Genomic DNA, 57,238 nt, shown 5'->3' with positions numbered 1-57,238 from the left:
ATACCTGCCGCGCGCCCTGCCCTGGTTTGCGCGCCTGCTGCTGAACCTGCGCCCGGCCCGCTACCGGCAAACGGTGGCGGGCATCCGTGCGCTCAATGAGGCCAGCCTCGGGGCCTGGCAGCGCTTGCTGCAGTCGATTGAACAAGCGCAACTGCTGCGTGCAGACGGCTCGTTGCTGGTGTATGAACGCGCCGAGTCGCAGGCGGCCATTGAGGCATTGCGCGAGCGCATGCAGCAGCAAAATGTGGCGGTGGCGTTCTGGTCAGGCGATGCGGTGCGCGAGGCGGCGCCGCAATTGAGCAATAGCATCCAGGGTGCGTTGTTTTTTCCAGGCACCGGCCACTTTCTCGACCCTTTTCACGTGGTCGGCGAGCTGGTCAAGGCCGCCAAGGCCCAGGGTGTGCAATTTCTCAAGCAGCGCGTCGTGGATGGGCGTGTCGAGGCCGATGGCGTCTCGTTGATGACGGATCAGGGCGTGCTGACCGCGCGCCAGGTGCTGATTGCCTGCGGTGCGCATTCGGCCCGGCTTACCGCTGCGCTGACCGGTAAAAAAGTCCCGCTGGACACCGAGCGCGGCTATCACCTGATGCTGCCTCATGAACAAGACCGCCTGCCGTTCGCAGTCACCTCCTTTGAGCGCAAGTTCATCATGACGCCCATGCTCGGCGGCTTGCGCCTGGCAGGCACGGTGGAATTCGCCGGGCTGCTGCGCCCGCCGAATATGCAGCGCGCCTGGCAATTGCATCGCTTGAGCCAGGGCTTGTTTCGCCAGGACCTGAGTACGCAAGGCGCCACGCCCTGGATGGGCTTTCGGCCGTCTTTGCCCGACTCTTTGCCGATCATTGATCGCGTCGCTGATGGCAAGGTGCTGCTTGCGTTCGGTCATCAGCATCTGGGGCTGACGCAGGCGGCCGTTACGGCGGAAATGGTCGTGCAACTGCTCAAACCTGAACCACTGAACCCTGGGTTACCGGCTCAGGGAGCCTATCGGTTGGAGCGTTTCTAAAAGTCGAGCTTCAGCGAGGCTGCGAAGGCGGTGTGTCAGGTGACGTCTCTATCGATTGTGCCGCCCCTATCGAAGCCTCGCTAAAGCTCGACATCTCCCACACTGGGCGGCGTTGGCGCGGGCTACTTGACCAGTCGCTTCTCTTTCGACGGCCGATAGCCGAAGTAGGCGCTGTAGCACTTGCTGAAATGGCTCGGCGACACAAACCCGCACGCAACCAGCACATCGACTTGGGACAACTCGGTGTGCTGCAGCAACCGCCGCGCCTCGGTCACGCGCAATTCCATGTAATAGCGTTGCGGCGTGGTGCCCAACTGCTCCTTGAACAAGCGCTCCAGCTGACGCCGCGAACGACCGGCGTACACGGCCAGCTGGTCGAGCTCGAGGGGTTCTTCCAGGTTGGCGTCCATCAGTTTCACCACCTCGCGCAACGGCGCGCTGACGCAGACGTTCTCGGTGGGTTTGATCCGACGATAACGCGACTCTTCAAAGGCCAGGATGTCTTCGATCCCTTCGACCAGCGCCTTGCCATGCAGCTCCTTGATCCAGTCGAGCGCCATATGGAAGGCCCCCGATGGGCTGGAAGCCGTCAGGCGGTCGCGGTCGATCACGTAGGGCTCGCTGGTGACCTGGGCGGCCTTGGACACCTCCGCCAGTGCCGGGCGATGTTCCGGGTGAATGGCGCAGCGGTACCCGTCCAGCAGGCCGGCCCGCCCGAGGAACCAGGCGCCATTCCACAGGCCGGCGAGGCCGATACCGAGTTCGTCGGCGGTACGCAGCAGTTGTATCAACTCATCGCCCGCCTTGAGTTCGGTGCGAAAACCACCACACACCACCAATAGATCCAACTCCTGCAATACCGCCGCGTGCAGGGGCGCATCGGGGCGGATCACCAGGCCCAGGTCGCTGATCACCTCGGCATCGCTGAAGCCGAAAGTACGCGTCGTAAACAGCTCCGGCCGCAACAGGTTGGCGGTGATCAGCGTATCGAGGGCCTGGGTGAAAGCGGGCAGGGAGAAATGTTCAAGCAACAAAAAGCCGACGCGCTTGAGCGACGACGGCTGTTGGGGAGAGTCATTGAGGTAGCGCAGGTTCTTGCCTTTCATACCACCGCTGAACTGGCGTCTTTCCATCGAGGGTCGGCCCACTGTTATTGTTGAGTGCTGGGGCGACATCTTAGAGGATTGGTGCGTCAAAGCGGCGAAAACGTGGAATGCAGGGCTGATCTTTATAAACACGGCCCCTTTGCAAGCCCGCGCCGCTGCACACCCAGAGTGATCTGATACGGTTTTTTCTTTCGCATCTGCCGCTGTATCGAAATCGGCCCCGAGCGGACAATAGCCTCACTCCCGACACCCTTGTCGAGCATGGCAGGCAGGTTCCTGCCATCCCCTTCCCTTCGGAGGCGTTATGACCAAGATGGCACTTTTCCTGTTCGGCTTTCTGGTGCTGACCATCGGCATCGGCATGCTGGCGACCATATCCCCGGTTTAAAGCCGATCAACTGCCCGCGAGCATCGGATACAACGACACCATCAGCAGCGCAGCCATCAACCCGTTGAACAACCGCAACCAGCGCGGCTCGCGCAACACATTGCGCAAGCCGCTGCCACAGCCCACCCAGACACACACGCTGGGCAAGTTGACCACGGCAAACACCAGGGCGATCACCAGCACGTTGGTGATATAACCCTCGGCCGGTGTATAGGTGGTGATCGCGCCCAACGCCATGATCCATGCCTTGGGGTTGACCCATTGAAACGCCGCTGCCGCCAGGAACGTCATGGGCTTGCCCTGCTCATCACTGCTGTCGGACATCCCCGCGGAAGTCGCAATCTTCCACGCCAGATACAGCAAGTAGGTCGCGCCCATATAGCGCAACACCGTGTAGGCCCACGGAAACAGCTTGAACACCTCGCCCAGGCCCAGCCCGACCGAAATCACCAGCACCATGAAGCCAATGCTGATCCCCAGGGCATGCGGCATCGACCGGCGAAACCCGAAGTTCACCCCCGACGCCAGCAACATGGTGTTGTTGGGGCCCGGGGTGATCGAGGACACGAAAGCGAACAGCACGAAGGCAGACAGCAGGCTGGTAGACATGAACATGGCGCGGCATCCTGGCGGTTGTTATGCCTGCGACAGTAGAGGGTTCTCGAACGGAACGCCCCGTACAGCTAAGAACGGAGCGAGGAATACACTTAGGTGCTCTCGAGAGAATCAGGCTTTTTCGGTGCCGTACGGCCACACCGCAAAAGATCACCGGCCTCGACGCTATGGAGCGGACCTGGATGAGGAATCACGCTGCCTGACCAACCCCTCCAACGTAAACCGCGCCTGCATCAACACCACATCCCGCACCAGTTCCATCTCCTTCTGATTCACTTGCGTCCACTTCAGCGCCTCGAGCAGCTTGGGTTTCTGTACCCGAAATGCCAGCCCTTGGGTGAACAGCGCCATGGAGTGAATCACCGTGCGTTCATCTTCCACGGGAAAACCGGCCAGGCGCGCGATCAGTTGGCGGATGACCCGGCCAATACGCGCCTTGAAGCGATCTTCAAACGCCATGGTCGCGCTTTCAGGGCATAGACCCGCCTGATGCCGATCGAGAAAGGCGCGCCAGGCCGTGGCCTGGGGGCTGTCCTGGATCGTCGAGACCACGGTCGCCAGGATGCCCAGCGACACTTCGATCAGGGTGCTGTCTTGAGCCTTCGCATCGCCCAGCGCGCATTCAGCGGCGTCCACGCAGGGGCCCATTTTGCCCCAGAGCAACGTAATCAAATGCTCGACGCACTCCAGGTACACCCCCTCCTTGCCATCGAAATAGTACTGGATCGCCGGGGCGTTGACGCCGGCTGCCGTGGCGATGTCGCGGGTGGAGGCGCGGTCGTAGCCACGCTCGCCAAACACCACGATCGCCGCCTCGATGATACGTGCGCGAGTTTCTTCACCACGCTGATAGCCACCCTCAGCGGCGGGTTTATGTCGTGCCATGTGCCGTTCCTTTTCTCTACCGGAGCAAAATATACCAGTTGACAAAAATTCGCGAAGAATAGAATTTATTCCAGCTGATATAAATCTGGAGTGACCTCAATGTCTGCCGCACCTCCCTCTCCTCAGGTCATTCCTGATGACACCGTCAATGGCCAGCGTGGCAAGGCCCGACGCATCCTCCTGAGCATCGCGACCCTCGCGTTGCTGGTCGGCCTGGGCTGGGCCGCGTGGTGGTGGCTTTCCGGGCGCTTTATCGAGACCACCGACGATGCTTATTTGCAGGCCGACAGTATCAGCGTGGCCCCCAAGATCAGCGGCTATGTCGCGCAAGTCCTGGTGAGCGACAACCAGAACATCAAGCGCGGCGACGTGCTGGTCCGCCTGGACGCGCGCAAGTATCAGGCGGTCAGCGACGAAGCCACGGCCACCATTGCCGCGCGTCAGGCCGACTTCGCCAAGGCCCAGGCCGACCTGGTGCAGCAGGACTCGACCATCGCCGAAGCCCGCGCCCAGTTGCAAGGTGCCCAGGCCGACGCCCGCCACGCGCAGACTGAAGTCGCCCGCTACGCCCCGCTGGCCCGCTCCGGCGCCGAGCCGCAGGAGCGTCTGGCCCAACTCAATAACCAACTGGCACAGGCGCGCAGCACCGTGGCCGCCAAACAGGCCGCATTGCGCTCCAGCGAAACGCGTTACGGCACCCTGCAAGCGCAACTCAAACAGGCCCAGGCACAACTTGGCGTGGCCAAGGCCAGCGAGGCGCAGAGCCAGTTGGATGTGGATGACGCGGTGATCCGCAGCCCTCTGGATGGCCGGGTGGCCGATCGTGGCGTGCGCGTCGGCCAATACGTACAACCCGGCACCCGTTTGCTGACAGTGGTGCCCATCAGTGCGATCTACCTCACCGCCAACTACAAGGAAACCCAAATCGGCGACATGCGCCCAGGCCAAAGCGTCAGCGTGCACGTGGATGCACTGCCGGGTCGTAAGCTGGAGGGGCATATCGACAGTCTCTCGCCTGGCACCGGCGCACAATTTGCGTTGTTACCGCCGTCGAATGCCACCGGCAACTTCACCAAAATCGTACAGCGTGTGCCGGTGCGTATCGCCCTGGATATACCGGAAGATGTACGCATCGCACTGATGCCCGGCCTGTCGGCAACGGTGGAAGTAGACACCCGCACCCACGGCGCGGACGCCAATCATGGCTGACGCCCTGATCGCCGAGGTAGCCACCGAGAAACCGCGCAACGCCTCGCTGACGGACTGGATCGCCGTCGCCGCTGGCGCGTTGGGCGCCTTGCTGGCGACGCTGGACGTATCGATCACCAACTCGGCATTACCGCAGATTCAGGGACAGATCGGGGCCACCGGCACCGAAGGTACCTGGATCGCTACCGGTTACCTGATGTCGGAAATAGTCATGATCCCCCTGGCCGCCTGGCTGACACGAGTATTCGGCCTGCGCCGGTTCCTGATCGGCACCGCTTTGATGTTCACCGCGTTTTCAATGTTCTGCGGCCTGTCGGCGAGCCTCGGCGCGATGATCGCCGGGCGCATCGGCCAGGGCTTCGCCGGTGGTGCGATGATTCCCACCGCGCAGAGCATCGTGCGCACGCGGCTACCGCCGCACCAATTGGCAATCGGCACCACGATGTTCGGCATGACCGTGATCCTCGGCCCCTTGCTCGGCCCGGTGATCGGCGGCTGGCTCACGGAAAACATCAACTGGCGCTGGTGCTTCTTTCTCAACCTGCCCATCAGCATCGCGTTGATCACCCTGCTGATCACCGGCCTGCCGACCGAGCGCATGAACCTACAACACTTCATCAGCGCCGACTGGCTGGGCATCCTGGGCCTGGCCATGGGCCTCAGTTCACTCACCGTGGTGCTTGAGGAGGGCCAGCGCGAGCATTGGTTCGACTCGTTGTTGATCACCTGGCTGAGCATCGCTACGGCGGCGGGTTTCTTCCTGATTGCCGTCGGGCAGTTCAGGTCGCGTACACCGATCCTGCGCCTGCAACTGGTGCTTAACAAAAGCTTCGGCAGCGTGCTGTTGATCGCCACCGCCGTGGGGGCCGGGCTCTATGGCACGGCGTATCTGGTGCCGCAGTTCCTTGGCGTTCTGTCCGGCTACAACGCCCAGCAGTCGGGCGCAATCATGCTGCTGTCAGGGATTCCGGCATTTATGCTGATGCCGATCCTGCCGCGCATGCTCGGTCGCTACGACTTGCGCTGGATGGTCGGCGCCGGTCTGTTGCTGTATTGGGCCAGTTGTTTTGTGGACACCACGCTCACCGCTGACAGCGTCGGCCACGATTTCGTGTGGTCACAGCTGTTACGCGGCTTTGGGCAGATTCTAGTGATGATGCCCCTCAGCCAACTGTCGATGCGCTCAGTCGACACACGCGACGCCGGCGATGCCGCCGGGCTCTACAACATGTCGCGCAACTTGGGCGGCACCCTCGGGTTGGCCTTGCTCGGCGTGCTGATGGACCGACGCAGTCACTTTCATGACGACATGCTGCGTGAGGGCATCCAAGCCAACAGTCAATTGGCCCAGGCCGACATGGCAAGTCATACCGCCAGCTACCTGGCGCAAACCGGCGATCCATCCAGCGCACCGCTGCAGGCACTGGCCCAGTTGGCCAATGATATTGCCCGGCAGGCTTCGGTGATGGCCTACAACGATTCATTCTATGTACTGGGACTCGCGATGCTGGCGTGCCTGCCCCTGATATTCATCCTGAAAAAGCGCACGGTACCCCGATGATTGCTCGCTGCTTTCCCCTGCTTCTCACCGTCGGCCTGCTGTCTGCCTGCACCGTCGGCCCGGACTATCCAGGTGCCCCCACCGTTGCGCCAAAAACCCTGGCGGCCGGGCGTCTGCCCCATGCCGGCAACCATGCGTCAAACGCACCTGCCGTCGCCCAATGGTGGCGGACACTGGGCGATTCGCAACTCAACGGGTTGATCGAACAAGCCCTGCAAAACAGCCCCGACATCGCCACCGCCCAAGCCCGCGTGAAACAGGCCCGCGCCAGCCTCAGCGGCGCCCGCGCCGACGCAATGCCCAAGGTCACCGGCGACGCGGCAATGCTCAGGCTGCGCTCTCCCGACACCTCGGCGCTCGGCGGCACTGGTGGCGGCGGTCGCGGCCCATTGAGCCTATACCTTGCAGGCTTCGATGCCAGTTGGGAGGCCGACCTGTTCGGTGGCACCCGTCGCGCCGTCGAAGCCGCACAGGCAGAGGCTGACTCGGCGCAGGCGCAGTTGGCCGATGCCCAGGTACAACTCGCGGCCGAGATCGTCCAGGCCTATACCGACCTGCGCGACCAGCAGGCACGCCTGGCGCTGGTAGACGCGAGTGTCGAGATCGAAAACCAGGCCTTGAACCTCACTCAGCAACGCCGCGACCGCGGCGTGGCCTCTCAATTGCAGCTTGAGCAAGTATTGACCCAAGCCGAAAACACTCAAGCTCAGCGCCTGCCACTGCAAGCGTCCATCGCCGAATCCCTCGACCAACTCGACCTGCTCTGCGGCCTGGAGCCTGGCGAACTCGACAGCCAACTCAGCACCACCCGCGCCCTGCCCGCCCTCCCTGCCGCCGTCCCCATCGCCGACCCGGCCACCCTGTTGAAGGCCCGCCCCGACATTCGCAGGGCCGAACGCAAACTGGCGTCGAGCTACGCCCAAATCGGCGAGAAAACCGCAGACTGGTTCCCCAAACTGAGCCTGATGGGCGACTTGTCTTTCTCCGCCGGTGATCCGGGGCACTTGGTGCGCAAAGACAACGGGAGTTGGCTGATACTGCCGCGCATCACCTGGAACGCTCTGGATTTCGGCCGCGTCAGCGCCAGCGTCAAAGGTGCCGAGGCCGGACGTGACGAAGCGCTCGCGCAGTACAAGAGCGTGGTATTGAGCGCGCTGCGCGATGCGGATGTGGCTTTGGCGCGGTATGGGCATCAGCGCCAGAACGTGCTGCTGTTGCGCAATGTGGAGTCTTCGGCAGTGCGTGCGGCCGATCTGACTCGTCAGCGTTATCGGGCGGGAACTGCGAGCACGCTGGACTGGCTGGATGCAGAGCGCACGCGGTATCAGGCCCAGGAGAGCCGGATCTCGGGGGATGCGCAGTTGTTGAAGGACTTTGCTTCATTGCACAAGGCCTTGGGGCTGGGGTGGACGCTTTGATCAAGTGCTCCGGATGGGCTACAACAACAGCTGAGCCCGCGCACGTTTCGCTGATCAGGCAAGCAATTCATTACGCTGCATTGTCTGTCAGCGTATTTGCGATCGGCATCTCCCTCTCGCAATTGCTGATCGGCCCGCTGTCTGACGCACTCGGTCGCAAGAATCTGTTGCTCACCGTTACGCCGGAGCAAAAAAAGGCGCTCCTGAGAGCGCCTTTTTTTATTACCACTGACTTACTGCAAGCTTACCTGACGTAGTTCGGGTTCTTTCCCGCCACCGATCGTGATGCGTTTAGGCTTGGCCTCTTCAGGCACCACACGCAGCAAGTCGATGCTTAACAGCCCGTTGTTCATCGAAGCGCCACGCACCTCAATGTGATCTGCCAGGCGGAACGACAACCGGAATGCCCGTTGCGCGATGCCCTGGTGCAGATAGGTGACTTCTTTGTCGGTTTCACGCTTGTCACCCACGACTGTCAAGACGCCCTTCTCGACCTGGATATCCAGATCCGCTTCAGTGAGTCCGGCTACGGCAATGACAATGCGATATTCGTCGTCACCGTGCTTTTCCACGTTGTGAGGCGGATAGGTGTTTGGAGCCTCGCTGCGCAGCGCCGACTCAAACAGGTCATTGAAGCGATCGAAGCCCACGGATTGACGGAACAAAGGGGCCAGCGAAAGGGTAGTAGCCATCTCGAAATCTCCTGATTAAATCCAAGTGATTAAGTGCGCGACCCGCATTCGGCGTCGCGTGCTGAAAATTTATGTGCGCCGAAAAAAATTTCAAGAGGGGTGAAAAAAATTTTTACATTCGCGTAATCGGGTTGCTTTGGGCGATTGATGCCTATCGACGTCGGTTGCTGAAGGCTGAAGACGGCTCAGGCGGTATAGCGGTTTTGATGATCACTGCGGACAACGAGGAAGGCGTCACAGGCATACGAGCGCGCTCATCAACCGATCTGTCGAGCATTAATGAAAGAGAGCCGGCATTAGTGCGCGGTGATCTCACATAAAACAGGTCCATACTGTGTATCCAGCGCGGCGAGCCTTGAAAGATTTTTCGGGTATACTGCGTTCTTTTTGCGCAGATGATCCAACGAATGCTCAATTCAATACAGACACTCAGAGCTTTGGCTGCATGGCTTGTTGTCCTTCATCACTACATGCAAATCGCGCACAACTTCAAACTTACCGATACTGTTTCAGTTGCGTTATTCAAGTACGGCGCTATCGGCGTTGATTTATTTTTCGTGATTAGCGGCTTTGTCATTTATCTATCCGCTTCAGGAAAAAATCAGACACCCATGGTGTTTGCCCTTCACAGAATCGTAAGGATCGCACCCGCCTATTGGCTATTCACGCTTATCACGGCTGCCTTGCTGATGTTTGCACCAGGCATTGTGCCTCTGACCTTGTACGACCCTATATTCTTGATTAAAAGCTTGTTCTTTATTCCAGCGCAGAATCCGTCCGGGATTGGGCTATTCCCAATCATTACGGTCGGCTGGACTTTAAATTACGAAATGGCATTTTATGCAATCTTCTTTTTTACACTCTTCGCTCCTGCGAAGTTCAGAATACCCGCCATCGTCCTTGGCGTATTTCTGCTTGGAAAAGCCATACCCGAACTGGGTGGCGACTTTGTTTTTTTTACGAACAAAATCGTCTATGAGTTCTTATTCGGCATCTTCATCGCCTACGCCTATCAGAAAGGAATTATTCAGAAGATACCGACAACACTTGCAGCGCTAATGACAGCTATCGCTCTATGGAAAATAACCGACTACGGGCCAGTCAACCATGACCCATTCCGATCTGGCCTGCCCTGCGCCGTCATTTTAATCGCTGCCGTATCTCAAGAGCGACACTTCTCGCGCATTGGTTTCCTTCGGCAGCTAGGCGACTGGTCCTATTCCACCTATCTGTGCCATGTGCTTGTAATGTGCCTGCTGATTCAATTTCAGTTAGCCTTTAACCTGAGTGACTGGATGACGTTTGCACTGATTGTATTGGGGATCGGTGCGGTTTCTTATGCAAGTTTCACTTTCATTGAACGTCCTCTTTCAAGGCTCACAAAGCACAAAATGAAAGGCGCACTTCCTGCTTCCACCTCTGCGTGAAGCAGGAACAGAAGACACGCCTGCCGCATAAAACGCAGGCGCTCACGGCCGTAACCAGCTGCCAAAAGGGTCTGTACATTCAGCTACAGACATTCCTCTTGCCCTATACGATTTACCTACAGCGCAAGCACGGTGATATAGAAAAGGCGAGATTCGAATAGTCGCACGCAAGCGTCCCAGCCCTCCCTGGAGCTGTCCTGACTACAGGTAAATTCGAGGCAATTAAAAACCCGGCGCGGTGGCCGGGCTCGACGCATTACACATTTTCAGTTGTCGGGATGCTCGCTCGCCACTGAATCAGCAGCGTCTACATCCGACATGTCCTCTTCAAGAGGCGCGTCATCGTCTGGAGGCAATGGAATACCATCCTCATCGCGCTTCGAATCGTGCCCTGTCTGATTGTCCGGGGCGTTCTCGTTGATTTCCATGCTGGCTCTCCGTTCTAACGCACAGGATATCCGCGCTTAAAGATGGGAGTCGGCAGGTTGTAGCGAGTGCCGGGCACTGGACGAACGGCGCAAAGCAAAAGGCCTCGTGCAATGGCGAGGCTCGAAGTAGGTGTGGGGCCAGAACCGCGCAGATAATTGTCCCAATTGCCTGGCCTAGCAAAATTCGCAGGCACAAAAAAAACCCCGCAGCCTAATGGCTGCGGGGCTTTCGAGAGTGGAGGCCGAGGTCGGAATCGAACCGGCGTAGGCGGATTTGCAATCCGCTGCATAACCATTTTGCTACTCGGCCTCAAACGATCAATGCCCTTACCACTGGCATTCACCGCATATAAACTTGAGTGGGCTATAAAACCCTGCCTCTACTCTAACTCATTGAATACATTGAGGTTTTTAATGCCTCGTTGCGTTCGATGGGCGCCATTATGTACTCATTTGCTTTTGCCTGCAACCCCTTGATTTCAAAAATATTTCGTATTGGCATCAAGGGGTTGCGGGGCTGTCTCACTCCTGGATGCGCTGCTCCTGGTACTGCGGGTCGGCCTTGATCTGGGCGTCGGTGAATGGCAGTGGGCGCAGTTTTTTATCGGAGAAGGCTTGGGTCTGGTCCTTGGCATGTGGCGAGGTGGGGTTGCTGGATTCGGAGAACGCCAACAGCCCGAGGGCTTGGGGCCCTTTGTCGTCGAAGGTGACGATTTGCAGGTAGCTGGTGCCGCTGATGACTTCGCGTTTGCCGTCGGCGCGGGGCACGGTTTGCATGGCGTTATAGATGCCCAGGTGTTGCGGGCCGCCGTGCATCGGGATTTGGCCGCTGACTTGGATGTCGCCCCAGCGGCTCAGGCCAAGTTTGCTCACGGCTGCCGCCGACGCGAGCATGGCTTCGCGCAAGACCTTGGCCACGGGGGCTCGGTCGATGGCCAGGCCACGCGGCGTGGTCAGCGGTTGGGCTGGGTCGAAGGCAACGCGCCAGGCATCGGGGATTTGCTGCAGGTGGTCTACCAGGTTGATGAAGTGCACCAGGCCCAGGCCGCTGTCGAGGTTGGCGTGCTGGTCCCAGTTTTTCAGGCTGGCGCACAGTGGCTGCAAGGCCGTGGCGTCGGCGCCGAGGTGTTTGGCGCAGAATTCGAGCAGGTCGGGCATCACTTGGCTGGCGAGGTACACCTCGTTGTCCATGACCATATTTTGCAGATCATTCACGCTGATCGGCTGTTTTTCCAGGGATTGCAGGCGCTGCACAGCGAAACGCGCACGCGGGCCGAGGCCGATGTTGTCCTGGCTGATCACCGGTGAGAACCCGGTCAATGGCGACTTGGGATTGACCAGCCACGCCGAGTCATTGGAATGCTGCACGTAGTCGCTGCGTTGCAGTTGCGGCAATTGGTCGGCGGGGAAGATGCCGGGCTGGGCCGCGCGCGGGTCGATGTCCCAGGCGCAGGCGCTGTGGGCGCCATCGAGCAGGATCATTTGCAGGCCGGCCCGTGGGTCGCTGCACTGTTTGAGTTTGGCGGCGCTGACGTTGGGCACCACCGACAGGTTCATGTACAGGCTCTGGCCCTGGTCGTCGGCGGCCAGGGTGTTGACCCACGGAATACCTTGCAGGCTATGCACCGAGGTCTGAAGTTCCTGGAGGCTGGCGGCGCGGTTCATCGCGTACCACTGCTGCAACACGCGGTCATTGCCCAGGTTGGCGTCGCGCAGGCTGAACGCGTAGCGGCTGTCCCAGTCCAGCTTGCCGGGCCATTGCACCACGGGGCCGAACTGCGAGCTATAGACCGTATGCGTCTGCGCCTTGAGGCCACCGCCAGGCTGTTTGACCTGCACCGTCAGCGTGGTTTTATCCAGGGGGATGGATTTGCCGTCGAGCAGGTAACGCGTGGAGTCCTTGGGGTCGAGCGTCAGGCGATACAGGGTGAAATGCTTGGAGGTGTCGACCGTATGTGTCCAGGCCACATGCTGGTTGAAGCCGATATTGATCACCGGCAAGCCTGGCAGCGCCGCCCCCATCACATCCAGTTGGCCTGGAATGGTCAGGTGCATCTCATAAAAGCGCATGCCGCCCACCCAAGGGAAATGCGGGTTGGCCAACAGCATCCCACGGCCATTGAACGAACGGTCGCGGCCAACCGCCACCGCATTGCTGCCCCGTTCAAGGTTGAAGCGCTGTTGATGGGCCGCGGCCAGCTCAAAGGCTTTTGTGCCAGGTTGCACACGCGCCGTGGCTTGAGGCGGCGCGGCGCCGACCAGGGCTTCGGCGAATTGGCCGACGCCGCCTTCCACCAGCAGTCGGCGTGTCAGCTTGACCAGATCCTCCACCACCAGCGGACGAACCCAGTCAGCCTGGCACTGAGCGGGTGCGCCCTGCTCTTTCAGATAGCGGTTGTAGCCCGCGACATAACCTTCCATGCGCTGGCGCATCTGCGGGCTCTGCGCCTTCCAGAAAGCGCCAACCGCCTCAGGGGTGTTGAGCCAGGTGAAAAAGATATCGCTGGCAAGGTTGTTACGCTCTTCCAGCGTCGCCTGCTCCGGGCCAAAGAACCTGGCGCGCTCGCCGTTCACGGTGACCACTTCGTTGGCCAACAGACACAGGTTGTCCTGGGCATAGGCATAGCCGATGCCGTAGCCCAGGCCGCGCTCATCATTGGCACGAATGTGCGGCACGCCGTAGGTAGTGCGGCGGATTTCTGCGGATGCCTGCGCCAGCGGCTCGCGTGCCGATGCGGCAAGACTCGACCCCAGCAATGCCCCTGCCAGGCACACCCTCACCCACCCGTTGGAAATAATCACGCAAGCTCCACAGTCAAATTGAACAACACGCGGGAAACCTCCCCACCGTAAGGACGCATCCCGCCGGAAACAATTTAGCCACGGCCTGGGTGATTTGCAGCGTTTGACCTGTGACAAACGTGATACCGACAAATTTTCTACATCTGCCGCTTCATGATTTACGTCGCTCGTTCGTCTTATTGGCTAAGAGCGCCATCATTTTTCCTGATCAGGCTCTGATAAGGAGTTTTTTGCATGTACAACTCGCAACTGCCCACGGACGGACACTCACTGGCGGATGCCAATTTCAGCGCCGGCACCCAAGCGCTTGGCAAAGCCACTGAACAGCAAGGCAACCAGCGCATTCGCCATTTGCTCAAGTGCTTCGGCCTGCGCACCAGCCTGATCCGGCTGAAAGTCATTGACGCCCTGCTCACTGCCGCGAACAACCAGCGCACCCTGGGGGTACGTGGCGTGCACAGCCATTTGCTCGAGCTGGGCATCCCACTGTCGTTTCTCAGCGTGCGCGAGGTGCTCAAGCGCCTGTGCAGCGAGGGCGTGCTCACCCTCAATGCCGACAAAAGCTACAGCCTGCATGAAGAGGCTGCCAAAGTGCTCGACGGCCGCGCTTGAATCCCGCCGCGAGATCAGAAGCCAGGCTTGACCTTGCGCCGCATGATGCCGTTGATGACCACCACGACCACTGCCACGGCGATGGCGATGTACTGGAAGGTTTTCTCGCTGATAACCCCAGTGTTCTGAAGGTGAGACAGGCCAAGCATGGTCGCCAGTACGATCAGGGAAATCAGAATGGAATATTTCAAACGTTGCTTTTGGGTCATGACGGGTTCCTGAACCTAGAGAGTGTGTCCACTTTGTAACGCCGCGACCTATCCGTTAACGGGGATAGATCGGTGAGTCGGCCAGCGCCTATGTTACAGGCGATGTAAACGTTTGGCTCCGCGAGATCGGCTCTTACACTCTCAACCGCCTGGCGCTGGAACCCAAACACCTGTTTTCAACACCTCAGAAGAGTGCCTGACACTAGGGATCGACCTAGGGAAGGTGCATCTTTCCGGTACGAACACAGGTGTTAACGCCAATGCTCATAAGCCCTTCGCCGCTCTCCCCACCTGCATTGCCGCAATCCATTACAGGCCAGACGTTTTTTCCAACGGAAAGTCTTCCAATCGATAGCCGCCCGACCTTGCCGCCCTTGGGCAATCTCGGCGGTGCCTTGTCCTGGGCCGTTCCACCGAGTATCGAACAGCAACGCGCCATTGAAACCCTGGTCACCGACAATACGCCCAACCTGCCCGGCTTCGTTCGGCTGGGACGTGCGGGAGCGCTGGACTACCTGATGAACCTACAGCCGTTGTCCACTGAGGCATTAACCGACCTGGACAAGGCTTTGGAAACCCTGCTCAAGACGCCCCAGGCGCGGGTATTGGGCAACGCCATCCGGACCCGACTTGACGGCATCGAGACCGATACCAGTGTGACGGACTATGTGCTGACGGCGATCCATATTGGTCTCGACCCCGAATCGATCAACACGCCCCATCGCAACAGAGTGGCCAATTTCGACCTTGCAAGCGAGCGCCATTGGGGCAAATCCGCCGCAGAAGTGATCAATGAACTGGCCCACCATCTGGAACAGCAAGGCAGGACCGCAAAAGGCCGGGGCCAGTTGGCGGCCCGCCTGATATTGGCAGCCCGGGCGCCCGAATTTCTGGTCAAGGACATTCCCCCTCAGGTGGTCTGTGGCAGCCAGGCATGGGCCAACTTCTGCATCAATGTGGCCACACAGGAAGCCCAAGCCCCCGGCTCGGTCCGCCACAAAACCTATGCCCAGGTCATGATCGATGCCGACGCCTCGCAGATTCCACCCGCCGACACGACGCTGCTGAACGCGCTGATCGATTGGGCGGTGTGCAATGGTCACCTTCCCAAGCGCTATGACGATCACTACGACAGCGAAGAAATAGCCGGTGCGCAAACTGCCTTCAACGCTCAACAGGACGCCCTGCATATTGCCTCCAGCCGACTGGGTGACGCACTGCCCAGTCGCAAGGCCATGGCCCTGGCCGCGCTAAAGGCGCATTTTCCGGATGTGGCGGATGACGTCTTCGAGAAACGAGTACTGTCGATCAAGCACCGCGAGTTCAATCCGGGTGCACGCTCAATGCTCGACATCATCATGGAGGGACACACACTGCCCCCTGGCGAAGAATGGCAGACCTTTGATAAAGACGTGCCGCTCAAGCGTTTCAATACGTTCAGCCGGAGCGCAGACGCAAACATCCTGCAGGCATTCAACTCCGCGCTGGACGCGCAAAAGCAACTCCACCAGACACTCGTCAAATACCTGATCGCCAACCTGCCGCTGGAGGATCGGGAAAACCTTGAACAAGGAAAGATCGAGTTTTACAAGGAAGGGACTTACAAAATCGGCACGGGCTTTCTCGATGCTCCTGAACTGACCGAGCAAAAAAACCGCCTGCTGCTGAAAGTCACGCGCAATAAAGAAACCCATCTTTATGCGCTGGACCCGGAAAACGGCTTGCTGACAAAGCGGCCCAACCTCAACGACCTCAAAAGTAGCCGAAACGGCAGCACCCTGTTCCAGGCCGAACGGGTGCAGCCGCAAGGCAAAAATGCGCAAACGCTACAGGACGTCAGGATTAGCCCCGGCGTCCCCAAAAGCTTCTCCAGCGAACGCAGCCAGCACATCGCCGAGGTTTACATCGCGGCCCTCGGCCTTGAGCAACAGGCGCGGGGGCTTACCTCCTATGACGTAGAGCGAGGGCAGCAAGCAGCCATCGCCGATTTTCTGCTGGACCTTGTGCCGCTCAGGTCAGCCATCGTCAACTTCCGCGCCGGTCACTACGGTGCAGGCGCCTTCGACTTGACGCTGGATATTTTTGCGCTTGTCACGGCGGGCCTCGGGGCGGGCGGCAAGGTACTCAAAGCCTTGAAAAGTACCGGCTCCGCCGTCAGCAAAGTGCTCAAGGTCGGAAAAATCTTCGGCACCGTCACCCTGAGTGAACTCAACCCGCTGAGCGGTACCGGCGAGCTCTGGGTGGGGGCTGGAAAACTACTGACCTGCGGGTTGAGCACTGCCGCGCAAGGCATTAAAAAACTGCGCGGCACCGCCACCCGCGTAGATTTGCTGGAAGCCAGCAAACACTTTGAGTCAGCCGCCAACGGGACCTTTAAATTGGGCGAGCACACCGTCGAAGGCAGTGCCGTGTTGCTCAACGGTAAATGGTATGCCTTCGATGCAGACAAGATGCAGCCCTACGGCTCCCCCCTTGAGGACTTCTCGGCCCTGCAGACATTGGCGCCCAGCCCCAACACCCACACCCCGGGCACACACCGCGTTCATCCCTATCACCAGAGTGGCCTGCGTCAACGGCCCCAAATTACCCGCAAGGAATTGCCCGAAGGCAGCTACTCGGAAGCCACGAAAGGCAAACTGGAAGCCGGCCATTTCATTCGAGGTGATGGAAAAGATGAAACCTTCAAAAAATTCGTGGATGACATGTTCGAATTTTATGACGAGATAGCCCTCAACCCAGTGCCGCGCCCGACGCTGCCATCCCTGGCGGGAGAGGTCGAAATACCCGAGCTGATTAGCCGCTCCTTGCAAGCTGCGGATGGGATCGTGTTTGGGGAGAAGCATGATCAGATGGCCAGTTTCAAAATGCTGGCACAGCAGATTGATACGCTTGTCAGCCAAAAAGTTAAAAAGGTGTATTTCGAAGGCCTGATCGATTTGCCTCCCTACGGCCTGGTGGACGACGGCATCGGCATGCTCGGCAAACAGATGCCGCGCACCAGCCCGACATTCGAGGAGCTTAAAAAACTATTTGAAAGCAAGGGCATCGAGGTCTTGCCTCTGGACCACTATTATTTGACGCGGCACAAGGACGTAAAGGCGCTCTATGGCGCCACCACAACAGGTTCCGGCTCTGTACAACGGCTTCAGGAGTTCAACTACCACGCCTCGGAGGTCATCCAGGCCAACTCGGGCACCGAAAAATGGATTGCCCTGGTGGGCGCCTCTCACATGAACACCGCCGAGGGCGTTCCGGGCCTGGCCGAGCTGACAGGCGCCATCGGTATCGGCGTATTCGACAACCCGGGCATCGTGAAGTCCATCGGCCTCAAAGACACCCGTCAGCCGCCCGACCCCATGAAGCCCTTGAAACCGGGGGATGTGCCTGGCGACTTGCAGATCTACATGAAACCCTAGACGCAGCGAACACCCCGTGGAGAGGGAGCTTGCTCCCTCGCCACGGGTCAAGGTACCCGATGAGCCGTATCAACGCGCATGCACCCACCGCTGATGCAGCCAGCGCGCCAACGCATCCAGCACAAAGCCCAGCAGCCCGATCAACACCACCATGGCCATCAACTCCGAATACGCCAACCGATCGCGGGTATCGAGAATGTAGTAGCCCAACCCGGCACTGACCCCGAGCATTTCGCACGGCACCAGCACGATCCACAAGATCCCGATAGCCAGGCGCACCCCCGTCAGCACATGCCCTACCACACCGGGAATGATCACCCGGCGCAACGTCTCCCAGCGCGTGGCGCTCAAGCTCTTGCTCAACTGCAGCCAGCGCGGGTCCAACTGGCGCACGCCGGCAGCGGTATTGAGCATGATCGGCCATACGGCGGCAAAGGCCAGCAAGAAGTAGATCGGCTGGTCGCCGACGCCCATCAGCATCACCACGATAGGCATCCAGGACAGCGGTGAGATCATCCGCAGAAACTGAAACGCGGGTGTCGTCGCGGCCTCCAAGTTACGCGAGCTCCCTACCAGCAACCCCAACGGTACCCCTGCCAACAACGCCAGGAACAAGCCGACGAAGATGCGTTTGAGGCTCACCGCAACGTGCAGGTACAGCTCACCACGCCCCAGCAGTTCCCACAAGCTGCCGGCGGTGGCCGCCAGCGAGAAGCGCGCCGACAAACCGTCCGCCTCGCCAAACACCTTGACCCCCAGCCACCACAGCCCCAGCAAGCCTGCCAAGCCCATCAACCCGAGCAGCCAGCCCGGGATTACGCGGTTGTTCAAACGCCGATCTCCTCGTGCCGCTCAAACCCTTCCGGCAAACCGAACGTCTGCATGCCGCCGACGGCCTTGATGGCGTTACGCACGAAGCGGTCATCCACCAGGTCCTTGGCGACAAACGCAGGGTCAAGGTCGGCGAGGAATTTCTTGTCACCTTCGATCAGGGTCTCCTTCAGGCGGCGCACCAGTTCTTCGGTGTAGCTGGGAAACGGGTAAGGTTGAAAGTCGATACGGTGTTCGTCCCAGTCAGCATGCCGGATCGAGCCATCGGCCAGGTAGGCGGCGCGGTCGCCGGCCAGCGGTGCCAGGACTTTACTCAACACCGGTTCGGCATGGGGCGTGTAGCGGTTCGGGCCGTCCTTGGAGAGCAATTTCACCGCCGCTTCGCGATTGTCACGGGTCCACACCTGGGCCTTGACGATAGCGTTCACCACCTTCTGCGACCACTCGGGACGGTTGGCCAGGTCATGCTCGTGCATGAACACCACGCAGCACGCGTGATTGCGCCACACATCGCCGGTAAAACGTTGCACGCGGCCCACCTTGAGGTTTTCGGCCAGGGCATTGAACGGTTCGGCAACGATGTAGCCGTCGATGCGCTTGCTGGCCAGGGCCGGCGGCATGTCTGAAGGGGGCAGCACGATCAGGTTGACCTCGTTGGCCGCGATGGCAGTGCCTGCGGCGCGAGCCACGGGGGTCAGGCCGTTGTCGCGGAACAACTGCTGCACCACCACGTTGTGGATCGAATACCAGAAGGGAATCGCCACCGACTTGCCGCCCAATTGCTTCACATCGGTAATCCCGGGGGCCACGGTCAAGCCGGAGCCGCCGACGTGGTTCCACGCCACCACCTTGGCCGGCACTTGGCTGCCGTAACGCGCCCAGACGGTCATCGGCGACAACAGATGAATCACGTTGACCTGCCCGGAAATGAACGCCTCGATCACCTGGGCCCAACTGCGCAACAGCACCGGGCGCTCGGCCTTGATGCCTTCGGCTTCGAACAGGCCGTTGTTATGCGCGACCAACAGTGGCGTCGCATCGGTGATCGGCAGATAGCCGATGCGTACCGGCGCGTCCGGCTCGCTGGCGGCGCGCGCTTGCAGGCTGCTCAGCAGGGGCAAGGCACCGGCGGCACTGAGCACCGCCGAAAGTTTGAGAAAGTCACGGCGCGAGTGGGTCAGGTCATCCAGACACATGGTTAAGCTCCTGTTGATCAAGGGGGTTGGGTTGAGGGCGGCTCGCCTGCCGTAAGGTTTTCAGAATGTCGATACGCAGCGCACCGATGGCCTCCACCTGCTCTTCCCGAGGTTGCGGCAGGTCGATGTGCCATTCGCCCAACGTGCGCGCCGGGCGGTTGCCCAGTAGCAGGATGCGGTCGGACAACAGCAGCGCTTCGTCAATATCGTGGGTGATCAATACCGCCGCCGAGCCTTGCTCGCGGTTGACCTTGAGCAACAGGTGCTGCATATCGGCGCGGGTCACTTCGTCCAGGGCGCCGAATGGCTCATCCAGCAGTAGCACCTGCGGTTGCCGCGCCAGGCAGCGGGCCAGCGCCGTACGTTGGGCCATACCGCCGGACAGCTGTGCCGGAAACTGCTGGCGCGCGTGTTGCAGGCCGACGGCGGCGATCGCATGGTCGACCCGCTGACGGCGCTGTTCGTGGCTCAAGCGCGGTTGGCGGTCGAAATCCAGGCCAAAGGCGACATTCTTTTCCAGGTTCAGCCAGGGCAACAAGCTGGGGTCTTGAAAGGCGACCGCCACACGCGGGTGCGGGCCGTTCAACGGTTCACCCAGCACGGTGACAGTACCGCCCTGGGGTGCCTGCAAACCGGCGAGCACCCGCAGCAGGCTCGACTTGCCGACGCCGCTGGGACCCAGGATCGACACCACTTCACCGGCTTGCAAATGCAAGTCAAAACCTTGCAGCACCGGGCCGGCGGTGTACCCCAGGCAAATGCCCTGGGCGCTCAGTACCGCCCGGCTCACAGGCTGGCCTGGCGCTGCAGCTCGGTGCGCAGTTGCACCAGGCTTGGGGTCACGATCGGCACAAAGGCCGACTCTCGCCAGCGCCGGGCGAAGCCGCTGCCGTGGGCGGTGAGGTAAGCCTTGCCGCCGCTCGCCTGCAACTCAAGTTGCACGGCACTGCCGGCGGTTTCGGCCAGGGCGATGCGCAGCTTGAACAGCGGCACCGGCTCTGCGGCGAAACGTCCGGCGAGCAAGCCATTCTTGAGCTCGGTGACCAGATGATCCAGGGTTACGCGCAGCGCTTCCAATTCATCGCGCAATACGGTGCGGCTGGCGCCCAAATGGTTGGCCACCTCTGCCAGGGAGCGGCGGGCCAGGCCTATCGACATGCCACATTGCAACCCCAGGAACGCCGGGCGTACTGCCGGCAGGAACTTGCGCGCATCCTCATGCAACAACCAGTCACGACTCAGCGCGACGCCTTCCAGGCCCAGGGCGGCCGTATTGCTCGATTGCAGGCCCAGCAGGTCCAAGTCGCGGGAGCGCTGCAAACCCGCCACGGAATCCGGGATCGCCAGGATAAACGGCGCTCCACCCTGAGCGTCCTCGATCGCCGCCGCCGCGACAAAACCGTTCTTGCGCAGGTTGGTCACCCAATGCAGGCGACCGTTGAGGGTCCAGCCGTCGGCGGTGGGTTCGGCGCTGATCTGCAACGCCTCTATTCCGGACAAAAACTTCATCGCATTCGACAGCCCCGTGGCCCCGGCCAGCTTGCCGCTGAGCAAGTCCGGCATCAGTTGGTCACGCAGCCGTTCATTCGGGCTTTGCAGCAAATATTCGATAAAGGAGCGCTGGCCCCAGCAGACAAACGCCGCCGCCAGGGAGTGGCTGGCGACATTGGCGATCGCTTCCACCGCACCGGCCACATCACCGCCCAGGCCGCCGAGGTGCTTCGGCACGCCGATACGTAATACGTCGGCTTGTGCCAGGCGTGGCAACACTTCCTGCGGATCGCAACTGCCCACATCCAGGGCCTGCGCTTGAACATCGAGCCAACGGCTCAAGATTGGGTCAAGCATTTATGTATCTCCTTTTTACAGCAGGTGGACCATCGCCGATTCAGCTGGCCGGTTGTTCCCAACGGTATTGCGCCAACTCAGGGTTCAGCGGGGTACGCGCAAACACGTTAGCGAAGTTGCACAGGGTTGCCAGGCTGACGCCCAAAATAACCTCCAACGCCTGACCCTGCGTATAACCGGCGGCGAGAAACGCCTCAAAACCGGCGTCGCTGACATCGCCACGGGTGGCGATCACTTCACGGGTAAACGCGGCGAGTGTCTCATAGCGGGCGTTGGGCAGCTCACCGCGCTGGCGCAGCGCGTCGATCACTTCTTCAGGCAACTTGGCTTTGTTGCGCGCCACGGCGGTATGGCCGGCGACGCAAAAATCGCAACCGTGGGTGGTGGCCGCAATCAATTGCACCACTTCACGGTCGGCCAGGCTCAGTTCCGCCTTGGCGTTGAGGCCGGACACCGTGACGTAGGTTTCCAGGGCCGCTGGTGCGTTAGCCAATACGGCAAGCAGATTAGGGATGAACCCCGAGGCTTTCTGTGCATTTTCAAGGAAAGGCTTGGCGGCTTCCGGCGCGGTTTCCGGGGTCAACAAGGGTACACGGGACATGGAGTGGTCTCCTGATGGGTTCGTGTAACCAGTCTGTTGGTTATAAAAAATCGACTCAATAGGCTAAAGTAGCGATTACTTGCTCTTGAGTCTTTCCTTTAGATGAATTCGTCCAGTGCCCTTGTCGATTGGTTATTAGACAGCCTCGAACTCGATACCAGCCTGTTCCATGTCGGCCGCTATTGCGGCGACTGGCATGCCAGTACGCATGGCCTGGCCAGCGCCAGTTTCCATCTGATTGTGCAGGGTGAATGCTGGCTGCATATCGAAGACGATCCCGTGCCCCAGCGCTTGAATAATGGCGACGCCGTGTTTCTCTTGCGTGACCTGGCCTATCGGCTCTCGGGTGAAGCCACGGCCGCCGGCGCCCAAGAATGTCCACGGCGCCCGATGCTGCCCCTGGACAGCACCGCCAATGACGGCGTGGGGCTGGTCTGCGGTTTCTTTCATTTCCAGTCCGGCTTGTCGGCCATGATTGTCGATACCCTGCCCGCCTGGATCATTCTGCGCGCCGGTGACCCGTCACTGACCGCCGCACGCAATCTGTTCGAACTGATCCTGCAAGAGTGCCAGCGTATCCCCGCGCCCTCTCCCACCTTGCTTGAGCGTCTTTGCCATTTGTTGTTCCTGTATGTGTTGCGCCAGCAAGTCATCGACAACACCGATCTCGGCGGCCTGGCCGCGCTGGGTCGGCAACCGGCGTTTGCGCAGTTGCTGGAACAGTTGATCGCCCGCCCGGCCGATCCCTGGACCCTGGAAAGCATGGCGGCCTGCACCGGGTTGTCGCGCTCGGCGTTCTTCAAGCGTTTCAACGAATTGTGCGGGCAGTCGCCGGGGCAAGTGCTGCTGATCATGCGCATGCGCCATGCCTGCCAGTTGTTCAAGCAGGACCAGACCGTGGCCGACGTGTCGCTGGCGGTGGGTTACCAGTCGGTCGCCGCCTTTACCCGGGCCTTCCATAAAGTCACCGGGCAGCAACCGGGCGCCTATCGCCGGGCACAAGCCTAGCGCCGCAAGCCATTGCCCGGTCGAGCGCACAGTTCCACCAGCCAATCGACAAACACCCGCACCCGCAGCGACAACTGGCGGTGCGGTGGGTACAGCGCCGTCAAGGCCATCGGCGGCACCGCCAGCTGGGGCAGCACTTCCACCAGCGTGCCCTGCTCCAGGCGCGCCATTGCATGATAGTGCGGCGCCTGGATCAAGCCGTAACCCGTCTCGCAGGCGGCGAAATAACCGTCAGCGCTGTTGACCGCAACGGTCTTGGCCAGGTTGACCGGGCGCAGTGCATCGCCGATCTGGAATTCCAGGCCAAACCGTTTGCCGCTGGCGCTGGAGATGTACTCGACCATCCGATGCCCGGCCAGGTCGTCGATGCACTGCGGGACGCCCATGCGCGCCAGGTAATCCGGGCTGGCCAAGGTCATTTGATCGAGCATCACCAAAGGCCGCGCCACCAACGATTCATCCAGGGCCGGGCCGCCGCGCAGCACGCAATCCACGCCTTCGCGGATCAGGTCCACCGGGCGGTCGTTGAGGCCGATCTCCAGGTCGATCTGCGGGTAACGGGCGGTAAAGCTCGGCAACGCCGGGATCACGATAAAACGCCCGATACCTGACGGCATATCGATGCTCAAGGTGCCGCGCGGGTTCTGGCGGCGCGTGGAAAACACCGCCTCGGTTTCCTCCAGGTCCGCCAGCAACTGCACACAGCGTTGGTAATACGCGGCGCCGTCCAACGTCGGGCTGACCTGGCGCGTGGTGCGCTGCAACAGTTGCACCCCCAGGTGGGCTTCCAATTGCTTGATCAGGATGGTCACCGATGCCCGTGGCAGTTGCAGGCTGTCAGCCGCCTTGGCAAACCCGCCCAGTTCGACAATCCGGGTAAACACGCGCATTGCATTAAAACGGTCCAAGGGCCGGTTTCTCCTGGATTATTTAGATTTTACGAATACTGATAGTGCTTTTAGCCGGTTTATCTAAGTTTTGTCGAGGATAACAATGGCGACCTTCCCCACACAGGAGCTGAACCCATGCACACTCGTCAACTCGGCAAAAACGGTCCCACAGTCAGCGCCATCGGCCTCGGCTGCATGGGTATGACCGATTTCTACACGACCGGCACTGACACCCGGGAGGCCATCGCCACCCTGCACCGCGCCCTGGAACTGGGGGTCAACTTCCTCGATACCGCCGACATGTACGGCCCGCATACCAATGAAAAACTGATCGGCAACGCCATCGTCGGCAAGCGCGACCAGGTATTTCTGGCCAGCAAGTTCGGCATCGTGCGCGACCCGGCCAACCCGGCACTGCGCGGCGTGAATGGCCGCCCCGACTACATCCGCAACGCCATCGACGGCACGCTGAAGCGGCTGGGCATTGAAACCCTGGACCTGTACTACCAGCACCGTATCGACCCGGATGTGGCCATCGAAGAAACCGTCGGCGCCATGGCCGAGTTGGTCAAACAGGGCAAAGTCCGTTACCTGGGCCTGAGCGAAGCCAGCGCCGCCACCCTGGAGCGCGCCCATAAGGTGCACCCCATCACGGCCCTGCAAAGCGAATATTCGCTGTGGAGCCGAGACCAGGAAGACAACGGCTGCCTCGCCGCCTGCCAGCGGCTGGGCATCGCCTTTGTACCGTACAGCCCGCTCGGGCGCGGTTTCCTCACCGGCGCACTGAAAAGCCCGGACGACTTCGCCGCCGATGACTACCGTCGCTTCAACCCACGTTTCCAAGGCGAGAACTTTGCGAAAAACCTGCGGCTGGTCAAACAGGTGCAAACCCTGGCGGCGGACAAAGGTGTGACCGCCGGGCAACTGGCGTTGGCGTGGGTGCTGGCGCAGGGTGATTTCATCGTGCCGATTCCGGGCACCAAGCAACGCAAGTACCTGGAGGAGAACGTCGCGGCGGTTTCGATCGTACTGAGCGAGGCTGAGCGCGCCGCGTTGAATGCGATTTTCCCGGCCGATGCAACCGCAGGTTCGCGCTACCCGGAAGAAGTCATGGCCATGCTGGATATCTGATCCGCAGCACTTGGCAGCGCCGCCGGCCGGCGCTGCCACTTTCTTGCACGATAGTACCTAAAGCTCCGTCATCCCAAGCCGATAGCCCTACGAAGCTCCAACAAAGCCGCGTCGACAATAAACGCTTCGTAAGGACGGTCCCATGCCTGCACTGCGCTCCATCCAAGCCCGCTATACCCTGTTTCTGGTGCTGTTCGTCCTGGTGTTATTTGTATTGACCGTCGTGGGTATCGGCCAGTTGGTCGCGCCCAAGCTGCGCCATACCGAAGAACAGGTCGTGCTCAACCGCATCAGTGAAGTCGCCGAACAGATCCAGGGCGAGCTGAACAAGGTCCAGGCCCAGCAACGCACCATCACCCAAACCATTCCCCTGCTCGACAGCGACGCCATTGATAAGGTGCTGCCTGGCCTGGTGGACCAATATGGTGAGCTGAAAGTGTTTGGTGGCGGGATCTGGCCGTTGCCCAACCAGCGCACCCCGGGGCGCAATAAACACAGCACGTTCTGGCACCGCGACGCCTCGGGCAAGTTGGCGGTCAACACCTTCTGGAACAGTGACGCCGCGCCCAACTATTACGACCAGAGCTGGTACAAGGGCGGCCTCGCCTCCCCCCGTGGCCAGTGTGCCTGGGCCGCCGCCTACAAGGACGACGCCAGCCAGGAGCCGCGCACCAACTGCGCCATGGCGATCCAGCGTGACGGTGCCGCCTATGGCGTGGCCACCATCGACGTGACGCTGGGTTTCTTCAATGAGTTGGTGGCCAACAAGGAAAAAGACATCGGCGGGCAGATGCTGATCGTCGAGGGCGACGGCAAGATCATCAGCAACAGCTCGCGCATCAGCGGCCCGGTGGTCTTGAAAAACATCAGCGAACTGGCCGGCACCTCGGCGTTCGCCGCCCAGGTCAGCCAGGCCCTCGCCCACCGCGACCAGGCGCTGCAACGCAGCGAGTTCGACAACCAGGGCGTGGCCAGTACCTTCTACTTTCGCGCCATCGAGGGCACGCCCTGGTTCCTCGCCACCGCCCTGCCGACTTCGCTGATTACGGCGCAACGCGATGACGTGCTCAGCAGCTTGGCCCTGCTGCAAATTCCGATGGTGTTGCTGCTGGTGATATTGGCCGTCTATGCCATTCGCAAGCTGGTACAGCGCATGAAGACGCTGAAAACCAACATCGACGCGCTGTCCACCGGGGATGCCGACCTGACGCGGCGGATCACCATCCGCGCCGAAGACGAACTGGGCGCCATCGGTCATTCGGTGAACCGCTTTATCGTCTACCTGCAAAACATGATCGGCGAGGTGACCCAGGCCACCGGTGCGATGTCGTCGAGCCTTGAGCAGTTGCAGCAAACCTCGGCGCACACCAACCAGATCCTGATGCGGCATGCCAGCGAGACCGACCAGACCGTCACGGCGATCACCGAAATGAGTTCCACCGCCGACACCGTCGCGCAAAGCGCCGCTGAAACCGCCTCGTTCACCCAGCGAGCCAACGAGCACGCCGATCACTCCCGTGTGGTCGTGGGCGAAGCGTCCAGTAGCGTCAGCGCCCTGATCGACGAAGTCGCCAGCGCAACCCATACCGTGGAGAACATGCGCCAGGACGCCGCGCGCATCACCGAGACCCTGGGGGTAATCGGCGCGATTGCCGGCCAGACCAACCTGCTGGCTCTCAACGCGGCCATCGAAGCGGCCCGCGCGGGTGAGCAAGGCCGTGGGTTTGCGGTCGTCGCCGATGAGGTACGTGCGCTGGCGGCGCGCACCCAGGCCAGCACGTCGCAGATCAACGAGATGCTGGCACGCTTGACCAGCGGCGTGAGTTCGTCGGTGGCCGCCATGGAAAACACCCAGGCCAGTTGCCAGTCGGCAGCGGACGCCACGGCGCGGGTCAACACCGGCCTGGATGAGATGGCCGGCTCGGTCAGCCATATCAATAACCTCAGCACCCAGATCGCCACGGCCGCCGAGCAGCAAAGCGCAGTGACCGAGGAGATCAACCGCAGCATGGTGCAGATCCGACAAATGGTCGAGGAGCTGGTGCATAGCGGGCATGCCACGCAAAGCAATACCCAGAGCCTGCTGGACGCTAATGGCCGAGTGATTGCGTTGATGAGTCGCTTCAAGGTGCGCTGAAAAAAACACTGGAACACTCCCGTGCAATGCTCGGGAGTGGGACTATTCTGACAGTTCCTAGTGCAAATTCCCGCCACACAGGAGGTGTGTGATGCACGTTGTTGAGCATTCGATCCGCTTGGAGCAGGTCAGTCAGGAACGTTTTATTCAGGCCCCCATCGACCTTGTCTACGATTACGTGACCCAGCCGGATCGCTGGCACGAATGGCACCCGACCTCACTCAGCGCCGAGACCGGCACCAGCGGTTCACTGCCGGCCGGCACTCGCTTCACGGAAATTATCGATCTCATGGGCGTACGGGTGCCCATGAGTTATCGCGTGCAGATCGCCCGGCCGCCCAGCGAATTCAAGACCGTGTTCACGTCTCTGGCCGTTGACGGCTCCATTCACTATTTCCTGGTGCCCCATCAAGGCGGCACGTTGTTCAAGCGCGTGCTGATCTATGAAACCGAGTTGCAGTTGACCAGCTTGCGTGAGCGCATGGTCCAGCTTTCGGCTACGGCCCTCGACCGGCTCAAATGCAGGCTGGAAAACCCGCCCCTCGTATAATTTAGAAACATTACAACAGTGTCCCAACCAAAAAAGCAGGGAGAATGCCCGGCTTACTGCCCGGTATTGGACGACACCCGAATGAAAAACCCATTGCGTTTGGCCCTGCTTTCAGCCCTGTTCACCAGCACCCTGGCCCAGGCAGCCGACCTGATCTCGATCGATGTGCACCGCGACGCAAATTGCGGTTGCTGCAAAAAGTGGATCAGCCATCTGCAAAGCAACGGCTTTAAGGTCAACGACCACGTCGAGGCGGATATGAGCGCCGTCAAACAGCGCCTGGGCGTGGCACCGCGCTTGGGCTCTTGCCATACCGCCGTGATCGACGGCAAGTTCGTCGAAGGCCACGTGCCCGCCGAACAGGTGCTGGCCTTGCGCAAACGCGACGATCTGCTCGGCATTGCCGCGCCGGGCATGCCGATGGGCTCACCCGGCATGGAAGTCGACGGTCACAGCGAGGCCTATCAAGTGATCGGCCTGACCCGGGACGGCAGCGATGTGGTGGTGGCTGACTACCCGGCACGATGATCACAGGTTACCTGGGCTTATTCGTGGCGGCCTTCGGTGCCGCCACCCTGCTGCCGTTGCAGTCCGAAGCGGTGTTGGTCGGGCTGCTGCTCAGCGGGCACTACAGCCTCTGGCTGCTGCTGGGCATTGCCACCTTGGGCAACGTACTGGGCTCGCTGGTGAACTGGTGGCTTGGGCGCTGGGTTGAACACTTCAAGGCCCGGCGCTGGTTTCCCGTCAGCACAAAACAGCTGGATACGGCACGGCGCCACTATGAGCGCTGGGGGCACTGGACGCTGCTGCTCAGTTGGGTGCCGATTATCGGTGACCCGCTGACCCTGGTCGCAGGCGTCATGCGCGAGCCGCTGTGGCGCTTCCTGCTCCTGGTGACACTGGCCAAAGGTTTGCGCTACGGCGTGCTCGCGGCGCTGACGTTGCACTGGGTGTTAATCCCCACTTAATCCCCTCCAAACAGCATCCGGGCATCCTATTCGGAGCACGTCCCATGTCTTTCGTCCGCGCTGCCTGTCTGTCCGGCCTGTTCGCCCTGGGTTCCGCCCCGGCGTTTGCCGCTACCTACGGGCCTGAGTTGCAAGGCTTTGAATACCCGTATCCGGTACAACACTTTGACTTCCAGTCCCAAGGCAAACACCTGCAAATGGGCTATATGGACGTACCCGCCAAAGGCCACGCCAACGGCCGCAGCGTGGTGCTGATGCATGGCAAGAACTTCTGCGGCGCCACCTGGGAAGGTTCGATCAAAGCCCTGAGTGACGCCGGCTACCGGGTGATTGCGCCGGACCAGATCGGTTTCTGTACCTCCAGCAAGCCCGATCACTACCAGTACAGCTTCCAGCAATTGGCAATCAACACCCATCAGTTGCTGGAAAAGCTCGGCATTCAAAAGGCCACGATCCTCGGCCATTCCACCGGCGGCATGCTGGCAACCCGTTACGCACTGCTCTACCCGGCACAAACCGAACAGCTGGCCTTGGTCAATCCCATTGGCCTGGAAGATTGGAAAGCGCTGGGCGTGCCTTATCGCAGCGTGGACCAATGGTACGAGCGAGAGTTGAAACTCAGCGCCGAGGGTATCCGCAAGTATGAACAGGAGACCTATTACGTCGGCCGCTGGAAGCCCGAATACGAACGCTGGGTAGATATGCTCGCCGGCCTCAACCAGGGCCCGGGGCATACCCAGGTCGCCTGGAACTCGGCGTTGATTTACGACATGATCTTCACCCAGCCGGTGTACTACGAGTTCAAGGACTTGCAGATGCCGACCCTGCTGCTGATCGGCACCGCCGATACCACGGCAATCGGCAAGGACCTTGCGCCACCTGAGGTCAAGGCGAAGATCGGCAACTACGCCGTGTTGGGCAAGCAGGTGGCCCAGTTGATCCCCCATGCGACCCTGGTGGAGTTCCCCGGGCTGGGGCACGCACCGCAAATGGAGGAGCCGGCCCAGTTTCACGCGGCACTGTTGCAGGGTTTGAACGCCCTTTAATCCCATTTGATCGAGGCTCGGGTGAATGTCATTACAGATAGCAGTCATTGATGATTGGCAGCAGGTGGCCAGTGGCGTGGTGGATTGGTCAGGGCTGGCGCCAGTTGGCCAAGTGCACTTCCTGCACGACTACCCGGCAGACACCGCGACGATGATCGAACGCTTGAAGGGCTTCGAGGTGATCTGCGTGATGCGTGAGCGCTCCACCTTCGATAAGGCGCTGCTGCGGGGCCTGCCTGATCTCAAGCTGCTGGTGACCGGCGGCATGCGCAATGCCGCTATCGACATTGCCGCCGCCCAGGCCCTGGGCATTCAGGTGTGCGGCACCGACAGCTATAAACAGGCAGCGCCGGAATTGACCTGGGCCTTGATCATGGCCGCCACCCGCAACCTGCTGGCCGAAGCCAACTCGTTGCGTGCCGGCGGCTGGCAAGTCGGCCTGGGCGGCGACTTGTATGGCAAGACCCTGGGCATTCTCGGCCTGGGCAGCATTGGCCAGAAAGTCGCGCAGTTTGCCCAGGTGTTCGGTATGCGCGTCATCGCCTGGAGTGAAAACCTGACCCCGGAACGGGCCGCGCAATGCGGTGTAACCTGGGTCAGCAAACAGGCGCTGTTTGAACAAGCCGACATCCTCAGCGTGCACTTGGTACTCAGCGAGCGCAGCCGCGGGCTGGTCGACGCCCAGGCGCTGGGCTGGATGAAACCGACGGCACGCTTGGTGAACACCGCACGCGGGCCGATTGTGGATGAACGGGCGCTGGTGGCCGCGCTGGAAAGTGGCCGCTTGGCCGGGGCCGCCCTGGACGTATACGGCGAAGAGCCACTACCGGCGGACCACCCCTTCCGCCGCCTGCCCAACGTATTGGCCACGCCCCATATTGGTTATGTGAGCGAGCAGAATTACCGGCAGTTCTATCAGCAGATGATCGAGGATGTTCAAGCTTGGGCGGCCGGTACGCCCATTCGCGTGCTGGGCTGACGCACCCTGCACCAATGCTGGGAGCGGGTTTGCACTGGGGTGGGGCATTTTGATGGCCTTCCCCCGGTACTGCCGACGGAAAATGAATGGGAGCGCTTCGCACTCCAGCGCGGGGCAAGCCCGCTCACTACAACCTGCGGTTTTGGGGTTAGAAGTTTTTTGTCCTACAAAATTTCCTTAGAAAGCCTACAGGCTCTGGGATCTGTCCTAGACTCATGACCGATGGGTCCGTTCCAAAACAAAAACCCCGCAAAAAATCTAAACTTTCCAACTCGGCCACTGGTCAAGTTTTAAGGTAGGGCGAGCACACTGGATTAACACCCCGATGCCCGCCCATCCAATCTATTTCTGCCAACCGTGCAACTGGCATAAGCCTTGCCAGAATTGTATTGCACTTGTGCGCGTGGCCGCAGGATGCGGTCATCGAGCTAGTGGCAGCGGGCCACTAACCGACCCTACACGTGGAGAGAACTATGATCAGTGCCGTTTCAAGTATTCAGGGAGAACGTGTTAGTCAGCCAGTTGGCGGGGCGAGCTCTTTAGTTGACATCAACACGGTGCGGCCGGTCGTGAGTCACAACCCCAATCGTAAAAAAGTCCTCTTCGTCACCTCCGAATTCGCCGACCTGGTGAAGACCGGCGGCCTGGGCGATGTGTCTGCCGCCCTGCCCCGCGCCATGGCGCATCTGCACGATGTGCGAGTGTTGATCCCGGGTTATCCGCAAGTGATGGAGAGCGACAACCCGATTCATATCATTGGCGAGCTGGGCGGTCACGCCGCGCTCCCGCCGTGCAAGATCGGACGCATGGACCTCAAGGATGGGCTGGTCATCTACGTGCTGATCTGCCCCGAACTCTACGAGCGTGAAGGCACGCCCTACGGCGCCAACAACGGCCGCGACTGGCCGGACAACCATATCCGCTTCGCCCGCCTGGGCCTGGCCGCCGCCGACATCGCCGCCAACCTCGCGCAGATCCACTGGTGCCCGGACCTGGTGCACGCCCACGACTGGCCGGCGGGCCTGGCCCCGGCCTACATGCACTGGCGCGGGTCACGCACGCCGACCCTGTTCACCATTCACAACCTGGCGTATCAGGGCGTCGTCAGCCTGGCGTCCACCCCGGAGCTGGGGATTCCGCCGCATGCCCTGCAACAGGAAGGCATGGAGTTCTACGGCAAGATGTCGTTCCTCAAGGCGGGCATGGCCTATTCCAGCCATATCACCACGGTGAGTGCCACCTACGCCCAGGAAATCACTACCCCCGAATTCGGCTGCGGCCTGGATGGCTTTTTAGCCAGCAAGACCCAACAGGGTCTGCTCAGCGGTATTCCCAACGGCATTGATGAAAGCTGGGAAACATCCACCGACACCCACCTGACCCACAATTTCAACATCGGCGACTGGGAAGGCAAGGCCATCAACGCCGCCCATGTGCGCGAACTGTTCGGCCTGCACGACTCCACCGGCCCGTTGTTCGCCGTGGTCTCGCGTCTGGTCTATCAGAAAGGTCTGGACCTCACCGAGGCGGTGGCCAGCTTTATCGTCGAAAACGGCGGCCAGATCGCCATTATCGGGCGTGGCGAGCCGGAAGAAGAACAGGCCATGCGCGAGCTGGCCCTGCGCTTTCCCGGTCAAGTGGGCGTGCGGATCGGCTTCAACGAAACCGATGCCCGCCGCATGTTCGCCGGCAGCGATTTCCTGTTGATGCCATCGCGCTACGAACCCTGCGGCTTGAGCCAGATGTACGCGCAGCGCTTCGGCTCGCTGCCGGTGGCGCGCAATACCGGCGGCCTGGCCGACACTATCGAAGATGGCGTGACCGGCTTCCTGTTCAATGAATCCACGGTGGACAGCTATAAAGCCGCCCTCACCCGCGCCTTCAAGGTATTTGCCTTCCCCGGTTTGCTCAATGCGATGCGCAGCCGCGCCATGACTCAACCGTTCAACTGGTGCCAGGCCGTGGAACCCTACGCCGAACTCTACGAACAATTGGTGGCCAAGGCTTTAGGGAAATCGGCCAAGTAATCAAGGGAGGTCTTCACAGATGCCGTCATGGACTCTGGAAACCTGGCCCCACGGTGCAATCATGCTGGACGCGCAACACACGCGTTTTGCCTTGTGGGCGCCAGACGCGTTTTATGTCAGCGTTGAATTCAAAGACGGAAAATCCATCGCCATGCTGCCCCAGGCAGATGGCTGGTTCGAAGTAGAGGTCAAGTGCCCGGCGGGCACTTGCTACCGCTACAACATCGACGGGGAAACCGATGTCCCCGACCCGGCGTCCAGGGCCCAGGTCTCGGATGTCCACGGTTGGAGCCGGGTCGTCGACCCGCTCGCTTACCCCTGGCAGAACAGCCACTGGCAAGGCCGGCCCTGGCATGAAGCGGTGATCTACGAGCTGCATGTCGGGGCACTGGGGGGCTACGCCGCCGTTGAAAAACACCTGCCACGCCTGGCTGAACTGGGCTTCACCGCTATCGAGCTGATGCCCTTGGCGCAGTTTCCCGGCGAGCGCAATTGGGGCTACGACGGGGTGCTGCCCTATGCACCGCAGGCCTCCTACGGCACGCCCGAACAACTCAAGCACCTGATCGACAGCGCCCATGGACACGGCCTGGCGGTGATTCTCGATGTGGTCTACAACCATTTCGGGCCCGATGGTAACTACCTGGGCCAATACGCCAAGGCGTTCTTTCAAGAAGACGTGCACACGCCCTGGGGCGCCGGGATCGATTTCGATCGTCGGGAAGTACGCGACTTCTTCCTCGATAACGCGCTGATGTGGCTGCTGGAATATCGCTTCGACGGCTTGCGCCTGGACGCCGTGCACGCCATCGACAACCCCGGGTTCCTGCACGCGTTGGCGCAGCGTGTGCGCGAACAGGTCGACCTGGGCCGCCAGGTGTGGCTGGTGCTGGAAAACGAGCACAACCAGGCCAACCTGCTGGAACAGGATTTCGATGCGCAATGGAACGACGACGGCCACAATGCCCTGCATGTGCTGCTGACCGGCGAGACCGACGCCTATTACCGCGACTTTGCCGCAGACACCACGGCCCTGTTGGCTCGCTGCCTGAGCGAAGGTTTTATCTACCAGGGGCAGGCCAACCGCCACGGCGACCCTCGCGGTGAGCCCAGCGGGCACCTGCCGCCGAGTGCCTTCGTACTGTTCTTGCAGAACCATGACCAGATCGGCAATCGCGCCTTGGGTGAACGCCTGCATCAGTTGTGTTCACCCCAGGCCCTGAAAGCCGCCACTACGTTATTGCTGCTGTCGCCGATGATTCCTTTGGTGTTCATGGGCGATGAGGTGGCGGCCGAAGAACCCTTCCTGTTTTTCACCGATCATCACGGCGAACTGGCTGAGGCGGTACGCGAAGGCCGACGCAATGAGTTTGCCGACTTCGCCGCCTTCAATGACCCTGAACAGCGTGAGCGGATTCCCGATCCCAATGCCCTGACAACCTTCCAGCGTTCGATCCCTTCGTTTAGCGAGAACGAACACACCCAGCTCTACCGGCAACTGCTGAGCCTGCGTCACCAACATATCGTGCCCCACTTGCCCGGCTGCGTGGCTCTCGGGGCGCGGGTGCTGGCCGACGGCGCCGTCAGCGCCCGCTGGCGGCTGGGCAACGGCAGCCTGTTGCAAATCGACCTCAACCTGAGCGCCGAGCCCCTCGAACACGCAGCGCCGCACGCCTGTCTTTTCCAAACGCCGGCCAATCAGGGCGCGCTGCTGGCGCCCTTCAGCGTACGCGTCTTTCTAACCCCTGTTGGAGATCACCCTTGAGCGAAGCGAACCTGGAAATCCTCGCCAGCCGCGCGGGCCTGGCCGTCGATTGGATCGACGCCAACGGCCGCCCGCAACATGTGAAACCCGACGCCCTGCGCGCGGTGCTCAAAGGCCTGGGCCACCCGGCCGACACCGACGCCGAGATCGACGCCAGCCTGCTGGAACTTGAGCAGGTGCAACAAGACAAGCACCTGCCGCCCCTCATGACCATCGACTCCGGTGAGCCCTTGGACCTGGCGCGCTACTTCGCGCCGGACACGCCCTGCCGGGTCAGCCTGGAACAGGGTGAAACCCTGGAGTTGCGCCTCGACGGTAATGCCGTGCTGCCTGGCATCATTGCCCTGGGCTACCACTGTGTGCATATCGCCGACCAGACCTTCACCCTGGCCGTGGCTCCCGACCACTGCTACAGCGTGGCCGAGGCGGTCGACAGCCGTCCCGCCCGCGCCTGGGGCCTGAGCGCCCAACTGTATGGCCTGCGGCGCCTCGGTGACGGCGGTTTTGGCGACACCCTGGCCCTGGAGCACCTGGTCCGTTCCGCCGCCGAACGCGGTGCCGACGCCCTGGCGATCAGCCCGATGCACGCCATGTTCAGCGCCGACACCGAGCGCTACAGCCCTTATTCACCGTCCAGCCGCCTGTTTCTCAACAGCCTGTATGCCTCCCCGGCGTGCATCCTGGGCGAGCGTGAAGTACGCAACGCGATTGCCGCCGCCGGGTTGGAAGAGGAACTGCATGCCCTTGAACAACTGCCGCTGATCGACTGGCCCGCCGCCGCCAAGGCCAAGCAACGCTTGCTGCGCACGCTGTATGAAGATTTCCGCCAGGGCGAGCACCCGCAACACGCCGACTTCCTCAGTTTCCGCCAGACCGGCGGTGAAGCCCTGGAAAACCACTGCCGCTTCGAAGCCGTGCAAGCCCAGCGCGCCGCTGCCGGCGAAGACCTCGACTGGCGCCACTGGCCACAAGACTGGCGTACCCCGCAGAGCCCGGCCCTGGCCCAGTTCGCCGAGGAACACCGCGACGAGATCGGCTACTTCGCCTTCTGCCAATGGCTGATCGCCCGCAGCCTGCAACGGGCACAGCAAGCCGCCCGGGGCAGCGGCATGGGCGTTGGCCTGATCGCTGACCTGGCCGTCGGCGCCGACGGCGGCGGCAGCCAGGCGTGGAGCCGCCAGGATGAACTGCTGGCCGACCTCACCGTGGGAGCACCACCGGACATCCTTAACCGCGCGGGCCAAGGCTGGGGCATCTCCGCATTCTCCCCGGAGGGCCTCAAGCGCAACGGTTTTCGAGCCTTTATCGAGATGTTGCGGGCCAACTTCGCACATGCCGGCGGCCTGCGTATCGACCATGTGATGGGCCTGCAACGCCTGTGGGTGATCCCCAACGGCGCATCGCCACGTGACGGGGCGTACCTGTATTACCCGGTGGATGACATGCTGCGCCTGTTGGCCCTGGAGTCCCATCGCCACCAGGCCATTGTGCTGGGTGAAGACCTGGGCACAGTGCCCGACGGCCTGCGGGAAAAACTCAGCGGCCGCTCGATCCTTGGCATGCGCGTGCTGTTGTTCGAACAGAATCACGATGGCCAATTCAAACCGATTCTCGACTGGCCGGATAACGCCCTGGCCACCACCAGCACCCATGATTTGCCGACCCTCAACGGCTGGTGGCACAGCCGCGATATCGAATGGAATATCCAACTGGGCCTGATCGATGCCCCCACCGTGGAGCAATGGAGCGAACACCGCCTGCGTGAACGCCAGGCGTTGCGTCAGGCGTTGAGCCAGGACCCACAGAATTTCGTCGATGAGATCCGCAATGAGACCGACCATATGATCGACGCCAGCGTGCGCTACCTGGGCCACACCCGTGCACCGTTGGTGCTGCTGCCCCTGGAGGACGCGCTGGGCCTGGAACAGCAGGCCAACCTGCCCGGTACTACCGACACCCACCCCAATTGGCGCCGCCGCCTGCCCGGCGAGGCGTCCAGCCTACTCGACAATGCCGGTGCCGCCCGCCGCCTCGAACTGCTGGCCGTAGCCCGTAACCAGGCCCACGAGCGTGACCGATGAAAGCATCCCCTTTACGCGCCACCCAACGCCTGCAATTTCATAAAGGTTTCACCCTCGATGATGCGGTGCCGCTGGTGCCGTATTTCGCCCGGCTGGGCATCAGCCATCTATACGCCTCACCACTACTCTGCGCCCGGGCCGGCTCCATGCACGGGTACGATGTCGTCGACCCCACCCGCATCAACCCGGAGCTGGGCGGCGAGCCTGCCCTGCACCGCCTCGTGGCCACATTGCGAGAGCACGGGATGGGGTTGATCCTGGATATCGTCTCCAACCACATGGCCGTCGGCGGTGCCGACAACCCTTGGTGGCTGGACCTGCTGGAGTGGGGCCGCCTGAGCCCCTACAGCGAATTCTTCGATATCCAGTGGCACTCCCCCGACCCGCTGCTCAAGGGCCAGCTGTTGATGCCGTTCCTGGGCAGCGACTACGGCGAAGCCTTGCAAAGCGGCACGCTGACCCTGCATTTCGATACTGAACACGGCGCTTTCTACGTCGAGCATTACGAACATCGCTTTCCGATCTGCCCGAGAGACTATGGCGTGATTCTCGGCCACGATGAATCGCTCAAGCCACTGGCCGACCGTTTCAGCGCCCTCGCCTATCAGGACGATGCCTACCGCGAAGCGGCCGCGCTCAAGCAGGCGCTTGCCGAGCGCGCGAGCGAAGTGTCGCCGGCCATCGAACAGCGGCTCAAGGCGTTCGACAGCCGTACGCCTGAGGGCTTCGAGCAACTGCACCAGTTACTGGAACAACAGACTTACCGCCTGGCCAGCTGGCGTACCGCCGCCGACGACATCAACTGGCGACGCTTCTTCGACGTGAACGAACTGGGTGGCCTGCGCGTCGAGCGCAGCGCCGTATTCGAGGCCACCCACGCCAAGATCTTCGAACTGATCAGCCAGGGCCTGGTGGACGGCTTGCGCATTGACCATGTCGACGGCCTGGCCGACCCACGGGGCTACTGCCGCAAGTTGCGTCGTCGAGTGGATGCGCTGGCGCCCGGGCGGCACGTGCCGATCTTCGTGGAAAAGATTCTGGGCGAAGGCGAAACCCTGCGCCAGGACTGGCAGGTGGACGGAACCACCGGCTATGAATTCATGAACCAGCTGTCACTGCTGCAACATGACCCGCAAGGCTTTGAGCCGCTGGCGCAATTATGGACGCACCATAGCGAACGCCCCTCGGCATTCATCGAAGAGGCGTGGCTGGCGCGCCAGCAAATCCTCAACGGCTCGTTGGCCGGCGACTTTGAAAGCGTCGCCCAGGCACTGTTGCAAGTGGCCCGCGACGATGTGATGACGCGTGACCTGACACTGGGCGCGATCCGCCGTGCGTTGCAGGCGCTGATCGTGCACTTCCCGGTGTACCGCACTTATATCAGCGCCCAGGGCCGCAGTGCCGACGATGAGCGTGTCTTCCAGCACGCCATGAGCGGCGCCCGCGAGATCCTGAGTGAAGGTGACTGGCCGGTGCTTGACCACCTGGAAAACTGGTTGGGCGGCCAGCCTTGGCGCAATCGCCCGCGCGGGCGCGAGCGCAAGATACTCAAGCATGCCTGCGTGCGCTTCCAGCAGCTGACCTCGCCGGCCGCGGCCAAGGCCGTGGAGGACACTGCGTTTTATCGTTCGGCGGTGTTGCTGTCGCGTAACGATGTGGGCTTCAGCACTGAGCAGTTCAGCGCCTCCCTGACCGACTTTCATGCCGCCAACCAACAACGCTTGCAGAGCTTTCCCGATAACCTGCTGGCCACCGCCACCCATGACCATAAACGCGGTGAAGACAGCCGTGCGCGCTTGGCGGTGATCAGCGAGTGCGCACCGTGGTACGCCGAACAAGTGCAGCACTGGCGCCACCTGGCGACGCCATTACGCGAGGATGGCAATGGCCCCTCGGCCGGCGATGAACTGATCCTTTATCAAGTACTGCTCGGCAGTTGGCCGCTGGACGCCAACCCTGACCTTGAGGGCTACCAGCAACGACTCTGGCAATGGCAACAGAAGGCCCTGCGCGAGGCCAAGTTGCAGAGCAGTTGGAGCGCACCGAACGAAGCCTATGAGAAAGCGGTTGAAACGTTCCTGTCGCGCCTGTTGCTCAGCCCTGAAGGCCAGCCATTACGCACTGCGCTGGCGCAAGCCGCCGAGGCCATCGCACCGGCCGGCGCCTTGAATGGTCTGGCGCAAACCTTGCTTCGCCTTACCGTGCCGGGGGTGCCGGACCTGTACCAGGGCGATGAGTTCTGGGACTTCAGCCTGGTGGACCCGGACAACCGCCGTCCGGTGGATTTCAGCGCACGGCAACGCGCGTTGCAGGCACCACCGGGCATCGAAGAAGGCTTGTCCAACTGGCGCGATGGGCGTATCAAACAAGCGGTGATCGCCCAGGTACTGGCCTTGCGCAAGGCCCACCCCGAAGTGTTCAGCCGGGGCAGCTACACGCCCTTGGAGGTCGAGGGCACCCATGCCGAACACGTGGTCGCGTTCTACCGCGAACAGCAGGGCAAACGCGTACTGGTGGTGGTGCCACGCTGGCCCCATCGCCTGCTTGAAAACAGTGAACGGCCGCATATTCCTGCGCGGGTTTGGGGCGATACGCGGGTGAAATTACCGTTTACCGGCATAACGCAAAACTGGAAGGGACTTTTTCAAACGGGCGCAGTCACACCCAACAAGGAGCTGTTGATCAGCACTGCCCTGGGGGAATGCCCAGTCAATGTCTTTATCAATCCTGATGATCAAGAAAGCTGAAAATTTTCTGCGAGGAGCATTGTGATGAGTACTGACGACAAACGAATACGCGAACTGGCGCATCAGATCTGGGAGTCTGAAGGCAAGCCTCACGGCGAAGATGCACGCCACTGGGAGATGGCACGCAAGTTGGCGGAAGCCGAAGCACTGACGCCAAGCAAACCTAAGCCCGCCGCCAAACCGAAGGCCGCTGCCAAGCCGCCTGCGACAAAAGCCAAGCCGGCAGCGGTAAGCAAACCGGCACCGCCGCCGGCCAAGAAACCGGCGGCGCCGAAAAAGCCCAAGCCGTAACCCCGTGACGCCATAAGCCTTCTGCCGGTCTCGCCGGCAGGAGGTGAACTCACTTTTCAAACTTCTCAGCTGAACCCTCGTCAGCGCGGTTTCGTTCGGCCCGGAAAAAGACCCTTGCAGGAGCAACATCGAATGAGCAAACCCCAAAAGACCCCATCGACGCCGGGCAATGAGCCGTCGCGAATCCGTGAAGGCTTGCCCTTCCCTCTGGGCGCCACCTGGGACGGTCTGGGCGTCAACTTCGCGCTGTTCTCGGCGAATGCCACCAAGGTCGAACTGTGCCTGTTCGATGACGCTGGTGAGGTAGAGCTTGAGCGTATCGAACTGCCTGAATACACCGACGAGATCTTCCACGGCTACCTGCCCGACGCCCACCCCGGGTTGATCTATGGCTACCGGGTGTACGGCCCCTATGACCCGGCCAACGGCCATCGCTTCAACCACAACAAATTGCTGATCGACCCCTACGCCAAACAGCTGGTGGGCGAACTCAAATGGTCCGAGGCGCTGTTCGGCTACACCATCGGCCATCCGGACGACGACCTCAGTTTCGACGAACGCGACAGCGCGCCCTTCGTGCCCAAGTGCAAAGTGATTGACCCGGCACACACCTGGGGCAACGACCAACCGGTGCGAGTGCCATGGGACCGTACGATCATCTACGAGACCCACCTGCGCGGCATCAGCATGCGTCACCCTTCGGTGGGCGACTCGGTACGCGGCACCTGCGCCGGGTTGATGAACGACGATGTGCTCAAGCACATCCGCCAATTGGGCGTATCGTCGGTCGAGTTGCTGCCTGTGCATGCGTTCGTCAACGACCAACACCTGCTGCAAAAAGGCATGACCAACTATTGGGGCTACAACAGCATCGCGTTCTTTGCCCCCGACCCGCGTTACCTGGCCAGCGGCAAGATCGCAGAATTCAAGGAGATGGTCGCGCACCTGCACGAGCAGAAGCTGGAAGTAATCCTCGACGTGGTCTACAACCACACCGCCGAAGGCAACGAACGCGGCCCGACCCTGTCCATGCGCGGTATCGACAACGCCTCCTACTACCGGCTGATGCCCGACGACAAGCGCTTCTACATCAACGACTCCGGCACCGGCAACACCCTGGATCTGAGCCATCCGTGCGTCCTGCAAATGGTCACCGACTCCTTGCGTTACTGGGCCAACGAGATGCACGTCGACGGCTTCCGCTTCGATCTGGCGACGATCCTCGGGCGCTACCGTGACGGCTTCGACGAGCGCCACAGCTTCCTGGTCGCCTGCCGTCAGGATCCGGTGCTGCGCCAGCTGAAACTGATTGCCGAGCCATGGGACTGCGGCCCAGGCGGTTATCAAGTGGGCAACTTCCCACCGGGCTGGGTGGAATGGAACGACCGCTTCCGCGATACCGTGCGCGCCTTCTGGAAAGGCGACGATGGCCAACTGGCGGATTTCGCCGGGCGCATGACCGCCTCCGGTGAGATGTTCAACCATCGGGGCCGCCGGCCGTACAGCTCGGTGAACTTCATCACCGCCCACGACGGTTTCACCCTGCACGATCTGGTCTCCTATAACGACAAGCACAACGAAGCCAACGACGAGAATAACCAGGACGGCAGCAACAACAACCTGTCATGGAACCATGGCGTCGAAGGCCCCACCGATGATCCGGAAATCAACGCGCTGCGCCTGCGCCAGATGCGTAACTTCTTCGCCACCCTGCTGCTGGCCCAGGGCACGCCCATGATTGTGGCCGGCGACGAGTTTGCGCGCACCCAACACGGCAACAACAACGCGTATTGCCAGGACAGCGAGATCGGCTGGGTCAACTGGGACCTGGACGATGACGGCAAGGCACTGCTCAAGTTCGTCAAACGCTTGATCAAGTTGCGTCTGGCCTACCCTATCCTGCGTCGGGGCCGCTTCCTGGTGGGCGACTACAACGAAGATATCGGTGTGAAAGACGTCACATGGCTGGCGCCGGACGGCAATGAGATGAGCACCGAACAATGGCAGGAAAGCCACGGCCGTTGCCTGGGCATGTTGATGGATGGCCGCGCCCAGGAAACCGGGATTCGCCGCGCGGGTGCCGACGCCACCTTGCTGCTGGTGGTCAACGCGCACCACGACATGGTCAATTTCCGTCTGCCGCCGGTGCCTGAAGGTGAATGCTGGACCTGCCTGCTCGACACCAATCAACCCGCGGTACGTGGCCAGGAGCGCTTTGATTTCGACCACGAGTACGCGGTGACGGGACGTTCACTGCTGCTGTTCGAACTGCAGCGCGACGACGAGGTGTGACATGGCGTTCCATCATTTCCTTCAAGGCTATCAGGGCTATGCGGATACGCAGGCCCTCGGCCAGGCGCTGAGGGCGCTGCAGGAGGAAGGCCTGGACCAGCTGCCGTTGCCCGGCAGCGGCGCGACATTGGCGCGCTTCAGCCGCCTGGCCCAAGTGGCTGGGCATGATTTGCGCCTGTGCAAGTTGTTCGAAGGGCATACCGATGCCTTGGCAATCATCGCCGAGCTGCACAGCCCCGCGCCGCCCTTGGGCAGCACCTGGGGCATGTGGGCCGCCGAGCCGCCCACCGCGAAGGTGCGGGTGCGGCGTGACGGGCACCGGTTGCTGATCGACGGGCGCAAGGCTTGGTGCTCCGGGGCGGCGGTGGTCAGCCACGGGTTGCTGACGGCCTGGGATGAGCAAGATCGCCAGCAATTGGTCGCGGTGGCCATGGATCAACCCGGCATCACCGTGACCGACGAAGGCTGGGATGCCGTCGGCATGGCGGCTACCGGCAGTGTCGAAATCGTCTTCAACGAGGCTCGCGGCCTCGCGGTCGGCGGCCCGGGCGATTACCTGTCACGCCCGGGCTTCTGGCAAGGCGGGGTCGGGATCGCCGCCTGTTGGTATGGCGCCGCCCAACGCCTGGCTGAGGTACTGCGTGAGCAGTGTGCAAAACGCCCCGAACCTCACGCCCTCGCCCATCTAGGCGCAGTCGACAGCGCCTTGAACAGCGCCGCGTGTGTACTGCGTGCCAGTGCCGAACAGATCGACCGGCAGCCGAGCGCCGATGCGCGGCTGTTGGCTCAACAGACACGCGCCTGCATTGAGGACACCGTTGAACAGGTGATCCACCACGTCGGCCGGGCCGTGGGCGCGGGACCTTATTGCAAGGACCCGCACTTCGCTCAGTTGATCGCGGATCTGCCGGTGTATGTGCGTCAAAGTCATGCCGAACGCGACCTGGCCGCCCTGGGTGAACAGGTCGCAGGCGAACCCACAGGAAGGTGGCAGTTATGAGACCCAATCCGATCGTCGGCCAAGGCACGCCGTTGCATCAATGGCAGGCATCGACGCGCCTGGCCGAGTTGCCGGTGGTCAGCGTCGAGCAGTTGGTGCCCGAAGGCCATCGCGCCGTGATCATCGCACCTCACCCGGACGATGAAGTGCTCGGGTGTGGCGGCCTGATGCAGGTCCTCGCGACGTTGGAGCGGCCCATTCAGTTGATTTCCGTCACCGACGGCAGCGCCAGTCATCCGGGCTCGCGCCGCTGGCCGGTGGAACGCCTGAGCGTGGTGCGCCCACAGGAGTCGGCCCAGGCCCTGCACCGCCTTGGCCTGCCGTTACACAGTTTGAAATGGCTGCGGGCAGGTTTTGCCGACAGCCAGGTCGCGGCGCGGGAAGCGCAGTTGGCCGCGTTCATCCAGCGCTACCTCAAGGCCACCGACGTGGTGTTTACCACCTGGCGTGAGGACGGTCATTGCGATCATGAAGCGGTCGGCCGTGCCAGCGCCCAAGCGGCGCAGGCCGTGGGCGCGACCTTGTACGAATTGCCGGTGTGGACTTGGCACTGGGCCACCCCCGAAGACAGTCAGGTGCCCTGGCACCGCGCCCGCAAGATCCCGATGACGCCCCAGGCGGTCGCCCGCAAGCGTCACGCCATCCACGCCTTTGCCAGCCAGTTGGAGGGCGACCCGCAGGCGGGCTTGGCCCCGGTGCTGGCGCCCTATGTGGTGGAGCGCTTGCTGCAACCTTTTGAAGTGGTGTTTGTATGAGCGTGGCCACCCCGTATTTCGACCAACTGTTTGCCGGCAACGACGACCCCTGGGCCTTTCGTCAACGCTGGTATGAACAGCGCAAGCGTGCCCTGACCCTGGCCGTGCTCACACGGGCGCACTACACATCGATCTTCGAACCCGGCTGTGCCAACGGCGAACTGAGCGCCGAGCTGGCCACGCGCTGCGATCAACTGGTGTGTTGCGACACCGCGGCGACGGCTGTGGGCCTGGCCAAGACGCGTCTGTCGGCTTTTCCCCACGCCCAGGTGCAGCAACGCCGCCTGCCCGAACAATGGCCGACCGGCCAGTTCGAGTTGATCGTACTCAGCGAGTTGGGCTACTACCTGGACGCCGCTGATCTGCGCCGCCTGATTGACTGCGCCCTCGCCTCACTGGCCCCCAACGGCCAACTGCTGGCCTGCCACTGGCGGCCGCTTATCGAGGGTTGCCCGCAGACCGCCGAACAGGTGCACGCCCTGCTCCAGCAGCGACTGGGCATGCACCCGGTGGTGCAGCATCACGAAGAGGATTTTCTACTCGACCTGTGGAGCCGCGATGGCACCTCGGTCGCAAGCCATGAGGGCCTGCGATGATCGGCATTTTGATCCCGGTCCATAACGAAGAAAAGTTGTTGGGCGAGTGCTTGAAGGCAGCGATGATCGCGGCCAGTCACCCAGGCTTGCTCGGCGAGGCGGTACACATCCTCGTGGTGCTCGACAGTTGCAGCGACGCCAGCGCGTCGATTGCCCAGGCGTACGAGGTACACAGCCTTCAGGTGCAGGCGCGCAATGTGGGCCAGGCGCGCGGTGTGGGCGCGCGACACTTGCTCAACCAGGGCGCGCGATGGATCGCCTGCACCGACGCCGACAGCCGCGTCGCCCCCGATTGGTTGGTAGCGCAGCTGGCGCTGGGCGTGGATGCGGTGTGCGGCACGGTCACCGTGGATGCCTGGAGCGAAGGTTTCGATCCGGCGGCGCAGATTCGCTATCACCAGGCGTATGAGGCCCGTGACGGCCATCGGCATATCCACGGCGCCAACCTGGGCGTGAGTGCCGGTGCCTACGTACAGGCCGGTGGTTTCGAGCCGCTGGCGTGCCATGAGGATGTGCAGTTGGTGCGCAACCTGGAACGCTGCGGCGCCTCCATCGCCTGGAGCCATTCGCCGCAGGTGATCACCAGCGCACGCCTGGATTGTCGCGCCCAAGGCGGGTTCGGTGACTACCTGAAAAGCCTGGTGCAGCTTGCGTAAAAAAACGCCTGGCCGACATGTAAAAGCGCTAGATCCTTGTCTATGCTCATAACGCCTTGCACAGCGTTCCAGGGTTGGAACGCCGCGCACTCACTACAGGCAGGAGCCTGAGGTGAATAAAAAGGAGTCGTCCCGTCAACCGGGCACGACCCCGCATCAACCGACAAGGATGTGACACCCCCATGAAGCCTGCCTCGTTAAGCGAAGGCCGTCGCGGCCCCGCGCAAATCTGGAACAGCGCGCCGCAACTGGCGCAAATACCCATCATTTCTTTGACCTCACTGGCGCCGCCCGGCGCCCGCGTGGTGGTGATCGCGCCCCACCCTGGCGATGAAGTCCTGGCCTGTGGCGGTTTGCTGCAACTGCTCAGCACCCGCGAGCATCCGCTGAAGTTGATCTCCATCACCGATGGCAGTGCCAGCCATCCTGGCTCGAACGTATGGCCGGCCAGGCGCCTGAGCGTGGTACGACCACAGGAAAGCGTCGAAGCCCTGCGCCGCCTGGGCATGCCGTTGCACAGCCTGAAATGGATTCGCGGTGGGTTCCTCGACAATGCGCTGCCTGCACGCGAGCAGCCGATGAGCCAATTCATCGCCCGCTACCTGCAACCCGGCGACGTGGTCTTCACCACCTGGCGCCGCGACGGCAATGCAGACCACGATGCCGTCGGCCGGGCCAGCGCCAAGGCGTGCAGCCTGGTAGGCGCGCAGCTGTATGAGCTACCCATCTGGGCCTGGCATTGGCCGGCGCGGGAAGGCGTGGTGATTCCCTGGCAGCGCGCACGCAAGGTGCGCCTGGACAGCTGGAGCGTGGCGCGCAAGCTGCACGCCGCGCACGCCTACGCCAGCCAGTTGGCCGGCGACCCGCAAATTGGCCTCGCCCCGATGATGGCCCAGGTGCTGCTCGAACGGATGCGCGAGCCTTATGAAATCGTGTTTGTCTAGCTGGGCACTCGTCTATACCTGTTATTTCTGACAGTGGTGCCCCTGGCGAACTGCGACTAAGGTGCGCAAAGTGCTGCACAAGTTGAGGTGCAGTCGAGAAAGCCATGCCAACCCTTTGCATTGGCCGGTGTTTTCGAACAGGTAACCCGTATTCCCTGATCCGTATCGCGCTTCACGTTGTCATGGCCTGAACCCTACCTGGATTGCTCAGGTACCAGGACAACGAGCCTCTTGAGCGAGGGCGGATCATGCGCACACCAACTTCACCCAGGCTTTACCTGGGCATTGCTGCATCAGCGATGCTCGCCACCTGGCCGCTTCTTTCCCAAGGGGCCTGTACCACGAGCCCCGGGCCTTCAGGCCAGATTTTCACCTGCACCAGCGGCACCACCCCTGGCATCACCGCCTTGACGGGCGATAACCAGGTGCTGTTCCCCAGTGGTAATGCGGTGATCAGCGGCAATATCCGCTTGGGGCCAGGCGGCGACCTGGTGCAACTGGATGCACCCGGCACACAGGTCAATGCCTCAGTGGATATGGGCGATGGCGCCAATATCTTCCGGCTGAACAAGGGCATCATCAACGGTGACGTGACGCAAGGCGCGGGCGCCGATGTGATGCAGATCAGTGGTGGTCAGGCGCGGGCAATCTTCCAAGGTGCCGGTACGGATAAGCTCTTTATGAGCGGCGGCATCGTCGAGTCAGTGGACCAGGGAGACGGCAGCGATGAGCTCAACATAAGTGGTGGCTGGATCAAAGGAGCGTTTCTCAGCGGCGACCGCGCAACGATGACCGGCGGCCGTATCGGCCGGGTGGACATGCGCCTCGAAAAAAACCTGTTCGATATGAGCGGTGGGGATGTGGACGGCAGCGTAGTCACCGGCTTCGACAAAGACACCATCCTGATTTCAGGCACTGCCCATGTCGGCGGCAATATCAGCACCAGCGGTGGCGACGACTTCATCCAGGTCACTGGCGGAGAGATCATGGGCCAGATTCTCGCCGGCACGGGTGACGACACCTTCATCTGGCGCGACGCCGGGCTCATTCATGGCGCGATCCTGTTGGGGGCCGATAACGACACCGCGCTGCTCCAGAACCTGAGCGAGAGCACGGTGTTGTCCACGTCGCAACTCGATGGTGGCCCCGGTAACGATACGCTGACCCTGGATAACACTCAGGCTGGCCAACCGGAACGCTTTAGCAACTGGGAGACGGTGCGTCTGGACAACAACTCCGGCCTGAAATTGGGCGGCACCTTCGTGCTGGGAGACAGCGGCAGCGGAACTGGCACGATGACAGTCGACGGCTCAAGCACGCTGTTGGTGGACACGGGTATCATCAGCCCCTTCACCAGCGGTCAACTGGCCACACTGAACAACGGCGGGCAGATCGACATGACCGGCAACCCCACGGCCACCCACAGTCTGACCGTCAATGGTAACTATAACGGCGCCGGTGGCCGGCTCGCGCTCAGTAGCGTATTGGACGGCGACGGTTCGCCCAGTGACAAGCTGGTGGTGAGCCAGGGCACCCTCAGCGGCACCACCAGCCTCAGCGTCACCAACCTCGGCGGCAAAGGCGCTGCGACCTTGCAAGACGGTATTCTGGTGGTGCAGGCGATCAACGGCGCGACCGGCGCTGGCACTGCCTTTACCTCCTCCGGGGTATCCGCAGGCGCCTTCAATTACTACCTGTTCAAGGGCGGCGTCACCCCAGGCACGGAGCAAAACTATTACCTGCGCAACACCGTCCCTGTCACGCCACCGCCTGACCCGGTCATCGTCACCCCGCTACCGGAGCCGGTACCGGGCACCCCGCCGCTGCCGCCGAACCCTGTGGTCACGCCCGTAGACCCGGCGGCCCCGATTAATCCCATCGTCAAGCCGATCCCGCTCTACCGCGAGGAAGTGCCCCTCTATTCCGTGTTGTATCCCGCAGTGCAACAAATGGTGCAAGGCATGCTCGGCACCTATCACGAGCGCCAGGGTGACCAGGCCCAACAGCGACAGACCGGTGTATTCCCCACCGGCTGGGCCAGGGTGTATGGCAGCAATGGTCGCCAGGGTTTTACCGGGACGGTGAACCCCACATTGAACAGCTCGCGGAGCGGCTACCAACTGGGCACCGATCTCTATGCCCACGCTCACGACACCGGCCAGACCCAACGCGCCGGCCTGTTCGTTGGCCTGGGTCGTTTGCAAGGCAGTATCAAAGGCTTCAATGACGGCTTTGAGGACAACAATGCCGGCGACGTCACCTTGCGCAACAAGAGCCTGGGCGTCTATTGGACGTTGATTGGGGCCAACCGTGCCTACCTCGACCTGGTGCTGATGAAGTCCTGGATCGACGGGCATAGCGAGTCTGATCGGGGCATCAAGATGAAGGTCAAGGGGCGCGACGTGACGGCCTCGGCCGAAGTCGGCTGGCCGTTTTCCATCAGCCCACATTGGGAACTTGAACCCCAAGGCCAGTTCATCGTGGGGCGCAGCTCACTGGATAGTCAAAATGACGGCTCCTCCGCAATCACGTTCCACAGCGACACCAACGTCACCACCCGCCTTGGCGCGCGGCTGCGGGGTGACTACCAGGTGCGTGGCATGCCGCTGCAACCCTATGTGCGGGCCAACGTTTGGCATACCAGCGCCGGCACGAATACCGTGAGGTTTAACGGCGTGACCGACATCGATACCGAGCAGAAATCCACCACGATGGAGCTCAAAGTCGGCGCAACGCTGAAAGTCGCCCAGGATGTCAGCGTTTACGGCGAGTTGGGTTACACCCGCAATCTCGACAGCAATGCCGTCAACGGACGATCAGGCACCGTGGGTGTGCAGGTCGATTTCTGAGTCTTTGTATCGCAGTGTGTATGGCGACCACTGCGATACATAACCCCTGAACCGAGGCGCATCGCTGACACACGCCAGATACCACCCGGCGTTCAACTGAGAGCCAGGCACACATCAAGCCGTAGGAGGCTCGCCATGCACACTCAGTTGAACCGCCGCTCTCTGTTCCTGGCCCTGGCCCTGTCGCCACTCGGCGCCGTGGGCGTGGCCAATGCCGAAATGCCTGAGACCAATATCCCACACGCCGTCAGCCAATCCAGCTTCGGTGCTCTCAAGCACATCAAGGCAGGCCTGCTGGAGGTGGCCTACGCCGAAGTCGGCCCGGCCAACGGCCAGGCGGTGATCCTGCTGCACGGCTGGCCCTACGATATCGACAGCTACGCCAACGTTGCCCCACTGCTCGCAGCCAAGGGTTATCGCGTACTGATCCCCTACGCCCGTGGTTATGGCGACACGCGTTTTCTGTCGGATAAAACCCTGCGCAATGGCGAACCCGCCGCATTGGCCCAGGATGTGATCGACTTCATGGATGCCCTGAAGATCAAGCAAGCGGTACTTGGGGGTTATGACTGGGGCGCACGCTCGGCGGATATCGTCTCGGCGCTGTGGCCGGAGCGGGTCAAGGCGCTGGTGTCGGTCAGCGGTTACCTGATCGGCAACCAGGCCGCCGGCAAGAACCCGTTGCCACCCAAGGCCGAGTTGCAATGGTGGTACCAGTTCTACTTCGCCACCGAGCGCGGCGCGGCGGGCTATCAGAAAAACACCCACGACTTCGCCAAGCTGATCTGGCAGACCGCCTCACCGCAATGGCAGTTCGACGACGCCACCTTCAACCGCAGCGCCCAGGGCCTGGACAACCCCGACCACGTCGCCATCACCGTCTTCAATTACCGCTGGCGTCTGGGGCTGGTGCAGGGAGAGGCGCAGTACGCGGCACTGGAGCAGCAACTCGCCACCTCGCCGTCGATTGGCGTGCCGACCATCACCCTGGAAGGCGACGCCAACGGCGCACCGCACCCGCAACCGGAGGACTATGCCAAGCGGTTCACCGGCAAGTACCAGTTCCGTCAGGTCAATGGCGGTATCGGCCACAACTTGCCCCAGGAAGCGCCCGAGGCGTTCGCCAAGGCCGTGGTGGATGCGGATCATCTGTAAAGCTCGATAGCCGGAAAAAAATCCGGCTATTTCAAACCACCCTCGGCAATCGCAAACTCGAGAATATGGTCACCCTCTTCATCGCACTCTCCTGTCCACGTCCAGCCCAAGTGCCGATAGAAACCATAAGAGCGTACATTCGGGTCGCTGGCACACGCCAGAAACAAACGTTCAAAGCCTGCGTGGTGGAGTTCAGCGGTCACTTGCCCCAGCAAGGACTTGCCGATCCCTTGCCCTTCGTATTCCCCAAGGAGCGCGAGCACCGTGACTTCGCCGGTGCTCCGCTCACCAAAGCAATACCCGACTATCCTGCCGTTCACACAGGCGACAACGCCGATAGAACTGCCGTCAACGATGCCGGCACTCCAGGACTCGACCGTGATGCCCAGCGCACGCAGCGCTTCTTCTGAAAATGCATTTTCTCTCGTCAGCCCGCGGATTTGGATACACAACGAAACGTCATCAGGCGTGGCCGTACGATAGGTAATATGATCCATGAGTCGATTTTCCGTTTTACAGCGCAGACAACTCGCGCCCTGAACAGCGAACTCTATCTGTTTATCAAGCCAAGCCCTGCGCAATTGTGTTGTTCAGTTGTTACGGCCCCCGTCCCTCTCGTACCCTAGTGACCACCTCTGCCCGAGTCGACTGGAGTGCACATGGACCTCACCACCCTCACCCTCTTCCTCCCCGCCTGCTTCGCCCTGAACATGGCCCCAGGCCCCAACAACCTGCTGTCCGTGAGCAACGCCACACGCTACGGCTACCGCATATCCTGCCTTGCCGGCATCGGCCGCCTGCTGGCTTTCGCCGGCATGATCGCCCTCGCCTCTGCAGGCTTGGCGGTGGTGCTGCAAACCTCGGAGTTGTTGTTCTACGGGATCAAGATTCTGGGGGCGGCGTACCTGTTTTATCTGGCGTTTCAGTTGTGGCGGGCCAATCCCCAGGCAGAGGCGCAGGCGAGTACGGCCAAGGTGGGTTTGTGGGGGTTGGCACGCCAGGAGTTTCTGGTGGCGGCAGGCAACCCGAAAGCCATCCTGATCTTCACCGCCTTCCTTCCACAGTTTGTAGTACCCGGCCAACCGATCACGCCACAGTTCGCGCTACTGGGTGCACTGTTCCTGGCACTGGAGTGGATCGCCATCAGCGCTTATGCCTACATGGGCCTGCACATGCGCCGCTGGTTTGCCGAGCCACGGGGCAAGCGGATATTCAATCGTTGCTGCGCAGGGTTGTTGTCGGCTGCGGCGACGGTGCTGTTGACCGCACGCCGGGCGGGATGATGTCGTCGGGGCTCACTACCGGGGTGGGGTAAAGGACAACCCGTATCTCATCTCGACCAGTGCTGTCCCGCCCCTCTGCAGATCGCGCTCGCTGCCCGCTTCCTCAACGCACCCGGCCCGGCGATAAAACCGGATAGCTCTTTGATTACCGACCAGGACCCAAAGCGTCAAACGCTGAAAGCCCTGCTCCCTCAAGGACTGCTCGCCGGCTTTCCACAAAGCGAGCCCGATACCGGTGTGCCAGCACCCGGCTAACACATAGATCGCCATGACCTCACCCACCTGCCCCTGGGCGGCATCTTCATCACGGCTGGCGCCGACCGAGATCCAGCCAACGACCTGCTTGCCCAGCTCAGCCACCCATACGTTCGATTCGCCCGCTTCAATCGAGCGAGCCCAAAACACCTCACGCTGAGCCAGAGTGGCTTGCAACGAGGTCAGGTATTCGGCAGGCATCAAGTCCCGATAGGCCTGTTGCCAACTGCTGATATGAACCTGGGCAATCGCCCTTGCGTCGGTAGGTAATGCCTTGCGAATCATTGATGAATGCCTTGTTTGGACATTGAGAACTTGAGGTAGTGGTCGCTTCAATATGTCCCGTGAAGACGAAAAACTGATGACAGTCATGGTCCGAAGTGCTCAACAATAGACGACCTATCGGTAGGCGCTTAGGATTTGTCGTTTGAAATGACACGCCGGGCTTGAAGGAATAAAGCCAGGTTCAAACCACAATTTCAGTCCGCCCCTATTTTCACTCCAACTCACGGACGGCTTCATGGAACGATTTGATTCTCGTGGCATTGATGACGACGGCTATATCCTCACCCCGTCCAACGTCGAGATGCAGCCACAATTCCAGGATTTATTGCGGGACGTTTGCACGACGCTCACGCAGTCGAGCCCCCTACTGGATGGAATCTATATCTACGGCAGTGTTGCTCGAGGCAACGCCATTCCAGGAGGTTCTGACCTTGACCTGACCCTTGTGCTGCAAAGCGCCGCTACATCACAGGATCTGGAAATACTCGAATCGAAAAAGCGCAGGCTGGAAAGTCAGCATGCTGAAGTCATCAAAATCGATTTCGACATCGGCAGTCGCTCTGAAGTACTGGCGGCTGATAATCGGTTGAGCTGGGGGTACTGGCTCAAGCACCACTGCCGTTGCTTGTGGGGAAATGACCTGAGCAACCGCTTTGATCGGCTCAAGCCGTCGCGTGACATCGCCATTGCCGTCAATGGTGACTTTGAGACCGTATTGGCACGCTATGCAGAAGCTATCGATCAGACGACCACGCCGGCGCAATCACTACGCTTGCAACGAGAGGCCTCACGCAAACTCATCCGCTCAACTCAAGTACTTTGCGTCGAACAGGACCTGATGTGGCCACAAACGTTGGAAGAGCACGTCGAGCTGTTTGTGCATCACTATCCCGACAAGGGAATGCAGGTCTGTTTTTTCTTGTCTGAGGCGAAGAGTCCTTGTGCTGAGCCAAAAACATTTGCGTGCCTGCTCCGCGATTTTTTGACCTGGATGGTTAAAGAAACCCATTGGCTTGCGCTTCGGGACGAAGCGGGTCACACGCCAAGCGAGCTTGAGCAAGGCAATCATGATGTTCGCTAGAGGCCCGTACATAAACGTCCAAACGCTTCTTGCGGACCTCAAAAACAACGTTGTATGGAGGGAAAAGTGCGGATCCACATCACAGGCGCGTCGTGTGCAGGCGTGACAACACTGGGTCATGCCCTCGCCTCTTCACTCAGCCTTCGTCACTTCGATGTCGATGACTTTTATTGGCTACCCACTAACCCACCGTTTACAACCAAACGTGCGCCCGAGGAGCGCGTGGCGCTGATTCAGCAACGCTTCGGTGATGACAATTGGGTACTCACCGGTTCTTGTGCGGAGTGGGGAGATGCACTGATCAAAAACGCTGACCTGATTGTGTTTGTTGTAACGCCAACCTCTGTTCGCCTTGAACGCCTGGCCGCACGTGAAAAACAGCGCTATGGCGATAGACTCGAACCGGGTGGCGACATGCATGAGATCCATGTGGCCTTCAAGGAATGGGCTTCGCGGTACGACGACCCGACCTTTTCCGGGCGCAACAGGGCGCGCCACGAACGGTGGTTGTCGAAGCAAACCGTTCCGATTGTCAGAGTCGATGGGTTGAGCAGTGCTGAAAAGATGGCGGCGGATGTCATTCATGCGTTGTCTCAAGTAGCGTCCTGGCCCGCAACAGGAAAGCCCCCTTTAAGAGAAAACATTCGATGACCAAAACCGAACTCACCGATCTCTACAACGGCTACATCGACTGCCTCAACCGCCAGGATTGGGCGCACCTGGGTGATTTCGTCGCGCCTGACGTCACCTACAACGCCTCCGCCGTGGGGCTCGCGGGTTATCGCGCCATGCTGGAGCGCGACTTTCGCGAAATTCCCGACCTGGCGTTTCGCATCCAACTGCTGGTGGTCGACCCGCCCAGGATTGCCAGCCGGCTTAACTTCAACGTCCACCCTCGTGGGGAGTTTTTCGGATTGCCGATCAACGGCAAACAGGTGGTCTTTGATGAGAACGTATTTTACGAAGTCGACAACGGCAGATTTGCGCACGTCTGGTCAGTGATCGACAAGGCGGCGGTCGAACGACAGCTGTGATGGCTGGCGTCGTCTAAACTCCACGCACCCATCAACCCAGTGGAGCGTTGAGATGAAGCATAAAAATACCCTGTGCCTCTGGTACAACGGCACCGCCCAGGAGGCGGCGGCCTTCTATGCCGCGACCTTTCCCGACAGCCGCGTCGACGCCGTGCACCTTGCGCCGGGCGACTACCCTTCGGGCAAGCAAGGCGACGTGTTGACCGTCGAATTCACGGTGATGGGCGTTGCCTGCCTGGGCCTCAATGGCGGCCCGGTGTTCCCGCAGACTGAAGCGTTTTCGTTCCAGGTGGCGACGGACGACCAGGCTGAAACCGACCGTTATTGGCACGCCATTATCGATAACGGTGGCCAGGCCAGCGCCTGTGGCTGGTGCAAGGACAAGTGGGGCGTGTCGTGGCAGATCACCCCGCGAGTGTTGAGCGCAGCGATCAGCCATCCCGACCCGGCCATCGCCAAGCGCGCCTTTGACGCCATGATGAGCATGACCAAGATCGACGTCGCCGCCATCGAGGCTGCCGTAGCCGGACGTTGACCCCTAGGCCCCTTCAGCCCCCAGGTGACCCCATGCCCGTACAACCCCGCCCCGCCGTACTCGAACTGATCGGCAACACACCGTTGGTCCGGGTCAGCCGCTTTGACACTGGCCTCTGCACACTGTTTCTCAAACTGGAATCGCAGAACCCCGGCGGCTCGATCAAGGACCGCATCGGCCTGGCCATGATCGACGCCGCCGAGCGTGACGGCCGCCTGCGCCCCGGAGGCACCATTGTCGAAGCCACCGCCGGCAACACCGGCCTGGGCCTGGCGCTGGTGGGCCGGGCCAAGGGCTACCGCGTGGTGCTGGTGGTGCCCGACAAGATGTCCACCGAAAAGGTGCTGCACCTCAAGGCCATGGGAGCCGAAGTGCATATCACCCGCTCCGACGTCGGCAAGGGCCACCCCGAGTACTACCAGGACGTGGCCGCACGCCTGGCCAAGGACATTCCCGGCTCGTTTTTCGCCGACCAGTTCAACAACCCCGCCAACCCCATGGCCCACGAAACCAGCACCGCGCCGGAGATCTGGGCACAGACCCAGCACGACGTCGACGCGATCGTAGTGGGCGTCGGCTCGGCCGGTACCCTCACCGGCCTGACCCGTTTCTTCCAACGCGTGCAGCCGGAGCTGGAAATAGTGCTGGCCGACCCGGTGGGCTCGGTGATGGCCGAATACAGCCGCAGCGGCCAGTTGGAAACCCCTGGTTCCTGGGCCGTGGAAGGCATCGGGGAAGACTTTGTGCCGTCGATTGCCGACCTTTCCAGCGTGCGCCATGCCTATTCCATCAGCGATGAAGAGAGCTTCGACCACGCCCGTCAATTGCTCAAGGCCGAAGGGATTCTCGGCGGGTCCTCGACCGGCACCCTGCTCGCCGCCGCCCTGCGCTATTGCCGCGAGCAGACTGTGCCCAAGCGCGTGGTCACGTTTGTGTGCGACACCGGCACACGCTATCTGTCGAAAGTCTATAACGACCAATGGATGCAGGACGCCGGCCTGTTGCAATACAAGCATTATGGCGACCTGCGCGACCTGATCGCCCGGCGCTTCGAAGACGGCCGGGTGATCAGCGTCAGCCCCGATGACACCTTGCTCACCGCCTTCCAGCGCATGCGCCTGGCCGATGTCTCGCAACTGCCGGTGCTGGTGGATGGCGAGCAACTGGTCGGGGTGATCGACGAGTCCGATATTTTACTGGGGCTACATCATGACGCTGCGGAGTTCACCATGATCGTTGCCAGCGCCATGACCAACACCCTGCACACCTTGTCGCCGAGTGCCAGCCTGGTTGAGTTGCAGGCCGAACTCGATCGCGGCCTGGTCGCCATCATCGCCGACGCCTCAGGCTTCCACGGCTTGATTACCCGCGTCGACCTGCTCAACCACCTACGGAGATCCCTTGCATGAGTCAGTCCGATAAAAGCGCTTTCGCCACCCGCGTGATCCATGCCGGGCAATCTCCAGACCCGACCACGGGCGCGTTGATGCCGCCGATCTACGCCAACTCCACGTACCGGCAAAGCAGCCCCGGCGTGCACCAGGGGTTCGATTACGGGCGCTCGCATAACCCCACGCGTTTTGCCCTGGAACGCTGCGTCGCCGACCTCGAAGGTGGCAGCCAGGCGTTTGCCTTCGCCTCGGGGTTGGCGGCGATCTCCACCGTGCTGGAACTGCTCGATGCCGGCGCGCATATCGTCTCCGGCAACGATTTGTACGGTGGCACCTTTCGCCTGTTCGACAAAGTGCGCCAGCGCAGTGCCGGGCACACCTTCAGCTACGTCGACTTGAGCAATGCAGTGGCATTTGAGACGGCGTTGCAGGCGAACACGCGCATGGTCTGGGTCGAAACGCCGAGTAACCCGCTGCTGAGCCTCACCGACCTCAGTGCAATCGCGCGTATCTGCCGGGATCGCGGGATTATCTGCGTCGCCGATAACACCTTCGCCAGCCCATGGATTCAGCGCCCGCTGGAGCTGGGTTTCGACATTGTGGTGCACTCCACCACCAAGTACCTGAACGGCCATTCCGACGTGATCGGTGGCATCGCCGTTGTGGGTCACAATCCGGAATTGGCGCAGCGCCTGGGCTTCCTGCAGAACTCGGTCGGCGCCATCGCCGGTCCGTTCGATGCCTTCCTGACCCTGCGCGGCGTGAAAACCCTGGCGCTGCGCATGGAACGCCATTGCAGCAACGCCCTGGAACTGGCCACCTGGCTGGAACAACAGCCGCAAGTGTCACGGGTGTATTACCCAGGGCTGGCGTCTCATCCACAGCACGAGCTGGCCCGCCGGCAGATGCACGGGTTTGGCGGGATGATTTCAGTCGATTTGAACAGCAACCTGGCCGGCGCCACACGCTTCCTGGAAAACGTCAGGATCTTCGCCCTGGCGGAAAGCCTGGGCGGCGTGGAAAGCCTGATCGAACACCCGGCAATCATGACCCACGCGAGCATCCCGGCCGCTACGCGGGCGCAGTTGGGGATTGGCGATGGGTTGGTAAGGTTGTCGGTGGGGGTGGAAGAGGTGGAAGATCTACGCGCAGACCTGGCCCATGCCCTGTCATACATCTAAACACCCCTAGTGGCTGTAGTGAGCGGGCTTGCCCCGCGCTGGGGGGCGAAGCCGCCCCAACAAGGACGCCGCAGTT

At 61.3% G+C, this 57,238-nt stretch carries 50 protein-coding genes, 1 tRNA gene and 1 pseudogene (1 of these 52 cut by a window edge); 36 read left to right on the top strand and 16 right to left on the bottom strand.

All coding sequences use genetic code 11. The features are described 5' to 3' along the window. Positions 1-1,006: the 3' portion of an NAD(P)/FAD-dependent oxidoreductase gene (locus tag ACQRBV_RS20825; protein WP_411984201.1), read on the top strand. It extends 254 nt beyond the left edge of the window; the window shows 1,006 of its 1,260 coding nt (coding positions 255-1,260); its start codon lies off the left edge, out of view; the stop codon is at positions 1,004-1,006. Positions 1,007-1,128: 122 nt separating this feature from the next. On the opposite strand, the gene ACQRBV_RS20820 is transcribed toward ACQRBV_RS20825, so the two are convergent. From ACQRBV_RS20820 to ACQRBV_RS20810, 3 genes are all read right to left on the bottom strand, one after another. Then, positions 1,129-2,112, bottom strand: coding sequence for a GlxA family transcriptional regulator (locus ACQRBV_RS20820; RefSeq protein ID WP_060752741.1), 984 nt, complete (start codon positions 2,110-2,112; stop codon positions 1,129-1,131). 394 nt (positions 2,113-2,506) lie between these two features. Further along, positions 2,507-3,115: a LysE family translocator gene (locus ACQRBV_RS20815; RefSeq protein ID WP_411984202.1), complete on the bottom strand. Its 609-nt coding sequence runs from the start codon at positions 3,113-3,115 to the stop codon at positions 2,507-2,509. A 165-nt stretch (positions 3,116-3,280) separates the two neighbouring features. Beyond that, positions 3,281-4,000, bottom strand: a complete 720-nt coding sequence (locus ACQRBV_RS20810) for a CerR family C-terminal domain-containing protein (protein ID WP_411984203.1) — start codon at positions 3,998-4,000, stop codon at positions 3,281-3,283. A gap of 99 nt (positions 4,001-4,099) precedes the next feature. Between ACQRBV_RS20810 and ACQRBV_RS20805 the strand changes: the two genes are divergently transcribed. The 3 genes from ACQRBV_RS20805 to ACQRBV_RS20795 are packed head-to-tail and all read left to right on the top strand — an operon-like array spanning position 4,100 to position 8,188. After that, positions 4,100-5,209, top strand: a complete 1,110-nt coding sequence (locus tag ACQRBV_RS20805) for an HlyD family secretion protein (RefSeq protein WP_411984204.1) — start codon at positions 4,100-4,102, stop codon at positions 5,207-5,209. Then, positions 5,202-6,770, top strand: coding sequence for a DHA2 family efflux MFS transporter permease subunit (locus ACQRBV_RS20800; protein WP_411984205.1), 1,569 nt, complete (start codon positions 5,202-5,204; stop codon positions 6,768-6,770). Before ACQRBV_RS20805 ends, ACQRBV_RS20800 begins: the two co-directional genes overlap by 8 nt. Next, positions 6,767-8,188, top strand: coding sequence for an efflux transporter outer membrane subunit (locus ACQRBV_RS20795; RefSeq protein ID WP_411984206.1), 1,422 nt, complete (start codon positions 6,767-6,769; stop codon positions 8,186-8,188). The genes ACQRBV_RS20800 and ACQRBV_RS20795 overlap by 4 nt, the downstream gene beginning before the upstream one ends. Positions 8,189-8,421: 233 nt before the next feature. Here the strand turns inward: ACQRBV_RS20795 and ACQRBV_RS20790 are convergent, their stop codons facing one another. After that, a complete protein-coding gene (locus ACQRBV_RS20790; RefSeq protein WP_060752735.1) occupies positions 8,422-8,880 on the bottom strand; it encodes an Hsp20 family protein in 459 nt (152 codons plus the stop codon). A gap of 407 nt (positions 8,881-9,287) precedes the next feature. On the opposite strand from ACQRBV_RS20790, the gene ACQRBV_RS20785 reads away from it, so the two are divergent. Then, positions 9,288-10,307, top strand: a complete 1,020-nt coding sequence (locus ACQRBV_RS20785) for an acyltransferase family protein (protein WP_161547905.1) — start codon at positions 9,288-9,290, stop codon at positions 10,305-10,307. Positions 10,308-10,573: 266 nt separating this feature from the next. Here the strand turns inward: ACQRBV_RS20785 and ACQRBV_RS20780 are convergent, their stop codons facing one another. The 3 genes from ACQRBV_RS20780 to ACQRBV_RS20770 form a co-directional block, all read right to left on the bottom strand. Next, entirely contained in the window at positions 10,574-10,735 is a 162-nt protein-coding gene (locus ACQRBV_RS20780) for a hypothetical protein (protein WP_162843529.1), read from the bottom strand. Positions 10,736-10,971: 236 nt separating this feature from the next. Then, positions 10,972-11,045 (bottom strand) — tRNA-Cys (locus ACQRBV_RS20775). A 212-nt stretch (positions 11,046-11,257) separates the two neighbouring features. Then, positions 11,258-13,537 carry an acylase gene (locus tag ACQRBV_RS20770; protein WP_411984207.1) on the bottom strand — a complete coding sequence of 760 codons (2,280 nt, stop codon included), beginning with the start codon at positions 13,535-13,537 and terminating at the stop codon, positions 11,258-11,260. Positions 13,538-13,771: 234 nt separating this feature from the next. On the opposite strand from ACQRBV_RS20770, the gene ACQRBV_RS20765 reads away from it, so the two are divergent. Then, the gene (locus tag ACQRBV_RS20765) at positions 13,772-14,149 is read left to right on the top strand and encodes a fe2+ zn2+ uptake regulation protein (RefSeq protein ID WP_411984208.1); all 378 of its coding nucleotides are present in this window, start codon (positions 13,772-13,774) and stop codon (positions 14,147-14,149) included. 14 nt (positions 14,150-14,163) lie between these two features. Here ACQRBV_RS20765 and ACQRBV_RS20760 read toward each other — a convergent pair whose 3' ends face one another. Then, a complete protein-coding gene (locus tag ACQRBV_RS20760; RefSeq protein ID WP_060752731.1) occupies positions 14,164-14,358 on the bottom strand; it encodes a hypothetical protein in 195 nt (64 codons plus the stop codon). A gap of 569 nt (positions 14,359-14,927) precedes the next feature. On the opposite strand from ACQRBV_RS20760, the gene ACQRBV_RS20755 reads away from it, so the two are divergent. Beyond that, positions 14,928-17,774: a membrane-targeted effector domain-containing toxin gene (locus ACQRBV_RS20755; protein WP_411984209.1), complete on the top strand. Its 2,847-nt coding sequence runs from the start codon at positions 14,928-14,930 to the stop codon at positions 17,772-17,774. A 69-nt stretch (positions 17,775-17,843) separates the two neighbouring features. Here ACQRBV_RS20755 and ACQRBV_RS20750 read toward each other — a convergent pair whose 3' ends face one another. Genes ACQRBV_RS20750 through ACQRBV_RS20730 form a run of 5 tightly spaced genes read right to left on the bottom strand, consistent with a single transcriptional unit; the run spans position 17,844 to position 22,250 of the window. Continuing rightward, the gene (locus ACQRBV_RS20750) at positions 17,844-18,566 is read right to left on the bottom strand and encodes an ABC transporter permease (RefSeq protein ID WP_411984411.1); all 723 of its coding nucleotides are present in this window, start codon (positions 18,564-18,566) and stop codon (positions 17,844-17,846) included. A 35-nt stretch (positions 18,567-18,601) separates the two neighbouring features. Continuing rightward, positions 18,602-19,801, bottom strand: a complete 1,200-nt coding sequence (locus ACQRBV_RS20745; protein WP_411984210.1) for an ABC transporter substrate-binding protein — start codon at positions 19,799-19,801, stop codon at positions 18,602-18,604. Continuing rightward, positions 19,788-20,591 carry an ABC transporter ATP-binding protein gene (locus tag ACQRBV_RS20740; RefSeq protein WP_244383410.1) on the bottom strand — a complete coding sequence of 268 codons (804 nt, stop codon included), beginning with the start codon at positions 20,589-20,591 and terminating at the stop codon, positions 19,788-19,790. Before ACQRBV_RS20740 ends, ACQRBV_RS20745 begins: the two co-directional genes overlap by 14 nt. Next, complete coding sequence (locus ACQRBV_RS20735) at positions 20,588-21,649, bottom strand: acyl-CoA dehydrogenase family protein (protein ID WP_090370831.1); 1,062 nt, start codon at positions 21,647-21,649, stop codon at positions 20,588-20,590. Before ACQRBV_RS20735 ends, ACQRBV_RS20740 begins: the two co-directional genes overlap by 4 nt. Positions 21,650-21,689: 40 nt before the next feature. Further along, entirely contained in the window at positions 21,690-22,250 is a 561-nt protein-coding gene (locus tag ACQRBV_RS20730; protein WP_244383409.1) for a carboxymuconolactone decarboxylase family protein, read from the bottom strand. Positions 22,251-22,352: 102 nt separating this feature from the next. Between ACQRBV_RS20730 and ACQRBV_RS20725 the strand changes: the two genes are divergently transcribed. Then, a complete protein-coding gene (locus ACQRBV_RS20725; protein WP_411984211.1) occupies positions 22,353-23,258 on the top strand; it encodes an AraC family transcriptional regulator in 906 nt (301 codons plus the stop codon). Here the strand turns inward: ACQRBV_RS20725 and ACQRBV_RS20720 are convergent. Further along, complete coding sequence (locus tag ACQRBV_RS20720) at positions 23,255-24,166, bottom strand: LysR family transcriptional regulator (RefSeq protein WP_411984212.1); 912 nt, start codon at positions 24,164-24,166, stop codon at positions 23,255-23,257. The two genes, ACQRBV_RS20725 and ACQRBV_RS20720, sit on opposite strands and share 4 nt — an antisense overlap. A gap of 117 nt (positions 24,167-24,283) precedes the next feature. On the opposite strand from ACQRBV_RS20720, the gene ACQRBV_RS20715 reads away from it, so the two are divergent. The 21 genes and pseudogenes from ACQRBV_RS20715 to ACQRBV_RS20615 all read left to right on the top strand — a co-directional run bounded on the left by ACQRBV_RS20715 (position 24,284) and on the right by ACQRBV_RS20615 (position 50,117). Continuing rightward, the gene (locus ACQRBV_RS20715) at positions 24,284-25,279 is read left to right on the top strand and encodes an aldo/keto reductase (protein WP_411984213.1); all 996 of its coding nucleotides are present in this window, start codon (positions 24,284-24,286) and stop codon (positions 25,277-25,279) included. 142 nt (positions 25,280-25,421) lie between these two features. Continuing rightward, positions 25,422-26,555, top strand: a pseudogene (locus tag ACQRBV_RS20710) (cache domain-containing protein); the annotation flags it as partial. A 15-nt stretch (positions 26,556-26,570) separates the two neighbouring features. Next, positions 26,571-27,416, top strand: coding sequence for a methyl-accepting chemotaxis protein (locus ACQRBV_RS20705; RefSeq protein WP_372241658.1), 846 nt, complete (start codon positions 26,571-26,573; stop codon positions 27,414-27,416). 91 nt (positions 27,417-27,507) lie between these two features. Continuing rightward, a complete protein-coding gene (locus tag ACQRBV_RS20700; RefSeq protein WP_411984214.1) occupies positions 27,508-27,966 on the top strand; it encodes an SRPBCC family protein in 459 nt (152 codons plus the stop codon). A gap of 81 nt (positions 27,967-28,047) precedes the next feature. Then, on the top strand, positions 28,048-28,494 hold the full coding sequence (locus ACQRBV_RS20695; protein WP_411984215.1) for a DUF411 domain-containing protein: 447 nt from the start codon (positions 28,048-28,050) through the stop codon (positions 28,492-28,494). Continuing rightward, a complete protein-coding gene (locus ACQRBV_RS20690) occupies positions 28,491-28,934 on the top strand; it encodes a YqaA family protein (RefSeq protein ID WP_205343944.1) in 444 nt (147 codons plus the stop codon). The genes ACQRBV_RS20695 and ACQRBV_RS20690 overlap by 4 nt, the downstream gene beginning before the upstream one ends. Before the next feature lie 44 nt (positions 28,935-28,978). Then, the gene (locus ACQRBV_RS20685) at positions 28,979-29,980 is read left to right on the top strand and encodes an alpha/beta fold hydrolase (protein WP_411984216.1); all 1,002 of its coding nucleotides are present in this window, start codon (positions 28,979-28,981) and stop codon (positions 29,978-29,980) included. 25 nt (positions 29,981-30,005) lie between these two features. Then, complete coding sequence (locus tag ACQRBV_RS20680; RefSeq protein ID WP_411984217.1) at positions 30,006-30,959, top strand: D-2-hydroxyacid dehydrogenase family protein; 954 nt, start codon at positions 30,006-30,008, stop codon at positions 30,957-30,959. A gap of 473 nt (positions 30,960-31,432) precedes the next feature. Next, positions 31,433-32,986: a glycogen synthase GlgA gene (gene glgA / locus ACQRBV_RS20675; RefSeq protein ID WP_205343947.1), complete on the top strand. Its 1,554-nt coding sequence runs from the start codon at positions 31,433-31,435 to the stop codon at positions 32,984-32,986. A gap of 19 nt (positions 32,987-33,005) precedes the next feature. Further along, on the top strand, positions 33,006-34,751 hold the full coding sequence (gene treZ / locus ACQRBV_RS20670) for a malto-oligosyltrehalose trehalohydrolase (protein WP_411984218.1): 1,746 nt from the start codon (positions 33,006-33,008) through the stop codon (positions 34,749-34,751). Further along, a complete protein-coding gene (gene malQ / locus ACQRBV_RS20665) occupies positions 34,748-36,832 on the top strand; it encodes a 4-alpha-glucanotransferase (RefSeq protein WP_411984219.1) in 2,085 nt (694 codons plus the stop codon). The genes treZ and malQ overlap by 4 nt, the downstream gene beginning before the upstream one ends. Beyond that, positions 36,829-39,579: a malto-oligosyltrehalose synthase gene (locus ACQRBV_RS20660; protein WP_411984220.1), complete on the top strand. Its 2,751-nt coding sequence runs from the start codon at positions 36,829-36,831 to the stop codon at positions 39,577-39,579. The genes malQ and ACQRBV_RS20660 overlap by 4 nt, the downstream gene beginning before the upstream one ends. Positions 39,580-39,603: 24 nt before the next feature. Then, positions 39,604-39,870: a DUF2934 domain-containing protein gene (locus ACQRBV_RS20655; protein ID WP_060752711.1), complete on the top strand. Its 267-nt coding sequence runs from the start codon at positions 39,604-39,606 to the stop codon at positions 39,868-39,870. A 132-nt stretch (positions 39,871-40,002) separates the two neighbouring features. Further along, positions 40,003-42,162 carry a glycogen debranching protein GlgX gene (glgX, locus tag ACQRBV_RS20650; protein WP_411984221.1) on the top strand — a complete coding sequence of 720 codons (2,160 nt, stop codon included), beginning with the start codon at positions 40,003-40,005 and terminating at the stop codon, positions 42,160-42,162. A 1-nt stretch (position 42,163) separates the two neighbouring features. Beyond that, entirely contained in the window at positions 42,164-43,162 is a 999-nt protein-coding gene (locus tag ACQRBV_RS20645) for an acyl-CoA dehydrogenase (protein WP_411984222.1), read from the top strand. Next, positions 43,159-43,917 (top strand): PIG-L deacetylase family protein, encoded by a 759-nt coding sequence (locus ACQRBV_RS20640; RefSeq protein WP_060752708.1) that lies wholly within the window; start codon positions 43,159-43,161, stop codon positions 43,915-43,917. The genes ACQRBV_RS20645 and ACQRBV_RS20640 overlap by 4 nt, the downstream gene beginning before the upstream one ends. Next, entirely contained in the window at positions 43,914-44,513 is a 600-nt protein-coding gene (locus ACQRBV_RS20635) for an SAM-dependent methyltransferase (RefSeq protein WP_205343954.1), read from the top strand. Before ACQRBV_RS20640 ends, ACQRBV_RS20635 begins: the two co-directional genes overlap by 4 nt. After that, positions 44,510-45,169 (top strand): glycosyltransferase, encoded by a 660-nt coding sequence (locus tag ACQRBV_RS20630; RefSeq protein WP_060752706.1) that lies wholly within the window; start codon positions 44,510-44,512, stop codon positions 45,167-45,169. Before ACQRBV_RS20635 ends, ACQRBV_RS20630 begins: the two co-directional genes overlap by 4 nt. Before the next feature lie 182 nt (positions 45,170-45,351). After that, complete coding sequence (locus ACQRBV_RS20625) at positions 45,352-46,113, top strand: PIG-L deacetylase family protein (RefSeq protein WP_205343955.1); 762 nt, start codon at positions 45,352-45,354, stop codon at positions 46,111-46,113. A gap of 248 nt (positions 46,114-46,361) precedes the next feature. Beyond that, the gene (locus ACQRBV_RS20620) at positions 46,362-48,962 is read left to right on the top strand and encodes an autotransporter outer membrane beta-barrel domain-containing protein (protein WP_411984223.1); all 2,601 of its coding nucleotides are present in this window, start codon (positions 46,362-46,364) and stop codon (positions 48,960-48,962) included. Positions 48,963-49,097: 135 nt separating this feature from the next. Further along, complete coding sequence (locus tag ACQRBV_RS20615) at positions 49,098-50,117, top strand: alpha/beta fold hydrolase (RefSeq protein ID WP_411984224.1); 1,020 nt, start codon at positions 49,098-49,100, stop codon at positions 50,115-50,117. A 26-nt stretch (positions 50,118-50,143) separates the two neighbouring features. On the opposite strand, the gene ACQRBV_RS20610 is transcribed toward ACQRBV_RS20615, so the two are convergent. Continuing rightward, the gene (locus ACQRBV_RS20610) at positions 50,144-50,614 is read right to left on the bottom strand and encodes a GNAT family N-acetyltransferase (RefSeq protein ID WP_244383392.1); all 471 of its coding nucleotides are present in this window, start codon (positions 50,612-50,614) and stop codon (positions 50,144-50,146) included. A gap of 162 nt (positions 50,615-50,776) precedes the next feature. Between ACQRBV_RS20610 and ACQRBV_RS20605 the strand changes: the two genes are divergently transcribed. After that, a complete protein-coding gene (locus tag ACQRBV_RS20605; protein WP_198761195.1) occupies positions 50,777-51,400 on the top strand; it encodes a LysE family translocator in 624 nt (207 codons plus the stop codon). Between the two features lie 15 nt (positions 51,401-51,415). Here the strand turns inward: ACQRBV_RS20605 and ACQRBV_RS20600 are convergent, their stop codons facing one another. Beyond that, entirely contained in the window at positions 51,416-51,940 is a 525-nt protein-coding gene (locus tag ACQRBV_RS20600; protein ID WP_411984412.1) for a GNAT family N-acetyltransferase, read from the bottom strand. Between the two features lie 235 nt (positions 51,941-52,175). Between ACQRBV_RS20600 and ACQRBV_RS20595 the strand changes: the two genes are divergently transcribed. The 6 genes from ACQRBV_RS20595 to ACQRBV_RS20570 all read left to right on the top strand — a co-directional run bounded on the left by ACQRBV_RS20595 (position 52,176) and on the right by ACQRBV_RS20570 (position 57,162). After that, positions 52,176-53,021 carry a nucleotidyltransferase domain-containing protein gene (locus ACQRBV_RS20595; RefSeq protein WP_411984225.1) on the top strand — a complete coding sequence of 282 codons (846 nt, stop codon included), beginning with the start codon at positions 52,176-52,178 and terminating at the stop codon, positions 53,019-53,021. Positions 53,022-53,087: 66 nt separating this feature from the next. Then, positions 53,088-53,672: an AAA family ATPase gene (locus ACQRBV_RS20590; protein ID WP_411984226.1), complete on the top strand. Its 585-nt coding sequence runs from the start codon at positions 53,088-53,090 to the stop codon at positions 53,670-53,672. Continuing rightward, complete coding sequence (locus tag ACQRBV_RS20585) at positions 53,669-54,055, top strand: ester cyclase (protein WP_411984227.1); 387 nt, start codon at positions 53,669-53,671, stop codon at positions 54,053-54,055. Before ACQRBV_RS20590 ends, ACQRBV_RS20585 begins: the two co-directional genes overlap by 4 nt. Positions 54,056-54,107: 52 nt before the next feature. After that, the gene (locus ACQRBV_RS20580; RefSeq protein WP_090370780.1) at positions 54,108-54,590 is read left to right on the top strand and encodes a VOC family protein; all 483 of its coding nucleotides are present in this window, start codon (positions 54,108-54,110) and stop codon (positions 54,588-54,590) included. A 32-nt stretch (positions 54,591-54,622) separates the two neighbouring features. Next, a complete protein-coding gene (locus tag ACQRBV_RS20575; RefSeq protein WP_411984228.1) occupies positions 54,623-55,999 on the top strand; it encodes a pyridoxal-phosphate dependent enzyme in 1,377 nt (458 codons plus the stop codon). Further along, positions 55,996-57,162 carry a cystathionine gamma-synthase gene (locus ACQRBV_RS20570; RefSeq protein WP_411984229.1) on the top strand — a complete coding sequence of 389 codons (1,167 nt, stop codon included), beginning with the start codon at positions 55,996-55,998 and terminating at the stop codon, positions 57,160-57,162. Before ACQRBV_RS20575 ends, ACQRBV_RS20570 begins: the two co-directional genes overlap by 4 nt. The last annotated feature ends 76 nt before the right edge of the window (positions 57,163-57,238 follow it).

Source organism: Pseudomonas sp. R11F (assembly GCF_050312575.1).
Lineage (GTDB): Bacteria > Pseudomonadota > Gammaproteobacteria > Pseudomonadales > Pseudomonadaceae > Aquipseudomonas > Aquipseudomonas palleroniana.
Note: the sequence above shows the minus strand (reverse complement) of the source record. Positions and strands in the feature narration are given on the sequence as shown.

Bases quoted from the DNA above. Each gene is read 5' to 3' on its own strand.
- ACQRBV_RS20765 (WP_411984208.1), top strand. From the start codon at position 13,772: ATGTACAACTCGCAACTGCCCACGGACGGACACTCACTGGCGGATGCC.
- ACQRBV_RS20730 (WP_244383409.1), bottom strand. From the start codon at position 22,250: ATGTCCCGTGTACCCTTGTTGACCCCGGAAACCGCGCCGGAAGCCGCC.
- ACQRBV_RS20600 (WP_411984412.1), bottom strand. From the start codon at position 51,940: ATGATTCGCAAGGCATTACCTACCGACGCAAGGGCGATTGCCCAGGTT.
- ACQRBV_RS20585 (WP_411984227.1), top strand. From the start codon at position 53,669: ATGACCAAAACCGAACTCACCGATCTCTACAACGGCTACATCGACTGC.
- ACQRBV_RS20685 (WP_411984216.1), top strand. From the start codon at position 28,979: ATGTCTTTCGTCCGCGCTGCCTGTCTGTCCGGCCTGTTCGCCCTGGGT.
- ACQRBV_RS20745 (WP_411984210.1), bottom strand. From the start codon at position 19,801: ATGTGTCTGGATGACCTGACCCACTCGCGCCGTGACTTTCTCAAACTT.
- ACQRBV_RS20780 (WP_162843529.1), bottom strand. From the start codon at position 10,735: ATGGAAATCAACGAGAACGCCCCGGACAATCAGACAGGGCACGATTCG.
- ACQRBV_RS20750 (WP_411984411.1), bottom strand. From the start codon at position 18,566: ATGGGCTTGGCAGGCTTGCTGGGGCTGTGGTGGCTGGGGGTCAAGGTG.
- ACQRBV_RS20640 (WP_060752708.1), top strand. From the start codon at position 43,159: ATGAGACCCAATCCGATCGTCGGCCAAGGCACGCCGTTGCATCAATGG.
- ACQRBV_RS20700 (WP_411984214.1), top strand. From the start codon at position 27,508: ATGCACGTTGTTGAGCATTCGATCCGCTTGGAGCAGGTCAGTCAGGAA.
- ACQRBV_RS20625 (WP_205343955.1), top strand. From the start codon at position 45,352: ATGAAGCCTGCCTCGTTAAGCGAAGGCCGTCGCGGCCCCGCGCAAATC.
- ACQRBV_RS20795 (WP_411984206.1), top strand. From the start codon at position 6,767: ATGATTGCTCGCTGCTTTCCCCTGCTTCTCACCGTCGGCCTGCTGTCT.
- ACQRBV_RS20760 (WP_060752731.1), bottom strand. From the start codon at position 14,358: ATGACCCAAAAGCAACGTTTGAAATATTCCATTCTGATTTCCCTGATC.
- ACQRBV_RS20695 (WP_411984215.1), top strand. From the start codon at position 28,048: ATGAAAAACCCATTGCGTTTGGCCCTGCTTTCAGCCCTGTTCACCAGC.
- ACQRBV_RS20570 (WP_411984229.1), top strand. From the start codon at position 55,996: ATGAGTCAGTCCGATAAAAGCGCTTTCGCCACCCGCGTGATCCATGCC.
- treZ (WP_411984218.1), top strand. From the start codon at position 33,006: ATGCCGTCATGGACTCTGGAAACCTGGCCCCACGGTGCAATCATGCTG.
- ACQRBV_RS20800 (WP_411984205.1), top strand. From the start codon at position 5,202: ATGGCTGACGCCCTGATCGCCGAGGTAGCCACCGAGAAACCGCGCAAC.
- ACQRBV_RS20690 (WP_205343944.1), top strand. From the start codon at position 28,491: ATGATCACAGGTTACCTGGGCTTATTCGTGGCGGCCTTCGGTGCCGCC.
- ACQRBV_RS20820 (WP_060752741.1), bottom strand. From the start codon at position 2,112: ATGAAAGGCAAGAACCTGCGCTACCTCAATGACTCTCCCCAACAGCCG.
- ACQRBV_RS20815 (WP_411984202.1), bottom strand. From the start codon at position 3,115: ATGTTCATGTCTACCAGCCTGCTGTCTGCCTTCGTGCTGTTCGCTTTC.
- ACQRBV_RS20635 (WP_205343954.1), top strand. From the start codon at position 43,914: ATGAGCGTGGCCACCCCGTATTTCGACCAACTGTTTGCCGGCAACGAC.
- ACQRBV_RS20620 (WP_411984223.1), top strand. From the start codon at position 46,362: ATGCGCACACCAACTTCACCCAGGCTTTACCTGGGCATTGCTGCATCA.
- ACQRBV_RS20630 (WP_060752706.1), top strand. From the start codon at position 44,510: ATGATCGGCATTTTGATCCCGGTCCATAACGAAGAAAAGTTGTTGGGC.
- ACQRBV_RS20575 (WP_411984228.1), top strand. From the start codon at position 54,623: ATGCCCGTACAACCCCGCCCCGCCGTACTCGAACTGATCGGCAACACA.
- ACQRBV_RS20790 (WP_060752735.1), bottom strand. From the start codon at position 8,880: ATGGCTACTACCCTTTCGCTGGCCCCTTTGTTCCGTCAATCCGTGGGC.
- ACQRBV_RS20805 (WP_411984204.1), top strand. From the start codon at position 4,100: ATGTCTGCCGCACCTCCCTCTCCTCAGGTCATTCCTGATGACACCGTC.
- ACQRBV_RS20705 (WP_372241658.1), top strand. From the start codon at position 26,571: ATGATCGGCGAGGTGACCCAGGCCACCGGTGCGATGTCGTCGAGCCTT.
- ACQRBV_RS20595 (WP_411984225.1), top strand. From the start codon at position 52,176: ATGGAACGATTTGATTCTCGTGGCATTGATGACGACGGCTATATCCTC.
- ACQRBV_RS20810 (WP_411984203.1), bottom strand. From the start codon at position 4,000: ATGGCACGACATAAACCCGCCGCTGAGGGTGGCTATCAGCGTGGTGAA.
- ACQRBV_RS20610 (WP_244383392.1), bottom strand. From the start codon at position 50,614: ATGGATCATATTACCTATCGTACGGCCACGCCTGATGACGTTTCGTTG.
- ACQRBV_RS20645 (WP_411984222.1), top strand. From the start codon at position 42,164: ATGGCGTTCCATCATTTCCTTCAAGGCTATCAGGGCTATGCGGATACG.
- glgX (WP_411984221.1), top strand. From the start codon at position 40,003: ATGAGCAAACCCCAAAAGACCCCATCGACGCCGGGCAATGAGCCGTCG.
- ACQRBV_RS20580 (WP_090370780.1), top strand. From the start codon at position 54,108: ATGAAGCATAAAAATACCCTGTGCCTCTGGTACAACGGCACCGCCCAG.
- ACQRBV_RS20785 (WP_161547905.1), top strand. From the start codon at position 9,288: ATGCTCAATTCAATACAGACACTCAGAGCTTTGGCTGCATGGCTTGTT.
- ACQRBV_RS20660 (WP_411984220.1), top strand. From the start codon at position 36,829: ATGAAAGCATCCCCTTTACGCGCCACCCAACGCCTGCAATTTCATAAA.
- ACQRBV_RS20735 (WP_090370831.1), bottom strand. From the start codon at position 21,649: ATGCTTGACCCAATCTTGAGCCGTTGGCTCGATGTTCAAGCGCAGGCC.
- ACQRBV_RS20655 (WP_060752711.1), top strand. From the start codon at position 39,604: ATGAGTACTGACGACAAACGAATACGCGAACTGGCGCATCAGATCTGG.
- glgA (WP_205343947.1), top strand. From the start codon at position 31,433: ATGATCAGTGCCGTTTCAAGTATTCAGGGAGAACGTGTTAGTCAGCCA.
- ACQRBV_RS20715 (WP_411984213.1), top strand. From the start codon at position 24,284: ATGCACACTCGTCAACTCGGCAAAAACGGTCCCACAGTCAGCGCCATC.
- ACQRBV_RS20605 (WP_198761195.1), top strand. From the start codon at position 50,777: ATGGACCTCACCACCCTCACCCTCTTCCTCCCCGCCTGCTTCGCCCTG.
- ACQRBV_RS20725 (WP_411984211.1), top strand. From the start codon at position 22,353: ATGAATTCGTCCAGTGCCCTTGTCGATTGGTTATTAGACAGCCTCGAA.
- ACQRBV_RS20680 (WP_411984217.1), top strand. From the start codon at position 30,006: ATGTCATTACAGATAGCAGTCATTGATGATTGGCAGCAGGTGGCCAGT.
- ACQRBV_RS20615 (WP_411984224.1), top strand. From the start codon at position 49,098: ATGCACACTCAGTTGAACCGCCGCTCTCTGTTCCTGGCCCTGGCCCTG.